Genomic DNA, 56,714 nt, shown 5'->3' on the forward strand with positions numbered 1-56,714 from the left:
CCCCCACCCACCCCCCCCCCCCCCCCCCCCCCCCCCCCCCCCTCGCCCCCCCCCCCCCCCCCCCCCCCCCCCCGGAACTCCAGCACGCCGGGTTCGATGACGTCTTCGACCTTCCACGGCCAGTGCGTGTCGCAGGCGTAGGTCAGGTGCGGGGTCGCCGCGGCGACCTGGACCATCGCGGCCAGGCTGATCCCGAGGTGGCTGTTGGAGTGCATCGACAGGCCGACCCCGAAGCTCTCGCACGTCGTCGACAGCGACTGCGTCGCGCGCAGGCCGCCCCAGAAGTGGTGGTCCGACAGCAGGACGCCGATCGCGCGCGCCCGGAAGCCCGGCTCGATGTCGCCGAAGTTCACCACGCACATGTTGGTGGCCAGCGGCATCGAAGCTTCGGCCGCGACCTGCGCCATGCCCTCGATGCCCGGGGTCGGGTCTTCGAGGTACTCCAAGACTCCGTCCAGCTCGGCCGCGACGCGGTTGCTGGTCTCGACCGTCCACGCGGCGTTCGGGTCGATCCGCAGCGGGTGCCCGGGGAACGCCTCGGCCAGCGCGCGGATCCCGTCGACCTCCTGGCCGGGCTCGAAGACGCCGCCCTTGAGCTTGATCGAGCGGAAGCCGTACTCGTCGATCATCCGCTTCGCCGATCCCACCAGGGTTTCCGGCGTGGTGATCTCGCCCCAGGCGTCCTCACGGCCGTCGACGTGCTTGCCGTACTTGTAGAACAGGTACGCGGAGAACTCGACGGCGTCGCGAGCCTTGCCCCCGAGCAGGTCGGTGACCGACCGGCCCAGGTAGTGGCCCTGCGCGTCCAGGCACGCGACCTCGAAGAGCGAGTACACGCTCGCGATGGTCTTGCGGATGGAGAACCCGCCGATCAGCCCGTGCGCGTCGGTCAGCACGGTGCCCGACAGCGCCTGGGCGACCAGCCGCTGCAGGCCGGGCAGGTCGAAGACGTCGTGCCCCCGCAGCTGCGGCAGCACCTTGCGGACCTCGCCGAGGAACGCTTCGTCCCCATAGGACTCCCCGAGCCCGACGACGCCGTCTTCGCACCGGACCTGCACGACGCTGCGCAGCGCGAACGGCTCGTGCACGCCCATGACGTTGAGCAGCGGCGGGTCGGCGAACGCCACCGGGGTCAGCACCACATCGAGGATCTTCATCAGCCGAGCGCCTTCAGCGCGACGAAGCCGTCCTCCACGATCTTCTCCAGCCGGTGGACCTGCTCCGGCGTCGGCTCGACCAGCGGCGGCCGGACCGGGCCGACCTTGTCACCGCGCAGCCGGGCGGCGGCCTTCACCAGCGACACGGCGAAGCCGGGCGTCTCGTCCCGCAACGCCACCAGCGGCAGGTAGAACCCGGTCAGCAGCGCGTCCATCACACGGGTGTCGCCCTCGCCGAGCGCGCGGTGGAAGCGGTGCGCGATCTCCGGCGCGAAGCAGTGCACGGCCGAAGAGTAGCGGGCCACGCTGATCGAGGCGTACGCCTTGGCGGAGACCTCCGCGGTCGGCAAGCCGTTGAAGAACAGGAAGTTCCGCGACCGCTCGGTGTCCAGCGCCCGGATCGTGGTGACGATCCGGGTCATCACCTCGACGTCGCCGTACCCGTCCTTGAGTCCCACGACCGAGGGAATGTCGAGCAGCGACGCCGCGGCCGGCGCGCCGAAGACGCCGGTGCCGCGGTGGTAGACGATCACCGGCACGCTCGTGTCGCCGACGGCGTAGCGGACGAAGTCGACCAACCCCGCCTGCGGCCCGGAAACGAGGTACGGCGGCAGCAGCAGGACACCGTCGGCGCCACCGGCTTCGGCCGCCGCGACCCCGGCCCGTGCCGAAGCGGCGCCACCGCCGGCGCCGACCCAGACCGGCACCCGGCCCGCGGCCACCTCACGGGACTTGGCGAGCACCGCGGCGTGCTCGTCGGGCGAGAGCGAGCTGAACTCGCCGGTGCCGCACGCGACGAACAGCGCACCGGCGCCCGCCGCGATGTGGCTCTCCACGTTCTCCGCGAGCGCGTCGAGGTTGACCTCGAGGTCCTCGGTGAACGGGGTGAGGGGGAACGCCAGCAGGCCGTCCAGCTCGATCTCGGTCTGTGCCATCAGTTTTCTGCTCTCTCGTCCTTGTTCGGTTCGGCCGGGTGTGGCCTCGGTCAGGCGGGCACGGTCGTGCCTTCCTTCATCCTGTCGACGTCGTCGTCGGTGTTCACGGTGTCGACGATCTCATCGGCGACCGCGCTGCGCTCGGGCGCGATCAGGCCGAGGCCGGTGAAGAGGGCCAGCGAGACCAGGATCGGCGTCGCGATGAGCACCGTCTGGTTCGCGGTGAAGACGTAGTAGCAGAGGCCGTACGCGATCAGCCCGCCCGCCCAGGACACCAGCGCCGCACGCGGGCCGCACTTGCGGAACCACGGCAGCATGCCCAGCAGCAGCGGGATCGAGATCGGGCCCATCAGCGCGGCGACCCAGTTGACGACGATCTGCAGCACGCCACCGAGGTTCTGCGCCTGCGTCGCCACGAGCATGGTCAGCGCGACGAACACGACCGTGGTGATCCGGGCCGCCTTCAGGCCCTGGACGTCGGTCCACTGCCGGGTGCGGCGGATCATCGCCGGGATCATGTCGCGGGTGATCACCGCGGAGATCGCGTTGGCGTCGGAAGAGACCATCGCCATGGTGTGCGAGAAGATCCCGGCCAGCACCAGACCGACCAGGCCCGGCGGCAGGAACGTCGTCGTCATGATCGCATAGGACTGCGTCGGGTCCTTGATGCCGGGGATCAGCAGCGGCGCGGCGAACATCGGGAACATCAGCACCAGCGGCCACAAAAGGTACAGCGCCGACGAAAGCCGCGCGCCGCGCCGCGCTTCGTGGGTGTTCGGCGCCGCCATGTAGCGCTGCGCCAGGTTCCACATGCCTCCGTTGTACTCCAGCGTCTTCACGAGCACGTAAACGAGCAAGAAGATGGTGGTGTACTTGGACGTCACCGGGTCGATGTGGTTCTCGGGCAGCTTGTCCCACATCGTCCAGAGCGCGGAGATCCCGCCCAGCTTGCCCAGCACGACGACGATCATCACGATCGCGGCGATGCCCTGGATGACGAACTGGCCGAAGTCGGTGAGCGCGTCGGCCCACAGGCCGCCGATGGTGCAGTAGACGAGGGTGACCGCGCCGGTGATCAGGATGCCGAGGTTGTAGTCCAGGCCGGCGAACACGTGCAGCAGCGTCGCGACGGCGAACCACTTGGCCGCGATGTCGAAGATCTTCAGCAGGCTGCCGCTCCAGGCGAGCGCCTGCTGCGTCGGGACGTTGTAGCGCTTGGCCAGGTATTCCAGCGGGGAGGCGACACCGAGCTTCGAGCGCAACCGGTTCCAGCGGGCGGCGAACAGCCAGCTGCCGATCCCCACGCCGATGCCGATGCTCGCGAAGCCCCAGAAGTACACGGTGACGCCGCTGGTGTACGCGACGCCCGCGTACGCGACGAACAGCACGGCGCTGTAGCCGGACATGTGGTGCGAGATGCCGGCCAGCCACCACGGCATCTTGCCGCCGGCCGTGAAGAAGTCCTTCACGTCGCTGACCCGTTTGTGCGACCACCAGCCGATCACGATCATCAGCGCGAAGTACGCGCAGACCATCGCCCAGTCGAGTGCGTGCACCGCAGGCTCCTTTCCGCGTCCACAGTGATGCGGTCTCGAACGAGATGTTCACATCCATGAACGGAGTCTGTTATAGTGATTATGTTCATCCATAAGAACGTTGTTCGGGACGCTAATATGGCCGGAGTCACAAGTCAACGGCCGGACGGAGGCCAGCAAATGCCGCAAAAGGTGGACAATCCGGCGGTGGCCGACGGCGCTCCCGCCGAGTCCTCGGGAGTGAAGTCGGCGCGCCGCGCGGTCGACCTCATCGAGACCTTCGCGGCGAACGACGTCTGGTTGTCCCTCTCCGACCTCCACGCGCGCACGGGGTTCCCCCGGTCGTCCCTGCACGGCCTGCTGCGGACGCTGCTGGAGGCCGGCTGGCTGGAGGCCGACGCCAACACCGCCCGCTACCGCCTCGGCGTCCGCGCGTTGATCTGCGGCACGGCCTACCTGGACCGCGACGCCGTCGTCCCGTTCGCCACCGAAGCCCTGGAGCGGATCCGGGAGAAGACCGGCTTCACCGCGCACTTCGCGCGCCGCAACGGCACCGAGGTCGTCTACCTGGAGACGCGCGAGTCGCAGCGGTCCACGCACCTCGTCTCCCGCGTCGGGCGCACGCTGCCCACGCACGCGACGGCGCTGGGCAAGGCGCTGCTGGCCGAGCTGACCCAGGACGAGATCGACACGCTGATGCCGGCGTCGCTGACCGCGCTGACCCCGAACACGATCACCACGCTCGAAGCCCTGCACGCCGAGTGCGCCGCGACGCGCGAACGCGGGTACGCCGCCGAGGTCGAGGAGGGCACGCTGGGCGTGCGCTGCGTCGCCGCGGTGATCCCCTACCGGATCCCGGGCACCGACGCGATCAGCTGCTCGATGCCGATCTCCCAGGTGAGCGACGCCGACGCCCAGCGCGTCGGCGAGCTGCTCGCCGAAACCACCACCGAGCTCGGGCAGCAGCTGCGCCGCGCCGGAATTCGCTGACCGCCGCCCTTACCGAGAGGAAATCCATGACGGACCAGCGTGTGCTCATCACCGGGTCGGCGGGTGTCGTCGGCACCCTGATGCGGCCCCGCTTGAAGCGCGACGGCCGCGTGCTGCGCCTGCTCGACCTCGCCCCGCAGACGGCGTCGGACGCGTCCGAAGAGGTCGTGACGGCGTCGGTCACCGACGCGGCGGCGATGGCCGAGGCGTGCGAAGGCGTCGATGCGCTGATCCACCTGGGCGGGCACAGCCGCGAGAACTCGTGGGAAGCCACCCTCGACGTCAACATCAACGGGACCCAGACGGTCCTGGAGGCGGCGCGGACGGCGGGGGTTTCCCGGGTGATCCTGGCGTCGAGCAACCACGCGGTCGGCTTCCGCCGCAACGACTCGGACCTCCCGGCGGACTCATCGCCGCGTCCGGACACTTACTACGGCGTCAGCAAGGCGGCGATCGAGGCGCTCGGCAGCCTCTACCACTCGCGGTTCGGCATGGACGTCATCGTGATCCGCATCGGCTCGTGCTTCGAGACGCCCCTGCTGCTGGGCCCCCGCGGCCTGACGACGTGGCTCTCCCCCGACGACGGCGCCCGGCTGTTCGAGGCGTGCCTCTCCGCGCCGTCGCCGGGCTACCGGCTGATCTGGGGCGTCTCGGACAACACGCGCCGGATCTACTCCCTGGAGGAGGCCGAAGCGCTGGGCTACAAGTCGCACGACGACGCGGAGGTGTACGCGGAGCAGCTGGCCTCGAAGCCGGCCCCGACGGGCATCGCGGCCGAGTACGTCGGCGGGCCGTTCTGCACCGCTCCCCTGGGTGTGTTCAACCCGCTCTGAGCCGTGGCCGCACTGACGGACGCTTCCGGTGGAGCGTCCGTCAGGGCCGCGAGAGCCACGGGCGCGACGTGCCGTCCAGCGGGCCCTTCGCCGGGAAGACGGCGGCGCCGGTCACCAGCGCCGCCGCGGCCGCGAGCCACCGCCGCGGGGTGCTGTAGAGCGCGAGCAGCACCGGCACGTACATCGTGTTGCGCGGCTGGTCGAGCAGCAGGTGCCCGGCCGTCGCGAGGGTGACGACGACCAGCACGGCCGCCGGCGCGCGGCGCGCCCACAGCAGCGGGACCAGCTGCACCGCGCTGAGCAGCGCCGCCACCCAGCCCTGGTGCGGCGTCCAGGCGCCGCTGGCGAAGAACACCGCCGTGACCGCGGCCGTCGTGACGAGGGACTGGCGCATGGGCTGACACTAGAGTGCGGGCATGATCCGGGTTCAGGTCGTCGACGACCACGCGCTCGTGCGCGAGGGCATCACGCTGATCCTCGGCGCACAGCCCGACCTCGACGTCGTCGCCCAGTACGCGAGCGGGCCGGAGCTGCTGGCGTCGTCCGTGGCCGCCGACGTCGTGCTGCTCGACCTCTACCTGCCCGGCATGGACGGCCTCGAAGTCCTGCGCCGCCTCCGCCCGCCGGCGCCGCGCGTGCTGATGCTGACCACGGTCGGCCGGCCCCGGGAGATCCGCGAAGCCCTCAAGGCGGGCGCGGCCGGGTTCGTGCTGAAGGACTCCGGCGGCGACGAGCTCGCGGCCGCCGTCCGCGCCGCGCACCAGGGGGTGACGGCGCTGAGCCCGGCGGTGGCGAGCGCGCTGAGCGCGGGCGGCACGCTGACCCCGCGCGAGCGGGACGTCCTCGAGCTGCTGGGCGAAGGACTGTCCAACCGGGACATCGCGGCCCGGCTGCGGCTGGCCGAGCGGACGGTGAAGGTCCACGTCGGCAACGTCCTGGCCAAGCTGGGCGTCACCAGCCGGACCCAGGCCGCGCTCGTGGCCAGGGACCGGTGAGCTGGCTTTCGCCGTGGTGCGCGGCGCATCTGGGCAGCGCTCCGGTCGAGGTGCTCTTCGAACGGCGGTCCCTCTCGTCGGTGTGGGGCCTGCGCCTGGCCGACGGCCGGGAGGTCGTGGTGAAGGCCCGGGAGGACGACGGCCGCGCGGAATCCTGCGTCGCCGCGCAGGCCCGGCTGGCCGAGCGCGGGTTCCCGTGCGCGCGGCCGGTGACACCGGTGACCGTCGTCGGCGCGCTGGCCGTGCACGCCGAGGAGTCCCGGCCCGGCGGGGAGATGCTGCTCGGCGACACCCCGGACGTCGCCGAGCGCTGCGCGGCGGTGTTCGCCCGGCTGATGGCGGAGCTGACCGCCGTCGACGTTCCGCCGCCGGTGCCGAACCCGCGCTGGGCCCGGTGGGACCACGCGGATCCGGGCCTGTGGCCGTCGATCGGGTTCCTCGACGAAAAAGACCAGAGCGCCGTGCCCGCCGTGGTGGTCGAGACGGCGGCGCGGGCCCGGAAACGGTTGCTGGCCACCAGTTTGCCGTGCGTGCTCGGCCACGCGGACTTCGAAGCGCAGAACCTCCGGTGGCGCGACGGCGAGATCTGGGCCGTGCACGACTGGGACAGCCTGGCGTGGCAACCGGAAGCGGCGCTCGTCGGCGCGGCCTCCGGCGCGTTCGTCAGCGCCTCCCCGCCGACGTTGCCCCCGATCGCCGGTTCCGAGGTGTTCCTGGTGACCTACCAGGAATGTCGCGGGCGCCGGTTCACCGGCGAGGAGCTGGAGATCGCGTGGGCGGCGAGCCTGTGGGCGGCGGCGCACAACGCGCGTTGGGAAGCTTTGCACGGCGATCCCCCGGTGTCCGGGGACGCGGTCCGCGCCCAGGCCACCGAACGGCTCCACCGCGCAGGGGCGTGATCGGCTGACCTCGGGACGGGGGGATCCACATGAGCTACTACTACGTCATCCGCGATGGCTCGGCCGTCCCGCGCGCGGTGGTCGAAGTGTTCCACGAGTCGGCGGAGGCGTTCACCCACGACCTGGAATGGGTGCCGGTCGGCCTGCCGGACCGGACCGCCGAAGCCTGCGGGTTCGAGGACTTCAAGCGGCACCTGGCCACGATCGCGCGGCACGTCCGGGCGGAACGTCAGCGCACGGAATGGCGAGGTGAGTACGAGTACTTCGTGCACCTCGAAAGCGCCTCTTTCGCCGACACGCTCAGGCGCCCCGAAGCTCTGGTGCGCCGCCGCGAGGGTGTCCGCGAGCAGCTCGGCCCCGACGGGATCTGGCGGGCGGCGGCGGAAGACGCGCCGGAGACCGTGTCCCTGCCGATCACCGAAGCGGAGCACGATCGGCTCCGCTGGCTGGTCGCGCGTCCGCAGTGGAGCGTGGCTCGCGACGACCTGTCCTATCCGGTCGCCGTGGTCCGCGGTATCCCGGCGTTCGCCGAGGCCTACACCCGAAACCTCCGGTGGGAGCCCGTCCCGGCGGAGCTGCGGCTCGAACCGATCCCCGAGCACCAGGCGGAAGACCTGCTGTTCGCGCTCGCGACCGGCGCCGTCGATTACTTCGGGATCCTGCCCGACTCCTTCCCCCGGATCGACCTCGACGAGGTCTTTTCCGTGGTCCGGCGCGACAACGGCGTCGAAGAGGTGTACGTGCGCGACGGCTTGTGGGTCCGGTCGGACCGGCTTCGCGACGACTGGAACCGCAACCTGCCGCTCGGCGCGGACGAGGTCGAAGAGATCACCGCGCGGCTCCCCAGGTCCCGCTGCTTCCTGGTCGACGACGGCCGGGAGGCCGCCGGGCACCCGCACTGGACGGTCCGGGAGGTCACCCCGGGCACCGAGGTCTCGAACGCCTTCCAGCTGGCCCGGCGCGTCCGCCAGTTCAAGCAGCGCCACGTGTGGACGGGCGCGGTGTACCACGGTGTCTTCCGGACGTTTGCGGACGGGCTCGACATCCGCCGCGCGCACACCCTCATCCGGGGCAGCGACAGCGCGCAGGCCGAGAGCTACGCCGGCCGAGGCCGCTGGAAGCCCACGACGTTGCTGCGCAGCCTCGAAACCGGCAGCTCATGGGACGAAGACCTCCCCGTCAGCCCGGCGGAAGCGGAAGCGATCATGAAGCGGCTCGGCTGACCGGTTCACGCCCTGACGTACCGCGTCAGCATCGCGACCAGCTCGTCCTCCAGCCTGCCCAATTCCACCGGCTCGTGGTCGGCGACGAGCTGGTGGATGACCAGCTCGACCGTCGTGACGATCAGCCGGGCCGCCGTCTCCGTGTCGGTGACCCGGACCTCGGGGTGCTCGTCCAGGAGCTCCCGCATGTAGGCGACCAGGTTCTTCTTGAGCCGCTCGACCTTCTCGAGGACGTCCGTCGACTTCGGGGCCTGTTCCAGCAGCACCCGCAGCAGCCGGGGCTCGTCGAGGTGGCTCTCGATCGCGCCGCGGACGAAGAGGCGGAAGATCTCCTCGATCGGGCCGGGCAGCTCCTCGCGCTGGACCCGCTCGGCGATCGCGGCGCCGTCGTCGAGGTGGCGGACGAGCAGCTCGGCGAGGATCGCGTCCTTGTTCGGGAAGTACTGGTACAGCGAGCCGATGGAGATCCCGGCGCGCTCGGCGATGCGGTTGGTGGTGCCCGCGGCGTACCCCTGCTCGCCGAAAACGTGAGCAGCCGCCGTCAGGATCCGCTGCCGGGTCAGCTCGGCGCGGACCTGGCGCGGCTGTTTACGTGGCTGGATGCGGCGCGGGTCGGAGGTCACGTCGCTCCCTTCCGCGCGGCCCGAAAAGCGAGTAGCGCAAGATCTGAGTATTTGCTCATAATTATGGCATGACCAGCACAAACACGCTGAGCACTCGGTACCGGCGGGTCTCCATGGCCGAGGTCAGGAGCCGGCTGGGCGCACCCGAGGAGATGCTCGAGGGCAAGAAGCTCGACCACGTCGACAAGCACGCCCGGCGCTTCATCGCGCACGCGCCGTTCCTCGCGCTGGCCACCTCCGACGCCGCGGGCCGCGGGGACTGCTCGCCCCGCGGCGACTACCCCGGCTTCGTGAAGGTGCTCGACGAGCACACGCTCGCGCTGCCCGACCGGCCCGGCAACAAGATCGCCGACTCCTTCCGCAACATCGCCGAGAACGACGGCGTCGGCCTGCTGTTCCTCGTCCCCGGTGTGCGGGAAGTGCTGCGCGTCAACGGAAGCGCGTACGTCACCGACGACCCGGACGTGCTCGCCCGGATGCGGACCGAGGCCAAGGCGCCGACGCTGGCCATCATCGTCGAGGTCGCGGAGGCGTACTTCCACTGCGGCCGGGCGCTGCTGCGGTCTCGGCTGTGGGATCCGGCGAGCCAGGCGCTCGCGGACGAGCTGCCGTCGGCCGGCGAGATCGTCACCGACCAGCTGGGCGTCGCGGTCGACCCGGCGGTGTTCGAGCAGCTCCTCGAAGACAGCTACCGGAAGTTGTACTGACCATGCAGAAAACGCTGCTGGACCGCGTCGAGCGGGTCGCCGACGACGTCGTGTCCCTGGTGCTTCGCGGTGACGAAGGGCCGCTGGACGCGTGGGAGCCGGGTGCGCACATCGATCTCGCGCTGCCGAACTGGCTGACGCGGCAGTACTCGCTGTGCGGCGACCCCGGCGACCTCTCGGCGTACCGGATCGCGGTCCGGCTCGACCCGCTGAGCCGGGGTGGGTCCGAGTACGTCCACTGGTACCTCAGCCCGGGCCGGGCGCTCGAAGTTTCCTCGCCGCGCAACCACTTCCCGCTCGTTCCCGCGCCGGAGTACCTGTTCCTGGCCGGCGGCATCGGGATCACGCCGATCGTGCCGATGCTGCGGGCGGCCGTCGCCGGCGGGGCCGCCGCTTCGCTCGTCTACGTGGGACGGTCGGCTTCGAGCATGCCGTTCGCGGCGGAACTGCTTGCCACGTATGGCGAACGCGTCCGGCTGTTCCCCACGGACGAGCGCGGCCGGCCGGACTTTTCGGAGCTGGACCCGCACGCGGAGGTCTACTGCTGCGGCCCGGCGCCGATGCTCGCTGCAGCCGAGGCGGTGTTCCCGCGTCTGCACACCGAACGCTTCGAGCCCACACGCCGCGTCTTCGGGCCCGACACGGCGTTCGAGGTCGAGTGCGCCCGGTCCGGGCAGACGATCCAGGTGCCGGCCGACGAGTCCCTGCTCGACGTGCTGAACCACGCCGGACGGCGGGTGCCCTCGGGCTGCCGCGAAGGCGTCTGCGGCAGCTGCGAGCTGGCCGTGCTGGCCGGCGAGCCCGAACACCGCGACGACATCGGGGCGCCGGCGGGCCGGATGTACCCGTGCGTGTCGCGGGCGACGTCGCCGCGGCTGGTGCTGGACGTCTGATGATCCCGAAGGTGCGCCGGGCGAAGACCCGGAAGATGATCACGCTCGAAGTCCGGGCGAACACCGCGCCGAGCCCGGCGTTCCGGACCGTCACGCTCGGCGGGCCCGAGCTGGCGGGGTTCGAGCCGGTGGGTGACGACCAGGCCGTCCGGCTGTTCTTCCCGCGGGCCGGGCAGGACCGGCTGCGGATGCCGACCCTGGACCACGAGGGCTGGATGGCCGAGGTGCTGATGATGCCGAAGAGCCGCCGTCCGTGGGTCCGCAACTACACGGTCCGGCGGGCGCGGCCCGGGGAGATCGACATCGAGTTCGCCCTGCACGACGGCGACGCCCCGGCCGCCGACTGGGCCCGCCTGGCCCGCCCCGGCGAGCCGGCCGGGATCTTCGACCTCGGCGTGAGCTACCTGCCGCCGGCCGAGGTGCCGTGGCAGCTGCTGGTCGGCGACGAGAGCGCGGTGCCGGCGGTCTTGGCGATCCTCGAGCACGCGCCGGGCGACCTGGTGGCGGAGGTGTTCCTGGAGGTCCCGTCGGCGGCGGACGTCCGGTCCGGCGTCTGCGCGCCGCCGGGGGTGCGGGTGCACTGGCTGCCGCGGTCCCGGCCGGGCCGCCCGGGCGTGCTGGCGCTTTCGGCGGTCCGCGACGCCGAACTGCCGGGTGGCCGGGCTTACGCGTGGGTCGCCGGAGAGGCCGCGCTCGCCACCGGCGTCCGACGTCACCTCGTGCGCGACCGCGGCTGGCCGAAGCCCGACATCGCGTTCCTGGGCTACTGGCGCCACGGCCGCTCCTCCCCCGGCTGACCCCGGCGGACGACACGCGTACCTGCGCGGACGACACGCGTACCTGGCCGGACGACACACCGGAAGCCGCCCGCACCGCCGTGTCGTCCGCCGGGGTACGCGTGTCGTCCGGTGGGGTACGCGTGTCGTCCGTTCGGGGGGCCGGGTCGCGTACCATCGCGGGAAGCCTCGACGTCGAGGAGGCAGGCGTGGGCGAACTCGGGCTGGCCGACACCAACGGCATCCTCGCGCTGCCCTGGGTCCGCCCGGACCGGACCAGCGCCGGCCTCGGCTGGGACCGGCTCTACCTCTCCAAGCAGCGCGAACGTCCCTACCGCGCCGAGTTCGGGGCCGCCCGCAGCCACCTGCTGATCCTGCACCTCGACGGGCCGGTGACCGTCCGGCGCGGGGTCGGCACCCCACGCGAGCAGAGCCGGCGGATGCCCGCGGGCGGGTTGTTCCTGCAGCCGTCGCACGCGGACCTGTCCGTCGAGCTCGGCGGGGAGCTCGACACCGTGCACGTCTACCTCGCCGACGACGCCGTGCAGGAAGCCGCCGGCGGGCGGACGCCGGTGCGGCTGGCCGAGGAGCTCGGCAGCACCGATCCCCTGCTCGAACAGCTGGTCCTCAGTCTCGACGGCGTCGTCCGCGACTGGGAGCCGAGCGCCCGCACCTACGCCGACCAGCTCGGCGCGCTGGTCGCCGCGCAGCTGGTCCGCCGGCACAGCGCCGGCCGCGCGGCCCGGCCCGCCCCAGCCCGCGGCCTCTCCGACAGGCAGTTCGCGCGGGTCCGCGACCTGATGGCCGAACGCCTCGCCGAGCCGGTGCCGCTGACCGAGCTGGCCGCGCTCGCCGGGTTGAGCGTCAGCCAGTTCTCGCGGCAGTTCAAGGCCCGCACCGGCCTGCCGCCGCACCGCTTCCTGCTCCGGCTGCGCGTCGAGCAGGCCGGGCTCCTGCTGCGCACCGGCGACGACCCGATCGCCGACATCGCCCTCCGCTGCGGCTTCTCCCACCAGGAGCACCTGACGCGGGTGCTGCGCGCCCAGCTCGGCACCACCCCGGCGGCGCTGCGCCGGGCCGGCTGACAGACGCGCGTTTTGTGCCGTCGCACGCCCCGTTCGTGCAGGACCCGGGCCCCGCGGGAGCCGGATACTCCCCCGCATGACCTCGTTCAGCTACGCCGCGAACCCCGTCCGGGTGGTCTTCGGCTCCCTCGAGGACGTCGGGGCCGAAGCCGATCGGCTCGGCCTCCGCCGGGTCCTGCTGGTCGGCCGCCCGCGGTACGCCGACCGCGCCGCCGAGGCGCTCGGCCCGCGGCTGGCCGCGCGTTTCGAGGACGCCGCCATGCACACGCCCGTCGACGTCACCGAGCACGCGCTCAAGGTGGTCGCCGACCACGACGTCGACGGTGTGGTCGCGGTCGGCGGCGGCTCGGCCACCGGGCTGGCCAAGGCGATCGCGCTGCGGACCGACCTGCCGCAGCTGATCGTCCCGACGACGTACGCGGGCTCGGAGCTGACGTCGGTCCTCGGCCAGACGGCCGACGGCCGCAAGACCACGCAGAAGTCCCCGAAGGTCCGGCCCGAGACCGTCCTCTACGACGTCGGCCTGACCCTGTCGCTGCCCGCGGAGGTCTCCGCGGCCAGCGGCCTCAACGCGCTCGCCCACGCCGTGGAAGCCCGGTACGCGCCGGACGCCAACCCGCTGACCGACCTGCTCGCCGCGGAGGCGACGAGACTGCTGATGAGCGCGTTGCCACGCATCGCCGCGGATCCGTCCGATGTGGACGCTCGCACCGACGCCCTGCGCGGCGCCTGGCTCGCCGGCACCTGCCTCGACAGCGTTTCGATGGGCCTGCACCACAAGCTGTGCCACCACCTCGGCGGCAAGTTCGGGCTGCCGCACGCCGAAACCCACGCCGTCCTGCTGCCGTACGTCATGGCGCACCAGGGCCTCGACGACGCGGACGACGTCTTCGAGCTCACCGCGAACCTCCCGGTCCCGCACTCGCTGGCCGAGCTGGGACTCACCGAAGGCGACATCGAAGGCGAGCCCGAGGAAGAGCTGCTCCGTCAGGCGCTGACTGGCGCCCGCCCGGCCGCACGCCCCAGCCTCAAGGCGCTCACCCAGCAGGTCGTCGACAGCTTCGCGGGCGCCCCGGACCGCGTCCGCGAGCTGCTCACCGACCTCGTCGAAACCCTGCACGGGTACGCGATCCGCACCGACCTCACCCAGGACGAGTGGGAGTACGCGATCGGCTTCCTGACCCGCGCCGGGCACATCACCACCGACACCCGGCAGGAGTTCATCCTGCTGTCGGACACGCTCGGCGTGTCGAGCGTCGTCGACGTCCTGACCAACTCGCGGACGCCGGACACCACGCCATCGGCCGTGCTCGGCCCGTTCTACGTCGAGGGACCGCCGGAGACCCCGCAGGGCGCCGACATCGCGGAAGGCCTACCGGGGACTCCCTTGTGGACGGACGTCCGGGTCACCGACACCGACGATGAGCCCGTGGCGGACGCGATCGTCGACGTCTGGCAGTCCAATGAGGACGGTTTCTACGACGTCCAGCTGCCCGACCTGGACGGCCCGGTGCTGCGTGCGAGGTTCCGCACCGACGCCGAGGGGCGGCTGCGGTTCCGGACCATCGTGCCCAGCGCGTACCCGATCCCGGCCGACGGCCCGGTCGGCGAGATGCTGAACGCCGTCGGCCGGCACCCGTACCGGGCCCCGCACGTGCACTTCATGATCGCCAAGCCCGGCTACCGCACGCTGATCACGCAGCTGTTCGTCGCCGGCGGCGACTACCTGGACTCCGACACGGTGTTCGGCGTCAAGGACGGCCTGATCGTCGACTTCGCCGACCAGCGGCTCGAGTTCACCTTCCGGATCTCAGGGAGCAGCGAATGAGCTACGACACCGACGTCCTCGTGATCGGCAGCGGCCCGGCCGGCGGCTCCGCGGCGCTGCTGCTCGCCACCTACGGCGTGCCGACCGTGCTGGCCACGAAGTACGGCTGGATGGCCAACACGCCCCGCGCGCACATCACCAACCAGCGCACCATGGAGGTGCTGCGTGACGTCGGCGTCGAGGACAAGGCCCTCGCCGTCGGCACCCCGCCGGAGCTGATGGGCGACACCGTGCTGTGCACGTCGCTGACCGGGCCGGAGATCGGCCGGATCGCGAGCTGGGGCACCGGCGACCGGTCGGCGTCGGAGTACACCACGGCGAGCCCGTGCCACATGATCGACCTGCCGCAGACCTACCTCGAGCCGATCCTCGCGAGCGAGGCAGCCGCGCGCGGCGCGAAACTGCGGCTGGACACGGAGTTCCTCGACTTCACGCAGGACGCCGACGGCGTCACGGCCCGGTTCCTCGACCGCGTCCGCGGTGACGAGTTCACGTTGCGCGCCAAGTACCTGATCGGCGCGGACGGCGCCCGCAGCCGCGTCGCCGAGCAGGCCGGGCTGCCGATCGCCGGGCAGACGGGCAAGGCCGGCAGCATGAACATCACGTTCACCGCCGACCTCGGGCCGTACGTGGCGCACCGGCCGAGCGTCCTCTACTGGGTGATGCGGCCGGGCGCGCACCTCGGCGGCATCGGGATGGGCCTGGTCCGGATGGTGCGGCCGTGGAACGAATGGCTGCTGACCTGGGGTTACGACATCTCGCAGGAGCCACCGGAGGTCGACGTCGAGGAGGCGACACGGCTGGTGCGCGACCTCGTCGGGGATCCCGGGCTGGACGTCGAGATCACCTCGACGTCACTGTGGACGGTCAACCACAACTACGCGACGGAGTACCGCAGCGGCCGGGTGTTCTGCGCCGGGGACGCCGTGCACCGGCACCCGCCGTCCAACGGGCTCGGCTCGAACACGTCGATCCAGGACTCGTACAACCTGGCGTGGAAGCTCGCGATGGTGCTTCGTGGCGAAGCGGGTGAAGGGCTGCTGGACAGCTACACCGCCGAACGCGCGCCGGTCGGCAAGCAGATCGTCGACCGGGCGAACCTCAGCCGGGACCAGTTCGGGCCGATCTTCGCCGCGCTCGGGATCTCCGGTGACACCGACGCCGACGGCATCACGGCCGGGCTCGAGACCTGCCTCGCGCCGACGGCCGAGGGCGCGCTGAAACGGCGTGAGCTGGAGAAGGCCATCGAGCTGAAGCACTACGAGTTCAACGCGCACGGCGTGGAGCTGGACCAGCGGTACGTCTCGGGAGCGGTGCTGCCGGACGGCGTCGTGGCGGCGTCGGACCGCGATCCCGAGCTGTTCCACCGGCCGAGCACCGAGCCGGGCGCGAAGCTGCCGCACGCGTGGCTGGTCGGCCCGCACGGCCGCCGGGTGTCCACTTTGGACCTCGTGGGCGGCGGCCGCTGGACGGTGCTGACCGGCCTCACCGGCACCGCCTGGCGCGACGCGGCGGCCAAGGTGGGCGCCGAACTGGGCCTCGACCTGCGCGCGGTGCGCGTCGGCGAGCCGGGCACCCGCGACGCGTACGGCGACTGGTCCCGGCTGAGCGGGATCGACGAGGACGGCTGCCTCCTGGTCCGCCCGGACGGTTACGTCGCCTGGCGCCACCGCGCGGCCGCTCCCGAAGCGGCGAAGTCCCTCCTGGAGGCCCTCACCACGCTCCTGGACCGCCCCTGATCAGGGCGTGGTGACGGCGGTGAAGGTGACCGGGATCTTCGGGGGGCCGCTGCCGTCGCCGACGGCGGGCTTGGACGCGTCCACGCCGCCTTGGGCCACCGTGTCGAGGACCTGCAGGCCCGCGTCGTCGATGCGGCCGAACACCGTGTACTCCGGCGGGATCTGGGTTTCGCCGAAGACCAGGAAGAACTGGGAGCCGCCGCTGTCGGGCTCGGCCGTCTTCGCCATCGCGAGGATGCCGCGGCCGTAGGTCAGCTCGGGAAACGTCTCGTCCTTGATCGTGTACCCCGGGCCGCCGGTGCCGTCGCCGACCGGGTCGCCGCACTGCAGCATCTGCAGGCCCGTCGTCACGGACAGCCGGTGGCACGACGTGCCGGTGTAGAAGCCCTGCTTCGCGAGGCTCAGGAAGTTCACGACGGTGCACGGCGCCAGCGCGCGGTCCAGCGTCAGCCCGATGGCGCCCGCGCTGGTCGCGAGCTGCACGTTCACCGTGCCCGACGACGGCGCCGGGCCGTCCGGCGGCGGGGTGGCCGGCTTCGGCGCGGGTGAGCCGGGAGCGGGGGTGAACGCGCACCCGATCGGGTCGGCGAGCGGCCGCGGCCGGGTCGGCATCGGGGCCCGGCCGCCCGGGATCGACACCGGGGCGCTCGGGGTGACCGACGGCGGCGCGGACGACGTCGGCGAGGACGACGTGGGGAAGAACCCGCCGCCGGCCTTGGCGTCCGGTTCGCGCAGGAAGCCCGGATAACCCCAGGCCAGGAAGGCCAGCGCCATCACGACGACCACGACGACCGAGGCCGTGATCAGCACGACGGCCGCCGGTGACGTCTTCTTCGGCGGCACCGGCGGCTGCCACTGCGGGTACCCGTACGGGTGCCCGCCGCCCTGGTCAGGCCGTTGCCCCGGCTCGCTCATCAGCGCTCCCCTCGTCGAGAGCACCATTCTGCCGCGAAGACCGCCGGCCCGGGTGGGAACGCCCGATCAGGGCATCCCCCACGGCGCGCTCGGCCCGCCCGGCGTGACCGGCCGGACGCCGAAGTCCGGCTTGTCCCCCTTCCGGTACACGAAGGCGTCCTGGTCCCGGCCGAGCTCGACCTGGACGTCGCCGTTGGGCAGCCGCCGCCAGCGCCGGGCGCGGCCCCGCGCGTCCGTCACCGCCAGGTCGCCTTCGATGCCGGGCCGCAGCACACACGGCGCCCCGGCCTCGCTGTGCACCTTCAGCCACCGCGTCTTCCCGCCCGCCCGCGACGCGCTGAGCAGGAACGCGCCCTCGGTGCGGAAGTCCCGCAGCGCGATGTCGCCCCACGCGGCGGGGACCGCCGGGAACAGCCGGACGACCCCGCCCCAGCTCTGCACCAGCATGTCCTGCATGGACTTGGCCGCCGACAACGGCGTCTCGATGACCGGCCCGGACTCCTTGTACATCGTGTTCGGCTGGATGAACCGCTGCTGCAGCTCGCCGAGGTAGAACGCGGCCTGCTCACCGCGCAGCATCTGCGCCGAGATCGACGCCGCCCCGGTGAACGTGTAGCCCTGCAGCGCGCCTTCGAAGCCGACCCAGTGGTTCAGCGACGTCTCGATGATCTGCCGGTGCTCCGGCTGCTCCCAGGTGACGTCGTAGAGCGGGTAGATCTGCAGCAGGTGCGAGTAGTGCCGGTGCGACTTCGCGAACGGGACACCGGCGCCGATCATGTAGCCGTTGGCGTCGGCCGGGTAGGCGACGAGGTTCGCGAGCACGTTCCGCCACTTCGGCGCGAGCGGGTCGTCCCGCTGGATCTCCAGGAGCGTCTTGCAGCCCCAGCGGATCAGCGACAGGTCGTAGTTGCAGTCCGGGGCGTTGACCCCGTACTCGGGCGAGAACGTCGGCGGCAGGTGCAGCTTGCCGTCCGGGCCCGGCGCGAGGAAGTGCAGGTAGTAGTTGATCGCCTTGCGCAGCAACGGGAACAGCGTGCCCCGGAGCAGCCCGGTGTCCATCGTGTGGCGGTAGGACAGCCACACGTTGTGCAGCGCCCAGGTCAGGTTGCCGACCTCCGGCGTGGGCGTGTCCTTCCCCGGGATGCCGACGGGGAACCCGCTGGTGGCGTTGGAGACGCCGTTGAGCAGCGTCATGTCCGTCGTGCGCGGGATGCCCGCGGAGTCGGCCTGGTACGGCTGCGCGACCTGATCGGTCAGGTTGGCGCGGTACTTGCCGAGGGCGTGGCTGACGGCGTCCAGCTCCAGGTGGTTCGAGCCGTGGATCAGCCAGTACTCGAGCTGCACGTTGAGGTTCCACCAGGTCGCCGGCCACGGCGTGTTCTCCAGCCACGGCCCGGACGTCGCCATCACCGGCGCCTCCCGCCGCGCCGCCGACGCCACCTTGTACAGCTGGATCCAGTAGAAGCTCTGCAGCCGCGTGTCCGGGACGGACAGGAAGCTCGCCCGGTAGTAGTCGTGCCACCAGCGCCGGTGGTCCCGGGTCAGCGCGTCGAACGCCGGCGCCCGGCGGACCGTGGCCAGCGCCCGCGCCGCCGACGTCTTCTCCGGGTGCGACCAGGCCACCGAGGTGTACAGCGTCCGCGCGCCCCCGCGGGTGACCTCGCGCCAGGCCGTCACGTGCTCACCGCCGGCCAGCAGCGGCTGCACGGCCAGCCGGGCGTCCCCGCTGCCGGACAGCTGGACCGGCGGGTTCGCGGTGTACCCGTCCGGCGGCGGCTTGTTCCACACTGGGTCGGCCCGCGGGCTCACCGCCACCGCCGGGTGGTACACCCACTTGAAGCCGCGCTCCCCTTCGGACGGCCGGATCTCGACGGCCAGCAGTGACTGTCCGGTGTGGACGACCGCCCGCAGGCTCAGGCTGCCGGACGCCGTCGTGATCGTGCCGGTCAGCTCGGCGTTCCACAGGTCCAGCCGCCAGTCGAGCGCGGTGATCGCGCCGACCGGCTCGAGTGTGGAGTAACCGATCGGCAGCCGGGCCAGGCCGAACAGCGAGCCGAACTCCGGGCGGTGGTCCTGGACCTGGCTGTGCTGGACGGTGAAGCGGAGAGCGTTGCGCCCCGGCTCGGCGTAAATGCCCGAGCCGAGAAAACCGTTGCCCAGGAACGGTCCCTCGTACCAGGTTGCCGGCAGGCGCCGCCAGCGCAGGTCGGCGGTGCCGAGGAACCCGGCCCAGTCGAAGTCGTCGGAGCCGGGCACGTCGGCGAACGCGGGTGTGCGGCCCGCCGCGCCGGCGGCGATCCCGGCGAGCGCGCCGCCGAGCACGGTCCTGCGGGTGATGTCCATTCCGGCCTCCTTGGCGAAAGTTCAGCTGGGCAGGCCCCACACCGGCGCCGGGCCGAGGGCGGGGACGTCCCGGGGTGCGAGGTCCGGGCGCCCGCCGCGCGGGGTGACGACGGCGGTGCCGCCGCGCCGCAGCCCGATGGTGATCCGGCCGGGCCCGGCGGGGCGCCACGGCAGCCGCCGGCCGTGCTCGTCGCGGACGTCGACGTCGCCGGCGACACCGTGCTGGAGCACCAGCGGCTCACCGGCTTCGCTGTGCACGCGGACGAACTCCGTCTTCCCGTCGCGACGGGAAGCGTCCACGAGGAACGCGCCTTCCGCACGCAGCCCGGCGACCGAGGCGTCCCGCCAGGTCGCCGACACCGACGGGAAGACCTTGAGCACGCCGCCGAATCCCTGCAGCACCATGTCCACAATGGACTGAGCGGCGGTGATCGGGCTCTCGATCGCGAAGTTTGAGCCCTCGCGGTACATCGTGTTCGCCGTCAGCTCGGTGTCGGCGACGACGTTGCGGTCGAGGAAGAACTTCAGGTAGCGCAACGCCTCCTCGGGTGCGTCCATCACCGAGCTCATCGACGACGCGGCCGCGTAGCTGTACCCGTGCCAGGCCTTCTGGTCGGCCACCCAGTGCGCGAACGTCCGGGTCATGACGTCCCGGTCGGCGGGCGCGTCCCAGACCTTCTCCCGCAACGGGTACAGCCACAGCAGGTGGGAGAAGTGCCGGTGCGATTCGGCCAGCGGCACGCCGTCACCGATCAGCACGCCGTTCGCGGGATCTTCGTGGTAGGGCACCAGGGTGGCGCCGATCTCCCGCCAGACCGGCACGCGCGGCTCGTCGAGGCACAGGACGCGGGCCGAGTCGACGAGCGTGCGGGCCGCCCACCGGATCAGCGAGAGGTCGTAGGTGCAGTCGGGCGCGTCGGCGTACTCCGGCGACCGGGTCAGCGGCAGGTGCAGCCGGCGGTCGGGGCCGGTGAAGAGGAAGTGGCGGTAGAAGTTCAGCGCCTTCGCCAGCGTCGGGTACAGGACGTCGCGCAGCACGCGCCGGTCCTTGTGGTGGCGGTAGGCCAGCCAGACGTTGTGCAGGCCCCAGAGCAGGTTCCCGGTCTGGTCGGTCTTGGACGTCGTCCCGGGGACGCCGACCGAGCGCGTGCCGCCGGGGCGCAGCCGCCAGTCACCCGGGTGCGAGAGCGCGTAGGTGTCGCCGTCGCGGTAGGCGGGCGGGACCGACGTCTCGAGGTTGGCGTGGTCGCGCCGGAACGTCTCGGTGACGGCGTCGAGCTCGGGGTGGTTGCTGCTGTTGACGATCGGGTAGGTGACCTGGACGTTGAGGTTCCACCACACCGCGGTCCAGCTGTTGCCGACCTCCGGGAACCACGGGCCCCACTCGGACACGACCGGCCCGCCCGCGCGGGTGGCGGCCGCGATCTTGTACAGCTGGATCCAGTAGAAGCGCTGGACCTGCTTGTCCGGCACCGAAACGAAGCTGCGCCGGTGGAAGTCGTTCCACCAGCGGCGGTGGCGGGCCAGCAGCGCGTCCGGGCTCGCCGCAAGCGCTTTCCGGACGGCGGCGAGCGCGTCCGCGGTGTGCGTGGTGCCCGGGAAGCTGTAGGCGATCGCGGCCGCGAACAGCCGTCGTGCGCCGATCGTGCGTTCGCGCCAGGCCGTGGTGTACCCACCGCCGGCGAGCATCGGCTGCGCGCAGTACCCGTCGCCGATCCCGGGCGCCGGGTTGGCGACGTACTCGGGCGGCTTGCGGACGGTCCGGGTGGTCGCCGACTCCAGCGGCTGGAACGCCCACGCCGCCCCGGCTTCGCCCGCACTCGGTGTCAGCGACACGAGCAGCACGCCGAGGTCGTTGTGCACGACGGCGGAGAACGCGACCGAGCCCTGGGTGGTGGTGATCGTGCCGCCGAGCTCGGCGTTGTACAGGTCGAGCGTCCAGTCGACGGCGGTGACCGCGCCGGCGAGCGTGAGGGTGAGGAACCCGATCGGCAGCCGCGACAGCCCGATCCCGGCTTCCCACTGGACCCGCTGGTCCTGCACCTGCGTGTGGCTCAGCATGACCTTGAGCTCCTGCGGCGTCCGCCCGGCGTAGACCTGCGCGCCGAGGTAGCCGTTGGCCAGGAACGGCCCTTCGCGCCAGTTCTTCGGCAGCCGCTTCCACACCATCCGCGCGTCCACGGCGACGTCCCGGTGCGGGTTCCCCGCGGCGAGCGCCGGCGGGGCCGCCCGGGCCCACAGCCCGCCGAACGCGGCGGCGCCCGCCACGACCGAGGCAGCGCGGAGCACGGTACGCCGCGACACTGCGTCCATGAAGCGTCCCTTCGAATTCATACTACGTTTCACGAGATCCACAGGCGGCGTGCGGCCATATTTGCAGACAGCGCCCCAGAAGGCCAGGGTTGTTCACCCAGACAGCGGCAGAGACATCCGATGTATCTGCGGCGGGGAACTCGCCGCCCGCGCCGGACGTCCTCCCGGTATGGCCTTTCTCCGGCGGCCCCGGCCGGTGGCGCCACCGGGGACGTTCGACCGGATCGACGACGTCCGGAGCTCGATCCGGGAGCTCTACACGAAGCTGTCCGGGCCGGTGGTCAAGGCGTTCGGCCCGCTGGAGCTGCCGCCGCTGCCGGGCCGGGACCCGCTGCTGGAGGCCCAGCAGGCGGCCGCGGCGCTGACCCGGCACCTCGGCATCGGCGACGCGCGGGTGATCGTCGGGTTCGGCACGCTCGGCACGCACGTCGGCGAGGTCGAGCTGGGCCCGGGGCCGGAGTACTTCGTCACGCTCGGCGCGCACTACCAGGACGACCCGCGTGACGTCCCGGCGATCCTGGCGCACGAGGTGATGCACGTCTTCCTGCACCGCCACGGCTTCCGCCAGGACGAGATCTTCACCGACACGGCCACGCTCTACCTCGGCGTCGGCCGCGCGATGCTGGCGGCCTACCGCGTCGAGGTGCTGCAGAGCAGCTACACGCGCCGCCGGACGACGTCGCGCGTCGGGTACCTGTCCCCGCCGGAGATGGGGTACGTGCTGGCCAAGCGGGCACTGGCGTTCGACGAGGAGGTCCCGCCGTTCACCGGCGCGGCCGACGGCGCCTACCGGCTGGGGCACCAGCTGGCTCTCGCGGACTACGCGCGCCCACCGCTGGCCGGAGCTTCACGCGGGCGGTACGTCCACCACAAGCGCGGGGGCCGGCCGACCGAGAACTACCGCTTCGAGGCGGGTCAGGTCACGTTCCCGTGCCCGGCCTGCGGCCACGGGACGCGGGTGCCTCTCGACCGGCGGGTGCGGGTCCGCTGCCGCACGTGTGGCTCGCTGTTCCGCTGCGCGACCTGAGGTCTACGGACCGGGCAGCGGCGGCAAGGCCGGCGTCATCAGCCAGCGGGTGAAGAACGGCGTCAGTGACCGCCCCGCGTACGTCTCCGCCATCAGCACGAACGCGTCCGTCGTGACCAGGCCGTGCTGGTGCTCGCCCGTCCACGCCTTCAGCAGCGCGAAGAACGCCGGATCGCCGATCTCCGCGCGCAGCGCGTGCAGCGTCAGGGCTCCCCGCTTGTAGACGCGCTCGTCGAACATCCGGGACACCCCCGGGTCGGCGATGCGGACGTCGGCGGGCTTGGCCTTGATCCGGGTGTGCCAGCCGCGGGCCAGCGTCTGCGTGGGCTGGCCGCCGGACTCCTCCGACCACAGCCACTCCGCGTACGTCGCGAAACCCTCGTTGAGCCAGATGTGGCGCCAGTCGGCCACCGTCAGGCTGTTGCCGAACCACTGGTGGGCCAGCTCGTGCACCACGAGCCGCTCGTGCGTGCGGCGGCCGTCGACATGGTTGGCGCCGAAGATCGACATGCCCTGGGCCTCGATCGGGTCGTCGAGGTCGTCGTCGGTGACCACCACGACGTACTCGCCGAACGGGTACGGCCCGAACAGCCGTTGCAGGACCTCCATCATCCGGCCCTGCCGCCCGAAGTCGCGGTCGAACAGCCGACGCAGCCGCGGCGGCACGGCGGCCCGCTGCGGCACCGTTTCGTGGACTGCCTCCACCTGCCCGCTCGTGCGCCCGATGTCGACGCTCAGCCGGCGCGCGGCCGCCCCCACGCGCGAGAACCAGCCCCCGCCGGCGAGGTCGACGTCGTCGTAACGGCCGATCTGGACGCTCATCAGGTACGTGGCCGTCGGCTCGGAGCGTTCGTAGATCCACTTCGTGGTGCTCGCCGAGGTGTACCGGTCGACCAGGTCGCCGGTCACCGCGACGAGGTACGGCGACGCCGTCGTGATGCTCACCCGGTAGGTCGCCTTGTCCGACGGGTGGTCGTTGCACGGGAACCACGACGGCGCGCCGACCGGCTGGCTCGCCACGAGCACCCCGTCGGTCAGCTCGTCCCAGCCGACGTCACCCCAGCGGCTGCCCACCGGGCGCGGGTTGCCGACGTAGTGGACCTCGACGGTGAACGCGGCGCCCATCGGGATCGACCGCGCCGGCTTGATGTGCAGCTTCGGGCCGCGCTTCAGGTACTTCGCGGGCTTCCCGTCGACCAGCACGCGGTTGATCCGGAAATCGGCGAAGTCGAAGCTGGCCCGGGAAAGCGCCTGCGTCGCCTCCGCGGTGATCACCGCCGAAGCCGACAGCCGGTTCGGCGCCACCTTGTAGTCGAGGGTCAGGTCGTAGTGCCGGACCCGGTAGCCGCCGTTGCCGTGGGTCGGGAGGTAGGGATCACCGGAGGTGTCCGCGCCGGGTGCCGGAGCAGGAGCCTTCGCAATCACCCGTGTCGAACCTTTCCTCGTGCCGACGTACCAAACCAGGCTCGCACGACACGGGTGAGTCCGGCGAGCCAGGCGGGTACTTCGTGACCTTCTACTTACCCGTCCACGCGGAGATGGGGTTGCCGAGCCAGCGGGTGTCGGCCGGCACCTCGTCGCCGCGGGTCACCAGCGACCCCGGGCCGACCGTGGTGCGCGCGCCGATGCCGGCGCCCGGCAGCACGATGCCGTGCGGGCCGAGGGTCGCGCCCTGGCCGAGCACCACCCGCGACATGCTCATGATCCGGTCGTGGAACAGGTGCGTCTGGACGACGCAGCCGCGGTTGATCGTCGCGCCGTCACCGAGCTCGACGAGGTCGGACTCCGGCAGCCAGTACGTCTCCAGCCACACCCCGCGGCCGATCTTGACGCCCATCGTGCGCAGCCAGGCGCTCAGCAGCGGGGTGCCGCCGACCGAGCCGATCAGCCACGGCACCGCGAGGGCCTCGACGAACGTGTCGGCCAGCTCGTTGCGCCAGACGAACGAGCTCCACAGCGGGTGGTCGACCTCGCGGAACTTGCCGACCAGCAGCCACTTCATCACGGTCGCGGTCAGCGCCGCGACGATCCCGGCGGCCAGCAGGGCGGGCCCCGCGAGCAGCAGGGCGATCCCGAAGCCGAACATCGTCGCCGCCCACAGCAGCCCGAAGGCGACCGTGACGGTCAGCGCGACCCCGCACATCACCGGGATGATCCGGCACAGCTCGACCAGCGCCCGCGCCGCCTTCAGGTGCAGCGCCGGGGTGTAGGTGCGACTCGTGTCGGCGTCGCCGATCGCGCGGCGCACCGGCAGCGGCGGCATGCCGAGGTACGACGAGCCCTTCTTCGCCTTCAGCGGCGTCGAGGACAGGACACCCACCAGGCCGCGCTTGGGCACCGAGCGGCCGGGCGCGGTCATCCCCGAGTTGCCGAGGAAGGCCTGCTTGCCGATCCGGGCCGGAGCGACGTGCAGCCAGCCGTGGCCGAGCTCGTAGGTGGCGACCATGGTGTCGTCGGCCAGGAACGCGCCGCTGTCGACCTTGGTCATCTTCGGCAGCGCGAGCACGGTCGACGCCTCGACGTTGCGGCCGACCTTCGCGCCGAGCAGCCGCAGCCACACCGGCGTGAACAGGCTGGCGTACAACGGGAACAGGCCTTCGCGGGCCATGCTCATCAGCCGTTCGGTGGCCCAGACCTGCCACGCGACGCGGCCGTGCACCGGGTGGTACCCCTCGACCATGCCGATGCTCAGCAACCGGACCCCGGCGAGCACGAGCAGCATGTAGGCCAGGAAGTACGCGGCGGTCGCGACTGGCACGAAGATCAGCGCGCGGGTGAAGGCGTCCAGCAGCGTCGGCGCGCCGGCGATGGCGTAGCCGAGCACGGCGACGCCGGCCAGCGCGGCGATGCCTGGCAGGAAGCCGAGCAGCAACGACGTCGCGCCGTAGACCGTGGCCCAGAAGTGCGACCGCGGCGGACGGCTCGACGGCCACTTCAGCGCGTCGCGCTCGTCCTTGGCCACGCGAGCGGCGGGCGAACCGGCCCAGCGCTGCCCGGCCGGGACGGCGCCGCGCACGGTCGACCCGGCCGCGATCTCCGCGCCCTTGCCGATCCGCACGCCGGGGAAGAGCGTACTGCGCGCGCCGATGCGGGCTTCCGCGCCGACACGGACCTTGCCGATGTGCACGACGTCGCCGTCGACCCAGTGGCCGGTCAGGTCGACCTCGGGCTCGATCGCCGCGCCGCGGCCCAGCTTGAGGAAGCCGGTGACCGGCGGCGGCGAGTGCAGGTCGACGTCCTTGCCGATCCGCGCGCCGAGCGCCTTGGCGTACGTCGTCATCCAGGACGCGCCGGCAACGCTGTCCGCGCCGCTGAACTCGGCGAGCTTCTCGGCCGTCCACAGTCGCAAGTGGACACTCCCGCCGCGCGGGTAGGTGCCGGGGCGGACCCCGGAGAGCAGCACCCGGGCACCGCCCGCGGCGATCGCGATCCGGCCGGCCGGGCTGAACAGCACCACCCAGGCCAGGCCGAGCCACGCCCAGTTCAGCGTCGGCGCCCAGGCGAACCCGAGCAGCGCCAGGATGTTCGACAGCGCGGCGGCGAGTGTCGCCCAGCGCAGGCCGACCAGCCCCATCAGCGGGACCATCAGGGCCGTCTGGATGACTCCGGCGCGACGCGGGGTCGGCGCGATGTCGCGGCGTTCGGTGGCCTGGCCGCTCAGCGCGTCCAGCATCGCGGCCAGCGCGCCCAGCCTCGGGTGGGCGTAGATGTCGGCGACCGACACCTGCGGGTGCCGGGTGCGGATGCGCGCCACGACCTGCGCGGCGGTCAGGCTGCCGCCGCCGTGGGTGAAGAAGTCGGCCTTCGGGTCGTCGACCGACACCCCGAGGATCTCGGCCCAGCCTTCGGCGAGCCACGTCTCGGTCGGCGACAGCCCGGTGGCGTCCACAGTGGACAGCGGCCACGGGAGGGCGTTGCGGTCGACCTTGCCGGAGGTGCGGGTGGGCAGGTCTTCGACGACGGCGAGCAGCGGCACCAGCGCGGCGGGCAGATGCTCGCGCAGCCGGGTCGCGGACTGCTCGTGGTCGAACGGCACACCCGCGGCGGGCACGACGTACCCGACGAGAACCTGGTTGCCGGCCTTGGTGCGGCGGATCGCGGCGGCCGCGCCCTGCACACCCGGCAGGGCCTGCAGCGCGGCGTCGACCTCGCCCAGCTCGATGCGGCGGCCGCCGAGCTTGACCTGCTCGTCGAGCCGGCCGAGGAACAGCAGGCCGTCGGCTTCGGCGCGGACCATGTCCCCCGAGCGGTAGGCACGCTGCCAGCCCAGCGACGGCAGCGGCGCGAACTTCTCGGCGTCCTTCGCGGCGTCGAGGTAGCGGGCCAGCCCGACCCCGCCGATGACCAGCTCACCGGTCTCGCCCATGGGGACCGGCTGTCCCTCGTCGTTGACGACAGCCAGCTGCCAGCCCGACAGCGGCAGGCCGATCCGGACCGGGCCCTCGCCGGTCAGCTGCGCGGCGCAGGCGACGACGGTGGCTTCGGTGGGGCCGTAGGTGTTCCAGACTTCGCGGCCTTCGACGGCGACGCGCTCGGCCAGCTCCGGCGGGCACGCTTCGCCGCCGAAGATGAGCAGGCGGACGTCTTCGAGGGCGTCGGCGGGCCACAGCGCGGCCAGCGTCGGCACGGTCGAGACGACGGTGATCCGCTGCGCGACCAGCCACGGGCCGAGGTCGACACCGGTGCGGACCAGCGCGCGCGGCGCCGGCACCAGGCAGGCGCCGTGGCGCCAGGCCAGCCACATCTCTTCGCAGGAGGCGTCGAAGGCGACGCTCAGCCCGGCCAGCACGCGGTCGCCCGGGCCGATCGGCTCCTCGGTGAGGAACAGCTCGGCTTCGGCGTCGACGAACGCGGCCGCGCTCGCGTGGCTCACGGCGACGCCCTTGGGCTTGCCGGTGGAGCCGGAGGTGAAGATGATCCACGCGTCGTCGGCCGGACCGGGAACGCCGTCGCGGCCGCCCGGCGTGCTGTGGACGTTGATCTTGCCATCGGTGGCGACGGCGGCGACCTGGGCTTCCTCGAAGACCAGGTCGGCGCGCTCGTCCGGGTCGTCCGCGTCGACCGGCACGTAGGCGGCGCCGACGGACAGGGTGGCGAGGATCGCGACGTACAGCTCGGCGGTGCCGGAGGAGATCCGGATGCCGACGCGGTCCCCGACCCCGACGCCGTACCCGCGCAGGCGGCGGCCGTAGGCGTCGATCTCTTCGAGGAGCCGGCGGTAGGTCAGGGTGGTGGCGCCGTCGTCGATCGCGGCGGCGTTGGGGTGGCGCTCGGCCGTGGCGGCGAGGATGTCGAGCAGCGTGCGCTCGCTCGCGCCGAGACCGGACCAGAAGAGGGCCCGGTCGGCGACCGGGGCCGTCGAAGGCGCGTGCGTCACCTCGGCGACACACGCGAGCGGTGCGGTGATTTCCGCGGCCGATTCAGCAGGTTCGACAGTGACGGTCATCGGGCCGTCACCTCGACCGCGACGAAGACGAACAGGGACGAACTATGGGCGCGCAAGCCCATCACTCACCTTCCGCGAGCCTCACCGGGCTTGCACTCCTGAATGAGGCGCCCGCAACGACCCTCCACCATACTCCCGGGTGAAGGAAACATATCTGCCAGATCACGATGGAGTGTCGGACCTCACCGAGACCGCCCTGACCAGCGTGATCCAGGTCGCACCGGAGAGCACGCAGGCCAGGGCGTCAGGCTGGACGTCAGAAAATCACCGGGATTTGGCGGGCCGCGCCGCTTTTCCGCCCACCTTCGGCTTTGCCTTCTTTTCGCGAACGCGCACATTCACCCGAACAGGGCTGCCTTCGAAGCCGAACCGCTCGCGGAACTTGCGCTCGATGAACCGGCGGTAGCCCGCCTCGAGGAACCCGGTGGTGAACAACACCAGCGTCGGCGGCCGGATGCCCGCCTGCGTCGCGAACAGCACCTTCGGCTGCTTGCCGGAACGCACCGGCGGCGGGGTGGCCGCGATCAGGTCGGACAGCCACGCGTTGAGCTGGCCGGTCGGCACCCGCTTGTCCCACGACGCCAGCGCCGTCCGCAGCGCCGGGGCGATCTTGCGCACCGAACGGCCGGTCAGCGCCGAGACGTTGACCTTCTCCGCCCACGGCACGCGGACCAGGCCGCGCTCCAGCTCGCGGACCATCGCGTGCCGCCGGTCCTCGTCGACCAAGTCCCACTTGTTGAACACGAGCACACAGGCGCGTCCGGCCTCGACGACCATGGTCAGCACCCGCAGGTCCTGCTCCGAGATGGGCTCGCCCGCGTCCAGCAGCACGACCGCGACCTCGGCCGCGTCGATCGCGGTCTTGGTGCGCAGCGAGGCGTAGTACTCGGCGCCGGCGGCGAAGTTGACGCGCTTGCGCAGGCCGGCCGTGTCGACGAACCGCCAGGTCTCGCCGTCCAGCTCGACCAGCGAGTCGACCGGGTCGACGGTGGTGCCCGCGACCGAGTCGACGACCGAGCGCTGCTCGCCGGAGAGCTTGTTCAGCAGGCTCGACTTGCCGACGTTCGGCTTCCCGACCAGCGCGACGCGCCGCGGGCCCGACGTCGCGGCGACGCCTTCGCGCGGCGCCTCGGGCAGCGTCTTGAGGATGGCGTCGAGCAGGTCGCCGGAGCTGCGACCGTGCAACGCGCTGACCGGGTGCGGCTCACCGAGGCCGAGCGACCAGAGCGACGCGGTGTCCGCGAGCAGCCGGTCGTCGTCCACCTTGTTCGCCACGAGCAGCACCGGCTTCTTCGAGCGGCGCAGCACCTTGGACGCGGCTTCGTCGGTGGCCGTGGCCCCGACCGAGGCGTCGATCACCAGCAGGATCGCGTCCGCGGTCTGCATGGCCAGCTCGGCCTGGGCGGCGACGGAGGCCTGCAGCCCGGTCGCGTCCGGCTCCCAGCCGCCCGTGTCGACCAGGGTGAACTTGCGCCCGCCCCAGAAGGCGTCGTAGGCGACGCGGTCGCGGGTCACGCCCGGCACGTCCTGCACCACGGCTTCGCGGCGGCCGATGATGCGGTTGACCAGCGTGGACTTGCCCACGTTCGGCCGGCCGACCACGGCGAGGACCGGTTGTGCGAGAGCCGCCTCCTCGGCTGCTTCCGCCGCCTCGATCTGCGCGTCGAGCCTGGCGAACTCGGTCTCGTCCGACCAGGTGCCGTCGATCTCGCCGACGCCGTCCAACTCATCCATCAGAACCCAATTTCCCTTATGGCGTGGCGAATCCGTTTTCGCCGCGCCAATCGTCCAAAGTCTTCACGAGCGCCGCGAGCTCCCCGCGGAGCTCTTCGGTGCCCTGGTCGAGCCCGGTCTTGCCGGGGCCGACCTTCCGCGAGAACGGCTCCCCCACGAGGATGTCCACGCGCGGGCGCCAGCGCCGCTTGCCGTCCGCGGGCTTGAGCGTCCCGCGCGTCGCGACCGGCAGCACGACCGCGCCGGACGCCCGGACCAGCCACGCCGCACCCCGCTCGGCCGCGCCGACGTCACCGGCGCCGCGGGTGCCCTCGGGAAAGATCCCGACCACACCGCCGTCCTTCAGCACGCCGACCGCCGTCATCAGCGGTTTGCGGTCGATCTCGCCGCGCTTGAGCGGGATCTGCCCGATCGCCAGGAAGAACTTCCCGACGATCCCGGTGAACAGCTCGGCCTTGACCAGGAACGCCGAACGCCGCGGCAGCATTCCGAAGATCAGCTGCGGCTCGATCATCGAGCTGTGGTTGGCGATCACGAGCACCGGCCCGGTGGCGGGCATGCGCTCACGGCCGTGCACGCGGATGCGGAAGACCGACCGCAGATGGTACCGGGCGAAGATCCGCCCGGCGTCGTGGAGCGCGCCGACGGAGCCCTCGGGCAGTCCGTCAGCTTTCATCGCGCGACCTCGGCGTTGCACCCCGCCAGCAGGCCGCGGTGGCTGGCCAGTTCGCTGAGCGCGACGATCACCTGGTCGATGGACAGTTCCGAGGTGTCGACGTGCACGGCGTCGTCGGCCGCGCGCAGCGGCGACGTCACGCGGGTGGAGTCGAGGTGGTCACGGCGCTCGACGCTCGCCAGGGCGTCGGCCACCGACGACTTCCGCCCGGCCGCGCTGTCCTGGGTGCTGCGCCGCGACGCGCGGACGTCGGCCGACGCGGTCAGGTAGACCTTGAGCGGCGAGTCCGGCGCGACGACGGTGCCGATGTCCCGGCCTTCGACGACGATGCCGCCGAGCCCCTCGAGAACCTCGCCGATGATCCGCCGCTGCCGGGCGACCAGCAGCTCACGCACGTGCGGCACGGCCGAGACGGGCGAAACGGCCTTGGTGACCTCGGGCCCGCGGATGTCGGCGGCGACGTCCTCGCCGGCGAGCCGGATCTCGAGCCGGTCGGGGCTGGTGCCGATGGCGAAGTCGGCGGTGTCGGCGAGCTGCGCGACGGCTTGGGGATCGGCCGGGTCGACGCCCGCGCGCAGCACGGCGAGGGTCACCATCCGGTACATGGCGCCGGTGTCGAGGTACCCGGCGCCGAGGCGCTGGGCGAGCTTGCGGGCGACGGTGGTCTTCCCGGTCCCCGACGGGCCGTCCAGCGCGACCACACCTCGTAGGGCTCCCGTCACCGGCACTCTCCTCGCGTACTCGTCCTGGTCTCCGCCGGGGTCCATTCTGCCGGTCGGGCCGCGGAGGAGATCAGTCGCCCCGCGCGCCGAAGCGCGCCACCACCACCGCCAGCCGCTCCGCGTGGTTCTCCGGGGAGAGCCGGCGGCCGCGGTCCAGCGTGATCAGGCCGTGGAGCGCGCCCCAGAACACCTCGGTCAGCGTGCCCGGCGCCTGCCTGCCGGCCACCGGCTCGACCACCGCGTACAGGCCCGCGAACGCCTCCTGGAGCACCGGCGGCGTGTCGTCCTGGGCGAACGGCAGCTCCGAAGCCAGCGTGAACATCGCGTCGTAGAGCGCGGGCTTGGCCTCGGCGAAGGCGACGTACGCGCCCGCGACCCCTGCGACACCGCCTTCGCGGGCGGAAGCCAGCACCTCGGCCAGCTCGCCGAAACCCTCCAGCGCGGCCGCCGTCATGATCGCGTCCTTGCCACCGGGGAAGTGGCTGTAGAGCACCGGCTGGCTGTACTCGATCAGCGCCGCCAGCTTCCGGGTGGTGACCGCGTCCCAGCCCTCCGCTTCGGCGAGCTCGCGGGCCGCGGAGACGATCCGCTGTCCACGCTCGGTCCGGTCGCGCACTCGGCGCTGTCGCTGGGTCATGCCGGTGATACTAGCACCGCTAGACAAACTAGCGTCGCTAGATTAGCGTTGCTAGTATCGCTAGCAGCGCTAGAAAACTGGAGGGAACACCATGCTCGTCACCGGCTACGTCCTCGTCGGGATCGTCTCGCTCGGCATCATCTACGTCGGCCTCAACTACCTCTTCGCACCGGCCAAGATCGCCGCGGGCTTCGGGTTCACCGAGGTCCCCGAAAACGCCGAAAGCTTCCTCAACGTCAAGGGCGGCCGCGACGTCGGCGCGGGCCTGGTCCCGCTGGCCCTGATGCTCTACGGCGACCCGCACGCGCTGGGCTGGGTCATCCTCACCGCGGCCGTCTGGCCCCTCTTCGACATGCTGATCATCCTTCGCCACCGCGGGAAGAAGGCCATCGCGTTCGGCGTCCACGGCTCGACCGCCCTCGTGATGGTCGTCGCGGCCGCCCTGCTCCTGCTCGGCTGAACGTCGCGAATCGGACACGTGGGTTACGGTGGTTGGGTGAACGTCGAAGTAACTCCCCTGCCCGGCATCGGGGTCCGCAAGGACTTCAGCACCCGGACCGGCCGCCGCATCGGCGTCGTGACCCAGCGGGACGGCCACACCGAGCTCATCGTGTCCAAAGCCGATGACGCCGACGCCTGCGCCGCCTCGATCCCGCTGACCGCGGACGAGGCGGGCACGCTGGCCAACCTGCTCGGCGCGCCGCAGCTGGTCGCCCAGCTCACCGAAGAGCACCAGGACCTGCCGGGGATCAGCACGAAGCAGCTGCCGATCAAGCCGTCCGGCCCGTTCGACGGCCGGACGCTCGGCGACACCGCGATGCGCACGCGCACCGGCGTCTCGGTGGTCGCGGTGGCGCGGGCGGGTCAGGTCCACCCCTCGCCCACGCCGGACTTCGCCCTCACCGGCGGCGACCTGCTGGTGGCGGTGGGGACGAGCGAAGGTCTCGAGGCCGCCGTCAAGATCTTGAAGTACGGCTGAGCGCACGATGGACCACACCGCGCTGTCCCTGATCGAACTGGGGGCGGTCTTCTTCGTGCTGGGCGCACTCGGGCGCCTGGCCGGGAAGATCGGCCTCTCCCCCATCCCGCTCTACCTGCTCGGCGGCCTCTGCTTCGGCTCCGGCGGGCTGATCCCGCTGACCGACATCGGCGGCTTCACCCACCTGGCCAGCGAAATCGGCGTTGTCCTGCTGCTGTTGCTGCTGGGCCTGGAGTACTCCGCGGCCGAGCTGTTCACCGGGCTGCGCCGCTCCTGGACGGCGGGGGTGCTGGACATCGTCCTCAACGCCGCCCCCGGCGCGGCCGTCGCGCTGCTGCTGGGCTGGGGCCCGGTCGGCGCGATGGTGATGGCGGGTGTCACGTACATCTCGTCGTCCGGGATCGTCGCGAAGGTCCTCGGCGACCTCGGCCGGCTCGGCAACCGCGAGACGCCGGTGGTGCTGTCGATCCTCGTCTTCGAAGACCTCGTGATGGCGCTCTACCTGCCGATCCTCACGGCGGTGCTGGGCGGCGTCAGCTTCCTCGGCGGCCTGGAAGCCGTCGGGATCTCGCTCATGGTGATCACGGTGGTGCTGGTGATCGCGCTGAAGTTCGGCCGGTACGTCTCGGCGGCCGTCGACAGCCCGGACCGCGAGGTGTTCCTGCTCAAGGTCCTCGGCGCGGCGCTGCTGGTGGCCGGGCTGGCGTCGGCGATGCAGGTGTCGGCCGCGGTCGGCGCGTTCCTGCTCGGCATCGCGATCTCCGGCTCGACGGCGGAGAACGCGACGCACATGCTCGAGCCGCTGCGGGACCTGTTCGCCGCGGTGTTCTTCGTGGTGTTCGGCCTCAACACGAACCCGGCGTCGATCCCGCCGGTGCTCGGCTGGGCGGTCGTGCTGGCCGTGGTGACGACGTTGACGAAGGTCGGCACCGGCTGGTGGGCCGCGCGCCGCCAGGGCATCGGGAAGATGGGCCGCGCCCGCGCCGGAGCGGCGCTGGTGGCCCGCGGCGAGTTCTCGATCGTGATCGCGGGCCTGGCGGTGACAGCGGGCGCGGTGGACGGCGAACTGGCGGCGCTGGCCACGGCGTACGTCCTGCTGATGGCGATCCTCGGGCCGACGGCGGCGCGCGTCGTCGAGCCGGTCTCCCGCGCCCTGCAACGGAAATCGGCTGCGAAGACCGCGCCCGCTGAGGCAAGCTGACCCAGGTCCCGAGCGCCCCAATGTGGCCTTCGGTGCGTTCAACGCACCCAAGGCCGCCTTGGAGCGCTGGGGTCAGCGCAGGTCCGCCTGGCACGCCCGCGATCCCGGGCTTCGTCACGAGGCGTACTGCGCGGACCAGCTTCCCGATGCGGCCGGGGCCGTCCGCTGCGACGCCGTGCGGCTGCTGGACATCGTCGTGCACACCCCGGTCGAGACCCTGGCGCTCCACTCTCCCGGGCGAGCGGCTGAAGCTCACCTGGTCGCGCGACCCGGCGGCGGTGGCCCTGCCCGACCCCGCGATGCGCCGGATCCGCGAGTTCCCGGCGGTCCGCACGGTGTGGGTCTCCCACGCGCACCGGCCCGACACGGCGAGGGAACACCTGCTGGTGCACATCGCCGTCGACGAGGACCTGCCCTCGGCGTCGGCGGACCGGCTGATGGAGACCATGGCCCGGTGGGCATGCTGCCGTTGAACACCACGGCGCACGCCTCGGCCATCGCCGAGCTGGACGGCATGGGCCTGGACACCGTCCGGGCCGACCACTCGACCGGCCGCGTCGACGTCCTTTCCCGCGAGTACGACTAGCGCAGGTCCGCCCGGCCCGCCGACGGCACGAACACGCCACCGCCGAGGGACGGGTGGGTCGAGGCCGCCGGGACTACTCCGGCCAGCGGGACCGACACCGACGTCTTCGCCAGGTCCAGCGTCACCCGGCCCGGCTGGGCCGGCCCGCGGATGAAGCTGCCGTCCGTGCCGCCGATGACCAGCGCCAGCGCGTGGCCCTTCGGCACGACGTGGTCCGTGGAAGCCAGGTCGAACGTCATCGTGTACGGCGTGCCCGGAGTCAGGACCTGTTCCTGGGACAGGGAAGCGTAGTTCGCGAGGTCCGCCCAGCCGCGGCTGAGGATCGTGTAGTTCACCTTCTTCACGTCCGCGGACGCCACGCGGTAACAGGCGTCGTCGCCCGCCGTCGACGAGCCCCAGCAGTTCTCCGTCGTCCCCGTCTTGATGCCCTCGCCGCTGCCCGCGAAGTTGCGGATCGTCGCCGGGCCGAGGTCCACCAGCAGCGCCGAAAGCCGCGCCGACGCCGTGCTCGGCGTCGCCGTCACCGTGATCTTCGACGTCCCGGACACCTGCAGGGCCGAAGCCAGCGTTCCGGTCGAGTAGGTCAGCGCGGCGCTGCCCGGGTTGGTCACCCAGGTGTCTTCGCCGAGGTTCGGGTTGTCGGTGAACGACGCCGTCCCGCTCGCCGCCGCGGTCCCGAGCGTGCCGCCGGTGTGCGGCCGCAGTGCCGTGGTCACGGCGTTGGCGGCCGGGTAGGCGCTCTGGTCCACCCACTGGTCCGGCTGCCGCTCGACGCTGGCCTGCGGCCCGTTCTGGACGCCGTTGTCGAGGCCGAGCAGGTAGTGGTCGAACCACCGGTGCAGCAGGTCCACCCAGCCGTCGCGGCGGTAGTCGAACGGGTCGACGTGCCCGGTCTGCGACAGCCAGATCTTCTTCTCGACCTTCAGCGCGTCCCACCACTGCCCGAAGTGGATCGTCTTGACGTTGAGGTCGTTGACCCCGTGGGACAGCAGCACGCTCGCCCGCACGTTGCCCGCGTGGGTGACGTAGTCGCGGTCGGCCCAGAGCGGCCCGTAGTCGCCGTTGGCCGTCGCGCCCTGCCGGAGCACCTGGTTCTGCGCCGAGCAGTTCTGGCCGCTGTTGCGCGCTTCGACCGTCTGCGCCAGCCCGTCCGGGTTGAAGCCGAAGGTGGCGCCGTCGGAGCGGTAGTAGTCGTACCAGGAGCTGATCGCGGAGATCGGCACGATGGTCTTCAGCCCGGCGACCCCGGTCGCCGCGACGCCGTTGGCGATCGTGCCGTCGTAGGACTTCCCGATCATGCCGACGTTCCCGGTGCTCCAGCCCGCGCTCACGGCGCTGCCGCCGGTCTTCGCGCTGTAGCCGGTCGCACGGCCGTTGAGCCAGTCGACGACCTTGCGCGCCGAGTCGACGTCGGAGCTGCCGCCGACGTCCGCGCAGCCGGCCGACCGGTTCGTCCCGGCCAGGTCGACGAGCACCACGGCGTACCCGCGCGGCACGAAGTAGTTGTCGTAGAACAGCGGGAACTTCACCGGTTTCCCGGCGCTGTCGTACGTCTTCAGCTCGCTCTCGTTGCCGCGCCCGCAGCAGGAGTAGTACGGGCTCGCGTCCATGATCACCGGGACGCGGCCGGTCGCTTCACCGGGCCGCACGATGTCGGCGGCGACGCGGTCGGGCTTGCCGTCACCGTCCCCGTCGTGGCCGATGTCCACCCAGACGGTCTCGCGGATCGCCTTCGTGTAGTCGTAGACCGGTTCGCTCGCCCGGGGCGCCGCGTGCGCCACCCCGGGGAGGAACGTCGTGAAGAGGATGAGCGCGAGCAGTGCCAGACCGGGTCGCATGGCTCCACGCTGGCAGCGACGACGGGCTCGCGCCACGGCGGAAAGTCGGGACTGTGCCAACCGGGGCTTCGCCCCGGGCCGGGGGCTTCGCCACCCGGACCCCCGAAAAGCGGTCAGAGCTCGACGTTCCGGTAGAGCGCCCCGATCTCGCCCTTGGTGAGCCGCCGGATCGAGCCGACGCGCTGGTTGCCGAGCTGGACGTCGCCGACCGCGGTGCGGACCAGCTTCAGCACCGGGTGGCCGGTGTCCTTGAGCAGGCGGCGCACGATGTGCTTCTTGCCCTCGTGGATGACCAGCTCGACCAGCGACTTGCCGGAGTGCATGTCCTTGACCCGGAACTGGTCGACCTTGACGATGCCGTCCGGCAGCTCCCAGCCGCCCCGAAGCTCTTTGCCGAGCCCCCGCGGCACCAGGCCGTCGACCTCGGCGAGGTAGGTCTTGAGCACCCGGTAGGAGGGGTGCATCAGCCGGTGGCCGAGGTCACCGTCGTTGGTCAGCAGCAGCAGGCCCTCGGTGTTCTCGTCGAGCCGGCCGACGTGGACGACACCGGGGGTCTCCTCGTAGCGGCCGGCGAGGTAGTCGCCGACACACGGGCGGCCGCGGTCGTCCGACATCGTCGAGTGCACGCCCTTGGGCTTGTTCAGGGCGAGGTAGATGAGGTCGTCGCGCAGGTTCACGCGGGTGCCGTCGACGTGGATGACCGCCTCGTCCGGGTTGACGCGGCGACCCAGCTCGGTGACGACCTGGCCGTCCACCTCGACCCGGCCGGCCACGATCAGGTCTTCCGCCGCCCGCCGGGAGGCGACCCCGGCCTGCGACAGCACCTTCTGCAGGCGGATGCCGTCGGGGTGTTCACTGGATGTCATCGATGGTGTCCACTTCGGGTAGCAACGGAGCGATCGCGGGCAGGTCGTTCAGTGACGACAGCCCCAGTCGCTCCAGGAACAGCTCGGTCGTCACGTACAGCGTCCCGGTCGTCTCGGGGTCGGTCCCCATCTCTTCGATGAGGCCGCGCGCGAGCAGCGTCCGGATGACACCGTCCACGTTCACACCCCGCACCGCGGCGACCCTGGCCCGGGTCACCGGCTGCCGGTAGGCGATCACGGCGAGGCTCTCCAGCGCGGCCCGGGTCAGCTTCGACCGCTGGCCGTCCAGCAGGAGCTTCTCCACGAACGGGGCATGGACGTCCCTAGTGTAGAACCGCCACCCTTCACCGACGCGCCGCAGGTCGATCCCGCTGGTCCGGTCGGTGAACTTCTGCGCCATGGTCCGCAGCGCGACGACGATGCGGGACTTGGGTTGGCCGAGGGTTTCGGCGAGGAGCTCTTCACTCGCGGGAGAGTCGACGACCAGGAGAAGGGCCTCGAGAGCGGCTTCGAGGGCCTCGTCGGCGGTGAGGTCGGGGAAGGCGTCGGCGTCCCCGGCGGCGACCAGGTCGGACGCGGGGTCATCGGCGGGCTCGGGCTCAGCAGGCGCGGAGCTTTCACGTGAAAGCTCCGGCTCCTCGGCCTGGGCGGGCGCGGCAGGCTCCGACTCGGGCTCGCTCTCCGCGGCTTGCGCGGGCTCGGCAGCCTCAGGCTCAGGCTGGGTCTCCTCCGCGGGCTCGACAGGCTCGGGCTGCGTGAGCAGGGGCTCGACCGGATCCCCGTCCTCGGTCACCGGCTCGCCGGAGAGCGCTTCTTCCAGCGCCACCTCGGCCGCCGTCGCCGACGGCTCGTTCTCTTCGGAGGTCACCCGTACTCCTCTTCGTCTCCGGCGGCGCGGTCCAGCTCGGCCGCCGCGGAGGCTTCTTCCTTCGAGCCGCCCGTCCAGCGGACGTGCAGCTCGGCCAGTGCCTCGGTCTGCTCGAACTGGACCGTCGCCTCGCGGTAGAGCTCCAGCAGCGCCAGGAACCGCGCCACGATCTCGACCGTGTGCTCGCAGTCGTCGACCAGCTCGCCGAACGTCGCCTGGCCGCGCTCGGCCAGCATCACCCGCAGGATCGCCGCGTGCTCGCGGACCGAGATGCGGCCCATGTGGATGTGGGCGATCGACACCGTCGGCGGCGGCTTCGGCCGGAAGACCGCCACCGCGATCTCCGCGAACTTCGCCGGTGTCACGCCCAGCATGACCTCGGGCAGCAGCCCGACGAACCGCTCCTCCAGCGCCACCGACCGCGGGTAGCGCCGCAGCGCACCCTGCTCCAGCTCGCCGAACAGGGCCGCCACCTGCTTGTACGCGCGGTACTGCAGGATCCGCGCGAACAGCAGGTCGCGGGCTTCGAGCAGCGCGAGGTCGTCTTCGCTCTCGACCTCGGCCGACGGCAGCAGCCGCGCGGCCTTGAGGTCCAGCAGCGTCGCCGCGATGACCAGGAACTCGGTCGTCTCGTCGAGGTTCCAGTCGGTGCCCAGCGCCCGCGTGTACGCGATGAAGTCGTCGGTGACCCGGTGCAGGGCCACCTCGGTGACGTCGAGCTGGTGCTGCGAGATCAGCTGCAGCAGCAGGTCGAACGGCCCCTCGAAGTTGGCCAGCCGCACCTTGAACTTCGACGTGCTCAGTTCCTCGGTGTTCACGCCTTCGGGAATCATCCCGCCGTGCACCGTCTGGTGCTCTTCGGGAACCTCGTCCGCCGGAGCCGGTGCCGGGGAAGGCTCGTCCATCAGCCCTCGGTTTCGCCGCCGTCTGAGCCGACCACCCGCAGCCGCTGCACCAGCACCGACTCTTCGCCGTTCTGGTCGAAGTCCGCCAGCAGCACCGCGACGGCCTCGCGGACCAGCCGGCCGCGGTCCACGACCAGCTCGTGCTTGGCCCGCAGCGTCAGCCGGGCCTGTTCCATGGCCACGAGCTCGTCCCCGGACACGTACACGGTGATCTTCGCGTCGTGCTTGGTCCGGCCGGACCCGTGCGGGGCCGCGCTGCGGGCGAGCTGCTCCGTCCGGCCGTTGCCCGCCGGTTCGACGGGCTCGGCGGGCGCCGGCGGCGTCTGGGGCGGGAGGTCGAGAGCGGGACTGGAGGTGAGGCGGAAGAGCTCCGACGCTCCGGGCAGGGAGGCGCGCCTGCTCACCGAGCGATCACCTCGCGAGCAAGCTGGCGGTACGCCGCGGCGCCGGCCGACTTGGGCGCCCAGGTCGTGATCGGCTCACCCGCGACCGTCGTCTCGGGGAACCGCACCGTGCGGTTGATGACCGTGTCGAACACGGTCTCGCCGAATGCCTCCACCACGCGAGCCATGACCTCCTTCGAGTGCAGGGTTCTCGGGTCGTACATGGTGGCGAGAATCCCGACTATGTCCAGTTTGGGGTTGAGGCGTTCCTGCACCTTCTCGATCGTGTCGATCAGGAGCGCGACGCCTCGGAGACTGAAGAACTCGCACTCGAGCGGGATGATCACGCCGTCCGCGGCGGTCAGCGCGTTCACCGTGAGCAAGCCGAGTGAGGGCTGGCAGTCGACAAGAACATAGTCGTAGTCGTTCATGACCGGACGAAGGACCCGTAACAACGTGTGCTCGCGCCCTACCTCAGCGACGAGCTGGACCTCCGCCGCGGACAGGTCGATGTTGCTCGGCAGCAGGTCAACGCCGTCGACGCGGGTTTTCATCAGCACGTCGGTCGCGCTGACCGAGCGCTCCATGATGGCGTTGTAGACCGTCTGGTCCAGTTCGTGCGGCTGGATGCCGAGACCGACCGCGAGCGCGCCCTGCGGGTCGAAGTCGACGAGCAGCACCTTGCGGCCGTACTCGGCGAGGGCGGCGCCCAGGTTGATGGTCGACGTCGTCTTGCCGACGCCGCCCTTCTGGTTGCACATCGCCATGATCTTGGCCGGGCCGTGGCGCTCCAGCGGCGCCGGATCGGCGTGCTCGCGGATCGGGCGGCCGGTCGGCCCGATCCCTTCGAGCTTCACCTTCTTGCCGTTGCGCTCGCCCGGGTCGTCCCCGTCGTGCACGGCCGGGGTCGCGATCTTGACGTCGTTGAGGTTCGCCGCCGCCGACCCGGCGGACTCGGCCGGGTGGGCCGGCTGGTTCGGTGTCGACATGGCGGGAAAGCTCCTTGTTCGTCGAGTCCGCCGCAGCCTATGCGCGGAGCCGGAGCCCCGGCAAAGCAACGCGCCGGACCCGAGGGGGCAATGTCACTCGACCGTCGGTCCAGCGTAGGAAGGCTGTTGGCCCTCTATAGGGCCGTCTAGCCCAACGCCCGCGGATGCGCTGTCGCGTACACCTCGCGCAGCGTGTTGACCGTGACCAGCGTGTACACCTGCGTCGTGGTCACCGAGGCGTGGCCGAGCAGTTCCTGCACGACACGGACGTCCGCGCCGCCTTCGAGCAGGTGCGTGGCGAAGGAGTGGCGGAGCGTGTGCGGCGAGACCGCGGCGACGATCCCCGCCCGTTCGGCGGTGTCCTTGAGGACCTGCCACGCGCTCTGCCGCGAAAGCCGGCTGCCGCGGGCGTTGAGGAACAGCGCCGCGGTGCCGCGGCCGTGGGCGGCCAGCGCGGGCCGCGCGCGGACGGTGTAGGCGTGCAACGCGGCGAGCGCGGGACGGCCGATCGGGACCAGCCGCTGCTTGCCGCCCTTGCCGTCGAGCAGCACGGTGCGTTCGGTGTCGTCGACGTCGTCGACGTCCAGGCCGACCGCCTCGGAGATCCGGGCGCCGGTGGAGTAGAGCACTTCCAGCAGCGCCCGGTCGCGCAACGACCGGTCGCCGTCCGGCGGCGGGGTCTCCAGCAACCGCAGGACGTCGTCGACCGGCAGTGCCTTGGGCAGCCGCTTCGCGGGGGTCGGCGGCCGGACCTCGCGGGCGGGGTTGTGCTCGGTGAGGCCCTCGGCGTGCGCGAACTTGTGCAGGCCCCGCGCGGCGACGAGCGCCCGCGCGGCCGACGACGCGGCCAGCGGCTTGTGCTCGCCGTCGCCTTCCCGGAGAGCGGCCCCGAAGGATGTGACGTGCGCGGCGGTGACGTCGGCGATCTTCGCGATGCCCGCGCTGTCGAGGTGCGCGGCGTACCGGCGCAGGTCACGGGCGTAGCTGTCCAGCGTGTTGCGCGCGGTCCCGCGTTCGACGACCAGGTGGTCGAGATACGCGGCGATCGCCTCGGCCGTGCTGCCCGCGACTGCCACGTCGGACACCTTAGGCCGCGCGAGACCTGTGACCCGGCAGAAACCCCGTTCTCAGCTTGCCGCGGTTACCTTGGATTCATGGAGTCGGACCAGCTCCGCATCGGCACGGCCGAGCGCGAAGAAGCGGCGAGGCTGCTCGCCGACCACTTCGGCATGGGCCGCATCACGCCGGACGAGTACGAGACGCGGGTGACGGACGCCTACGCGGCGACGACCCTGGGCGACCTGCGGCCGCTGTTCGGCGACCTGCCGCAGCCGCATCCGGGGTTCTTCGGGCCGCCGCCGTCGCCGATGCCACCGCCGATGTCGATGCCGATGTACGCGCCGTCGCAGCCGATGCCGGTGCCGTACCCGCAGCCGGTCCCCTACTCCTACCGGTCGAAGACCGTCGCCGGCGTGCTGCAGATCGTGCTGCCCTTCGGCGTGGGCCGGTTCTACACCGGCCAGATCGGCCTGGGTCTGCTGCAGCTGTTCGTCTGCATGATCACTTTCGGCTTCGGCGTGATCTGGCCGATCATCGACGGCATCGCATTGCTGGCCAACGGCGGTCTCGACGCCGAAGGCCGCCCGCTGCGCCCCTGAGGCGGGACGCAGCGGAGCGGCTCAGATCTCCTTGCGCTTGGCGAACGCCGTCGGGCGGTCCTCCCACGGGGCGTCCGCCGGACGGGCCGGGGCCCCGCCGGTGACCACCGCGTGCGCGGCCAGCACCCCGGACACCGTGGCGCCGTTCACCAGCTCGCCCGCCAGGGCCATCCGCACGGCCTCGGCGAGCGGGAACTTCCGGATGACGAGGTCCGCCTCCTCCTCGCCGAGCACGTCACGGTCCACATCGGACAGTCCGCGGGCCAGGAAGACCCGCACCACCTCGTCGGTGAAGCCGGGTGACGCCGCGACGTCGACCAGCGTCACCCAGTCCGAGGCGGCCAGACCGGCCTCCTCGACGAGCTCGCGCTTGGCCGTCCCGACCGGGTCCTCGCCGAGGTGGTCGATCAGGCCCGCGGGCAGCTCCCACAGCCGGTGCCCGATCGGGTGCCGGTACTGGTGGATGAGCGTGACCCGCTGCGACTCGTCCAAGGCGACGATCGCCACCGCGCCCAGGTGCTCGATCACCTCGCGGACCGCGGTGCCGCCGCCCGGCATCACGACGTCGTCGATCCGCAGGCCGACGACCCGTCCGATGTGGACGTCACGGCTGGACGCGACGGTGAACTCGTGCTCGCCCGGCGCGGTCACCGGGCGGCCACGGGGGCTTCGGGCAGCTCGACCGGCAGCCGCTCGGCGACCTTGCGGTCCACCACGGCCTTGACGAACGCGCTGAACAGCGGGTGCGGCCGGGTCGGGCGGCTCTTGAGCTCCGGGTGCGCCTGCGTGCCGACGAAGAACGGGTGCTTGTCGGCGGGCAGCTCGACGAACTCGACCAGGCGGTCGTCCGGCGAGGTGCCGGAGAAGACCAGGCCGGCGTCGGTGAGCTGCTTGCGGTAGGCGTTGTTCACCTCGTAGCGGTGCCGGTGGCGCTCGGACACCTCGGTGGTGCCGTACGCCTTCGCGACCTGCGAGCCCGGCTTGAGCTTCGCCGGGTACGCGCCCAGGCGCATCGTGCCGCCCATGTCCCGCTCCCCCGCGACGACGTCGCGCTGGTCGGCCATGGTCGAGATCACCGGGTGCTTGGTGTTCTCGTCGAACTCCGACGACCCGGCGTCGGCGATGCCGGCCAGGTGCCGGGCGCCCTCGATGACCATGCACTGCAGGCCGAGGCACAGGCCGAGCAGCGGCACGCCGCGGGTGCGGGCGTACTCGATCGCGCCGACCTTGCCCTCGATGCCGCGGATGCCGAACCCGCCCGGGATCAGCACACCGTCCACATCGGACAGCACGGACGCCGCGCCGGACGCGGTCTGCGCGTCGTCGGAGGCGACCCAGACGATCTCGACCTTGGCGCGGTGGGCGAACCCGCCCGCACGCAGGGCCTCGGTGACCGACAGGTAGGCGTCCGGCAGGTCGATGTACTTGCCGACCACGGCGACCCGGACGACCTCGTTCGGGTTGTGCACCCGGTCGAGCAGGTCACCCCACACCGTCCAGTCGACGTCGCGGAACGGCAGCCCGAGGCGGCGGACGACGTAGGCGTCGAGCGCCTCGCCGTGCAGCACCTTCGGGATGTCGTAGATCGACCGCGCGTCCGGGCAGGCGATGACGGCCTCGGTGTCGACGTCGCACATCAGGCCGATCTTGCGCTTGAGGTCCTCGGGGATCTCGCGGTCGGCCCGGCAGACCAGCGCGTCGGGCTGGATGCCGATGTTGCGCAGCGCGGCGACCGAGTGCTGCGTCGGCTTCGTCTTCAGCTCGCCCGAGGGCGCCAGGTACGGCACCAGCGAGACGTGCAGGAAGAAGCAGTGGTCGCGGCCGACGTCGTGGCGGACCTGGCGGCACGCCTCGAGGAACGGCAGCGACTCGATGTCGCCGACCGTGCCGCCGACCTCGGTGATGACGACGTCCGGCGTCTGGCCGGCCTCGTCGGGCTCGGCCGCGGCGGTGATCCGGGACTTGATCTCGTCGGTGATGTGCGGAATGACCTGCACCGTGTCGCCGAGGTACTCGCCGCGGCGCTCCTTGGCGATCACCTCGGAGTAGACCTGGCCGGTCGTGACGTTGGCCTTGCCGTCGAGGTCGCGGTCGAGGAAGCGCTCGTAGTGCCCGATGTCGAGGTCGGTCTCGGCGCCGTCGTCGGTGACGAACACCTCACCGTGCTGGAACGGGTTCATCGTCCCGGGGTCGACGTTGAGGTACGGATCGAGCTTCTGCATCGTGACGCGAAGCCCGCGCGCGGTAAGGAGTTGTCCCAGGCTGGAAGCCGTGAGTCCTTTACCCAGAGAGGAGGCGACGCCTCCGGTGACAAAAACGTACTTGGTAGCCCGTGACTGAAGTCCCACGGGCCGCCAGCATATCCGAAGACTCCGGATCCGCGCGCCGGGACATGCCCGAACGTCGTTTTATGCCGTTGACCACCCGGCAGGGTGACTACGCGGCGGCCTTCGCGAGCTTCAGGCGCGGCCGCCCGGTCAGCGCCCGGCTGCCCGGCAGGCGCCGGAGCACCTCGACGATCAGGATCGTCAGCGCGATCGTGCCGACGTAGATGATCACGCTCAGCCAGGGCGCGCCGAAGCGCTCGGCCACGTGCGGGATCACCGGGCCGAGGAAGGCCAGCGCGAGCGGGTGGACCAGGAAGATGCTGAACGACCGGTTCGCCGCCCACGAGACCACCCGGGCCCCGCGGCCGCCTTCCCGGCGCCGCGCCGACCACCACGTGCTGAACGCGTAGATCGCCGCGATGACCGTGAGGAACCACGGGATCAGGTACGGCTGGAACGGGTCGCTGGCCACCTGCGGGAACGTTCCACTGTGGACGGTCCGGAGGTAGTACCACTCGGTGCCGGCCAAGACCGCGACGAGCGCGCCGCCGAGCAGCAGCCGGTGCCGGCCCGCCCAGGCGTGCACGGCCTCGAAGTGCATGGCCACCACGGCCCCGAACAGCGTGTAGAACTGGTAGGGCAGGATCGTGGCGTACAGGTGGGTGATCGTCTCGTAGCTGACACCCAGCGGCTGGTACGTCATGAACAACGTCACGCCGACCTGCAGCAGCCCGCTGCCGAGCAGCAGCCACTTGTGCTTGCCCGCGGTCGCCCGCAGCAGCTTCATCAGCAGCGGGAACAGCAGGTACACCTGCATCGTCACGAGCAGGAAGTACAGGTGGTACCAGGCGCCGCCGGTCACCAGGTCCTTCAGCAGCAGGCGCATCGACGCCTCGAGCGAGCCCGGCTGCTGCGTGCCGGTCACCAGCGAGAACGCCCAGAAGAACATCGTCCACGCCAGGTACGGCGTCGCGACCAGCGGCAGCCGCCGGCGCCAGAAGTCGCTCGCGGTCAGCTCGCGGCCGCGGTTCTGGAACACCAGCACGAACCCGGTCAGCGCGAAGAACGCCTCACGCGTGAAGTGCAGCGGGGTCTCGACGGCGTTCGCCCCGACGTCCTGGGCGAAGTTGGTCGCGCCCACCACGTGGATGAGGATCACGCACGCGAACGTGATCAGCCGGAAGAGGTCGATCTGGTGCAGGTACGGCGCTTTCCCACCCGGTCTCGTGGTCCGGGCGGGAGCTTCGAGAGTGGCCTGGGCAGTCGTCATCGTGCCGCCGTTCCGGCACCGTCGTCGGCGTGGTTCACGTTGTCAGACTTGCCACCCATTCTGTGAATTTCCCATGAAGGCACTGGGAAGCGCCTGTTGGCGGGGCCCCGGCGGGCTGTCGGATATGCCACGTCCGCTCAGGGAGCGGGGAGCCGTGGATCATGTTAACGCGTGAGCCCTCCGGTACCGAGCGTGACCTTCGTCATCACCCGGCCGGCCGCTCCGATCAGCGGAGAGCATCCCGATCGGCCTCCTCCCGGACCGCTTCGAGCGCACTCCGTAGTTCCGTCGTCCCGACCGAACCGAGGGCCAGCCGGAGCGCCTGCGGCACCGCCGTCGTCGTCGCGAACGGCTCCGCCGTCGAGACCGCGACCCGCCGCCGGGCCAGTGCCGCCGCGATCCGGTCCGGCCGGGAGTCCCGGGCCAGTGGCAGCCACCGGAAGTACGACGAGGGGTGCCCGAGCCAGGGCAGCCCGGCGAGCACTTCGGAGGCGAGCGCCTGGCGCCGCCGGGCGTCTTCGCGCTTGTCCGCCTCCAAGCGCTCGACGGTACCGTCGTCGAGCCAGCGGCGCGCGACGGCCACCGTCAGGGCCGGGGTGTTCCAGGTCGTCGCGCGGATCGCCGTCTCGACGGCTGGGACGAGCTCGACCGGCGCGGCGGCGAACCCGATCCGCAGCCCGGTCGCGACGCTCTTCGAGAGCCCGGACACGTAGACCGTGCACTCCGGGGCGAGCGCCGCCAGCGGCGGCGGGGCGTCGGCGGCCAGGTACGCGTACGAAGCGTCTTCGATGATCGTCACGCCGTGCCGCCGGGCGATCTCGACCAGCCGCGCGCGCTGCTCGGCGGAGAGCACCCAGCCGAGCGGGTTGTGCAGGGTCGGCATCGTGTAGACCGCGCGGACGCGGCGCCGCCGGCAGAGCCGGTCGAAGGCGTCGAGGTCGGGACCGCCGTCGGTCACCGGCACCGGCGCGACCTCCAGCCCGAGCGTGCGCGCGAGCACCCGGAACCCGGGGTAGGTGACGGCGTCGGCCGCGACGACGTCCCCCGGGGAGAACAGCGCCATCGCCGTCACGGCGAGGCCGTGCTGGGCGCCGCCGGTGATCAGCACCCGCTCTCGGCCGACGTCCAGCCCGCGCAGCCGCAGGTGCCGGGCGACGGCGGCCCGGTCTTCGGCGCGGCCGCGGTGCGGCTGGTAGCGCAGCAGCGCGTCGAGATCGCCCGCTGTGGCGAGGTCCCGCAGCGCCTGGCGCAGCAGGTCGGCCTGCCCGGGCACGGCCGGGTAGTTGAAGCTCAGGTCGACGGCGTCGGCCGCCACCGACCGCTCGTCGGCACCGTCCCCGGCGGCCAGGTCGCGGACGAACGTGCCCCGCCCCTGTTCACAGCTGACCAGCCCCATCGCTTCGAGCTCGGCGTAGACGCGGGACGCCGTCACGACGGCGATGCCCTCGTCCGCGGCCAGCCGGCGGTGGGTGGGCAGCCGCGCCCCGGCCGGCCACCGCCCGGCCCGGATCCCCGCCGCGAACGTGTCGACGACGCCCTTGTACTTCGGCACCCGCACGCACCCGATTGTAGGCAGGACAATTTGTGGACTGTCCTGGATCGGCGGCCTTAGCGTGGCCGCCATGCACACCGCGATCCTGACCTTCGACGGCTACAACGAACTCGACTCGCTGATCGCCCTCGGCGTCCTGAACCGGGTGCCCGGCTCACGCGTGTCGATCGCAAGCCCGGCCCCGCGTGTGACGTCGATGAACGGTGTCACGATCGACGCCGCGATCGACCTCGAGGAGGCGTGCGCCGCCGACGCCGTCATCGTCGGCAGTGGCGCGCGGACCCGCGAAGTCGTCGAGGACCCGGCGATCATGGCCACGCTGAGCCGGCTCGACCCCGCCCGGCAGCTGCTGGCCGCGCAGTGCTCCGGCACGCTCGTCCTGGCGAAGCTGGGACTGCTCGCCGACGTGCCCGCGTGCACCGACCTGACGACCAGGCCGTGGGTCGTCGCTGCCGGGGTCGAGGTGCTGAACCAGCCGTTCTTCGCCCGCGGCACACTCGCTACCGCGGGCGGCTGCCTGGCCTCGACCTACCTCGCGACATGGGTCATCGCACGGCTCCACGGCCTCGAAGCCGCCGAGCACGCGATGCACTACGTCGCCCCGGTCGGCGAGAAGGAGGACTACGTCGCGCGAGCGCTGCGCAACGTCACGCCCTACCTGGAGCCGGCGGTGGCCTGATCCGTGCCGAAGAGCGACGTGAGCGTCACTTCCCGGTTGACGCGCACGTGCTCGACGGCTTCGGCGTGCGCGCGCTCCGCGTCGCCCGAGGCGATCGCGTCGTAGAGCCGGCGGTGCTCGTCGAGCAGCTCGGTCCAGTGCTCGTTCTGGCTGGTCAGCCAGCGGAGCCGGCCCTGCAGGGGCTGCAGCATCGTGGTGAGCAGCGTGTTGCCCGCGATGGCGACGATCTCGTCGTGGAAGCGCGAGTTGAGCACGGTGATCTTGGCGGCGTCGCCACGGGCGGTCGCGCGGGCGGCGTCGGCCAGCATCCGCTCGAGCCGCTTCAGCTCCGGCGCGCCCGCCCGTTCGGCGGCGCGCCCGGCGGCGAGCCCTTCGAGGGCCTCACGGACGTCGAACAGCTCCTCGACGTCGACCCGCGCCAGCTGCCGGACGACGATCCGCCGCGCCGACTGCTCGACGAGGAACCCTTCGGCTTCGAGGCTGCGGATCGCCTCGCGCACGGGCACCCTGGACACACCGAGGTCCTCGGCCAGCTCCCGCTCGACCAGCCGGTCGCCCGGGCGGAGCCGGCCGGTCAGGATGCGCTCGCGCAGCTCGTCGCGCACCCGCTGCCGGGTGGCCGCGAGGGGTTGCCGCTCGCTCGCCGTTGTCACCGGTTCCCTCCCTCAACATGCCTGTAACACAAGTTTACGGGCCGGAGGGTTGACGACGGCGGACGTGAGGGTGATATTTGGGATGCCAAATTTTGGTATCCCAAATCGCCGTCGCTGCACGTCGATCGGAGGCAAGCATGACCGCCGCCCCGCTCACCGAATCCCAGCAAGAGACGAGCTCACCGCCGGATCCCCGGCTCTGGAACGAAGACCTCGCCCCCGCGAAAGACCGCCGGTGGAAGGTCTACGACATCTTCGCGCTGTGGATGTCCGACGTGCACAACCTCGGCAACTACACCTTCGCGGCCGGGCTGTTCGTGCTCGGCCTGTCGGCCTGGCAGGTCTTCACCGCCCTGCTGTTCGGCTTCGTGATCATCTACGTCGGCATGAACCTGATGGGCCGGATCGGGCAGCGCACCGGTGTGCCGTTCCCGGTCGTGGCGCGGATCAGCTTCGGCACGTTCGGCGCCAACCTGCCCGCGCTGATCCGGGCGGTCATCGCGATCTTCTGGTACGGCATCCAGACCTACCTCGCGAGCGTCGCCATCACGCTGCTCGTGCTCGCCATCGACCCCGGCCTGAAACCGTTGACCGAGCACGGTTTCCTCGGCCTGCACGCGCTCGGCTGGATCTGTTTCGTGGCCCTGTGGGCAGTCCAGGCGCTCATCCTGACAAGGGGCATGGAGTCCGTGCGCAAGTTCCAGGACTGGTGCGGCCCGGCGATCTGGGTCGTGATGATCGCCCTCGCCGTCTGGATCCTCGCTGCCGGGCACTGGAACATTTCCCTGACCAGCAGCCCGAAACAGCTTTCGACGGGTGAGCAGATCCGGCAGTGGTTCGGCGCGGCCGGGCTCATCCTGGCCACCTACGGCACGCTGATGCTCAACTTCTGCGACTTCTCCCGCTTCGCGCCGGACCAGAAGACGGTGAAGCGCGGCAACTTCTGGGGCCTGCCGATCAACTCGACGGCGTTCGCGCTGCTGTCGGTGATCGTCACCGCGGGCAGCATGCAGGTGTTCGGCGAGGCCATCACCGACCCGGCGGAGCTGTTGTCGAAGGTGCACAACACTCCCGTGCTGATCGTCGGCGCGCTGACGTTCGCCATCGCCACCATGGGCGTCAACATCGTCGCGAACTTCGTCTCCCCCGCCTACGACCTGGCCAACATCTGGCCGAAGCGGATCTCCTTCACCATCGGCGGGATGATCAGCGCGGTCGCCGCGCTGTGCGTGCTGCCGTGGAAGCTGTACTCCTCGCCGACGGTCGTCAACTACTTCCTCGGCGGGCTCGGCGCGTTCCTCGGGCCGCTGTTCGGCATCATGATCGTCGACTACTACCTGATCCGCCGCGGCAAGGTCGACGTCGCGCAGCTGTTCGTCGACGGCGGGATCTACCCCCGCGTGAACCCGCGCGCGCTCGTCACGTTCTTCCCGACCGCCGCGCTCGCCGCGGTGATCGCGCTGGTGCCGTTCTTCGCCCCGGCCGCGCCGTACTCGTGGTTCATCGGCACGGCGTCGTCGGCGTTACTGTACTTCGCGGTCTCGAGGAAGCACCGATGAAGATCGTCGTCACCAACTGCAACACCACCGAGGCGATGACGAAGGAGATCGAAGCCGGGGCCCGCGCGGCCGCGAGTCCCGACACGGAGATCCTGGCGCGGACCCCGAAGTGGGGCCCGGAGTCGGCCGAGGGGTGGCTGGACAGCTTCCTGTCCGCCGCAGCGGTGCTGGACCTGTTGCGGGGCCTGGAAGAACCGTTCGACGCGGTGGTGCTCGCGGGGTTCGGCGAGCACGGCCGGGAAGGCGCGCGCGAGCTGCTGGACGTCCCGGTCGTCGACATCACCGAAGCCGCCGCGCACCTGGCGTGCCTGCTCGGCCGCCGCTACGGCGTCGTGACCACTTTGGACCGGACGGTCGGGCTGATCGAGGACAGCCTGCACACCGCCGGGGTCGCGCGGAACTGCGTCACGGTCACCGGCGCCGGGCTGGGTGTGCTGGAGCTGACCGACGAACGCCGGACGGAGTCGGCGCTGCTGACCGCCGGCCGTCGGGCGCGGGACGCCGGGGCGGAGGTGCTCGTGCTCGGCTGCGCCGGGATGACCGGGCTGGACCGGAAGATCGCCACGATGCTGGACATCCCGGTGATCGACGGCGTCGCGGCGGCCGTCCGGCTCGCCGAGTCGCTCGTCGGCCTCGGGCTGAAGACCAGCCGCGCGGGCTCTTACGCCAAGCCGCTCGACAAGCGCCGGACCTGGCCCGATTGACACCCACCGCACGGGGACGCCAGAATCCCCCTCAGCCGTACCGCCGCCCGGTGACGACGTGGGGATCTTGACGTCCCCGGAAGGCGGTCGACGTGCGAAGGCTCCGCGTTCTCGGCGCGATGGCGGTATCCGCGAGTATGCTCCTGGTCCCGATCAGCGGAACGGCGGCCGCCGCGTCGCCACCGCACACGATCGTCACCGACGGCGCCAAGCTCGCGAACATCAAGCAGGCGCTGCGCGGCGGGCACGCGTCCCAGGCCCAGCGGGACGCGCTGAAAGTCGTGCTGGCCAAGGCGAACACCGCGCTGACGGCCGGGCCGTGGTCGGTGCTGGACAAGCCGACCGCGCCGCCGAGCGGCGACAAGCACGACTACCTGAGCCAGGCGCCGTACTGGTGGGCGAGTGAGAAGACCCCGGAAAACCCGCAGGGCTGCCCGTACGTCAACAAGGACGGCCAGCGCAACCCCGAGGCCGACGCGATCACCGACCACACCTACCGGATGGTGGCCTGGGACGCGATGTACTACCTCTCGCTCGCCTGGTACTACACCGGCGACGCGAAATACGCGAAGCGGGCGGCACTGGACATCCGGACCTGGTTCCTCGACCCGGCCACCAAGATGAACCCGAACATGACCTACTCGCAGATCATCCCGTGCAAGACCACGATCAGCGGCACCGGGATCATCGACTCGACGCAGTCGTTCAGCCAGGTGCTCGACGTCTTCGCCCTCCTCGACGGCGGCGCGCCGGGCTGGACCGGCAAGGACCGCGACGGCGTCAAGGCGTGGCTCACGCAGTACCTGAACTGGATGCAGACCAGCCCGCAGGCGAAGCTGGAACTGGCCGCCACCAACAACCACGGCACCTTCCTCGACATGCAGAACGCGACGATCGCCGCGTACCTCGGCAAGCGGGACACGGCGAAGAAGATCGTCCTGGACGCCGAGAAGAAGCGGTTCCCGGTGCAGTTCGCCGCCGACGGCAGCCAGCCGCTGGAGCTGTCGCGGACGATGTCGTGGCACTACGTCAACTTCAACCTCACCGCGTGGGGCCGGATGGCGGAACTCGGGAAGAACCTCGGTGTCGACGTCTGGAAGTACACCGCGCCGAACGGGGTGACCCTGCGCAAGGTCGTCGACCAGCTGATCCCGGGCGCGCTGCAGGGCGCCGCGGGCTGGCCGCACCAGCAGATCGGCGTGTTCGACCAGTCGATCGCGGCGGACATCTTCCACGCCGCGGCCGCGGCGCTGAAGAAGATGCCGCTGCCCGCCGGCGGGGACACCTGGCCGGTGCGCGTGTCGTGCTTCCCGCTCGACCCGCCGCTCAAGTAACCCCTACCAACGCTGGGAAATCCGGACACCACACCCCATAGCGCACGCTTCGCGAGATTGGTCTAGTCCAAAGTATTGACACTCGGTGTCCTCGCGCGCACATTCATGACCGGGGCCGGACCCGCTTCGTGAAGAACCGTCGCGTACGCCCTCTCCCGCGCCGTCGCGGCCGGGAGAGGGCCGTCCGCCTGCGCGAGGAGACAGCATGGCCAGAGGAGTTTCCCGAAGACTGGCGTGGTTCGCCGCCGCCGCGGCCGCCGTGGTCGTGGGCGCGCTCACGATCGCCGGACCGGCCGCCCAAGGCGCCGCCGCGGCGACCTCCGGCGGGGTCCGGATCGCCTACTTCGACCAGTGGTCCATCTACCAGAACGCCTACTACCTGAAGAACGTCGACTCCATCGCCAACAACCTCGACTACCTGCTCTACGACTTCGAGAACATCGACCCCACCAACCACACCTGCTTCGAAGCGACCAAGGCGACCACGCCGGACCCGGGCGGCGAGACCGACCCGAACGCCGGCGACGGCGGCGGCGACCAGTTCGCCGACTACCAGAAGTCGTTCGGCTCCGACATCAGCGTCGACGGCACCGCCGACGTCTGGAACCAGCCGGTCGCCGGCAACTTCCACCAGCTGCAGGAGCTCAAGGCGCGGCACCCGAACCTCAAGGTGCTGCTGTCGATCGGCGGCTGGACGTACTCGAAGTACTTCTCCGACGCCGCCGCGACCGACGCCTCGCGCAAGAAGTTCGTCAGCTCGTGCCTCGACATGTTCATCGAGGGCAACATCCCGGCGGCCGGCGGGTACGGCGGCCCGGGCACCGCGGCGGGCATCTTCGACGGCATCGACATCGACTGGGAGTACCCGGCTTCCCCGACCGGGCACGTCGGCAACCACTACAGCGCCGCCGACACCGCGAACTACACCGCGCTGATGGCGGAGTTCCGCAGTGAGCTGGACGCGTTGGGCGGCAAGCACTACGCGCTGTCGGCCGCGTTGCCGGGCGGCCAGGACAAGATCGCGAAGATCCAGACCGACAAGATCGGCCAGTACCTGGACTTCGGCAACGCGATGACCTACGACATGCACGGCGCGTGGGACGCGACCGGGCCGACGAACTTCCAGGACCCGCTGTACTCGTCTCCGAGCGACCCGTCGGGCACGATCCCGCCGGGCACCGAGAAGTACACGATCGACTCGGTGGTCAAGGACTACCTGCACGGCAACAGCGCGTACGGCATCGCGGGCGGCTTCCCGGCGAACAAGCTGACACTGGGCATCCCGTTCTACTACCGCGGCTGGACCGGCGTCCCGGCCGGCTCGAACCACGGGCTCTACCAGTCCGCTTCGGGCCCGTCACCCGGCCACGCGTTGAGCGGCAACGTCCCCGGTGTCGCGATGTACAAGGAACTGTCCGGCCTCGTCGACAACCCGGCGGACACGTACTGGGACCCGGTCACGCAGTCGGCCTGGTTCTACGACGGCACGAACTTCTACGGCGGCTCGTCGGCGCAGTCGATCAAGGCCCGCACGGACTACATCCACTGCACGGGTCTCGGCGGCGCGATGATGTTCTCGCTCTACGACCTGGACCCGGGTTCGACGCTGTTCCACGCGGTGGTCAACGGCTTGGCGGCCTCGACGCCGAACTGCTCGACCCCACCGCCGACCACCACCCCGACGACCCCCACCACACCCACGACCCCGACTACTCCGACAACCCCCACCACCCCGACCACGCCCACCACGCCGACCACCCCGACAACGCCGCCGTCGATGCCCGCGTGGGCCCCGAACACGGCGTACGCGACGGGTGCGAAGGTGACCTACAACGGCGTCACGTACACGTGCCGGCAGGCCCACACCTCACTGGTGGGCTGGGAACCGCCGAACGTCCCGGCGTTGTGGCTCGCGAGCTGACCGTCAGTTCCCCGCGGGGTTGCTGACTCCCGGTGCGGGGGCCTGGGCGTTGCCGGCGATGCCGTAGCGTCCAGCGCCCCCGTCGAGCTGTTCCTTCAGCGCCAGCACGGTGCTCACCCGTCCGGCGGAGGTGTCCACGTTGTCCACAGTGGACAGGATCGACGTCGCCGAGGTGTCGGCGCGGACCACGCCCAGCGCGCCGGTGCCTTCCGCGGAACCGGCGTCACCGGCCAGGACCGTGCCCGCGCCGGTGCGGTCGAGCTGGGTGGCGAAGCGGGCGATCGTCGCCGCGCGGTCACCCGCGCCGTCGCCGGTCGCCTGGGCGCCGGTGAGCACGACCGCCAGCTGCGCCGGCTTGACGTCCGGGCCCGCCTTGACGAACCCGCCGTCGGTGAGCCCACCGAGGGCGGCCGCCAGCTCCTCCCCCGAGGACTGCGGTTTGGCCGTGGTCTTGTCCAGCAGCAGCACGGATCCGAGCAGCGCGCCGGCCAGCGTGCCGGAGTCGCCCGCGGTCGGGAACTTCGACCCGGCGGGCTGCAGCCGCGTGACGACGTCGCGGAGCTGGTCGGCCTTGTCGGGGTCGGCGAACGCGGCGGTCAGCTGCACCTCACCGGTCACCGAAGCGCCGGACTGGCCGATCAGCTGCTTGAGCGCGTCCCGGTCGGCCGGGCGTGCGTCCTCGGTGGTCACCAGCACCACCGACCGCTTGTCCAGCACCCCGGCGACGACCTTCGGCCCCATCGCGCCGGCGAACGCGTCCGCGTCGGCCAGGCGGGCGTTGAGCGCGTTGCGCTGCGCCTCGAGGTCGGAGACCTGGCTGCCCAGGTCCTTCTTCTCCCCCGCCAGCCCGGACAGCAGCGAGCCGTTCAGCGCGGTCGAGCCGAGCACGACCCCGACGGCGAGCGCGAGGAAGCAGGCGGCGATGGAAACGACGTGGTAGCGCAGCGAAATCACGTGAACAGTCCCTTGACCCAGGCGGCGAGCGAGTTCCAGGTGTGCCGGAGCCAGTCCAGGTAGACCGAGCCGACGTCGGACACCAGCAGAGCCGCGGCGACGACCACGACCGCGGCGAGCACGAGCAGGACGACCGCGCCGATCGACACCCGGCTGCGGTGCAGCGTCGCCACCGCTTTCCCGTCGACGAGCTTCGTGCCGAGCTTGAGCCGGGTCAGGAACGTCGACGGGTTCGAACCGGACCGGCCGTGGTCGAGGAACTCGCGCAGGGTGGCCTGGAAGCCGACCGTGACGACGAGGTTCGCGCCGTGCGCGTCGGCCAGCAGCAGCGCGAGGTCTTCGGCGTTGCCGGTCGCGGGGAACGTCACCGCACCGATGCCGAGGTCCTGGATCCGTTCGACCCCGGGCGCGTGCCCGTCGGGCTGCGCGGGAACCACGACCTCCCCGCCGCCGCGCAGGGTGACGGTGCCGATGCCGGTCGGGTCGCCGACGATGACGTCCGGCTTGTACCCCTGCACCCGCAGGGTGTCCGCGCCGGCGTCGACGCCGATCAGCACCGGCCGGTGCTCGGCGACGTACTTCTTGAGCTTCTTGAGGTCCTCGGCATGCCCGTTGCCGCCCGCGACGACCAGCACGTGCCGGTCGCGGATGGCCACCTTCAGCTCCGGCACGCCGACGCCGTCGAGGATCAGGGTGCGCTCGCGGCGGAGGAACTCGATGGTGTTGGCCGAGAACGCCTCCAGCTGCGTCGACATCCCGGCCTTGGCCTCGATCATCTGGTCCGCGACGCTGTCGGCGGTCTGCTCGATGCCGGAGGCGACCTGGCGCTCGCCGACGAACACGAGGCCGTCGTGCAGCCGCAGCTTCGTGCCGTCCTTGATCGTGCGCAGCAGCTCACCGCCGACCGAGTCGACGAGCGGGACGCCGGCGGCGATCAGGATCTCGGGGCCCAGGTTCGGGAACCGGCCGGAGATCGACGGCGACGCGTTGACCACGCCGGCGACCTCGGCCTCGACCAGGGCGTCGGCCGTCTGGCGGTCGAGGTCCAGCTGGTCGAGCACGACGATGTCGCCGGGACTGATCCGGCGCAGCAGCTCCCGGGTCCGGCGGTCCACGCGGGCGACGCCGGTGATCCCCGGGAGGGGTTCTTGGTTCCGCGTGAGCAAGCCGGTGAGCTTCATGTGGCCGATGGTGACAAATTTGCTCGTGGGACGATGTGCGCCACGCCGTAGCCGAGGTGACTCGTTGTGGTGACCTCCCCCGCACGGGTCAGGCCTCGGACTCCTCCGAAAGCGACCCGAAACCGAGGTTCACCCAGGGGCTCGCCGGGTCCTGAAGGAGCTGGTGGTGGACCCGCACGGCCGCCGGGTACCACTCGCCGAACTCGTCGTCCTCGGCGTGCAGCACCCGGCCCATGACGTACCCCGCCGACAGGTCGGCCCATGACTGGTGGTAGC

At 71.4% G+C, this 56,714-nt stretch carries 52 protein-coding genes (2 of these 52 only partly in view); 23 read left to right on the forward strand and 29 right to left on the reverse strand.

Features of this window, described 5'->3' with window-relative positions; all coding sequences use genetic code 11:
* The 3 genes in view from ACZ63E_RS27800 to ACZ63E_RS27810 are tightly spaced (at most 50 nt apart) and all read right to left on the reverse strand, a layout consistent with a single transcriptional unit that may run on beyond the window.
* Positions 1-1,157, reverse strand: partial view of an enolase C-terminal domain-like protein gene (locus ACZ63E_RS27800; protein ID WP_465339040.1) — the 5' portion only. 247 nt of this gene lie to the left of the window's left edge; only the first 1,157 of its 1,404 coding nucleotides appear in the window; it begins with the start codon at positions 1,155-1,157; the stop codon falls past the left edge of the window.
* A complete protein-coding gene (locus ACZ63E_RS27805; protein WP_465339041.1) occupies positions 1,157-2,092 on the reverse strand; it encodes a 5-dehydro-4-deoxyglucarate dehydratase in 936 nt (311 codons plus the stop codon). The genes ACZ63E_RS27800 and ACZ63E_RS27805 overlap by 1 nt, the downstream gene beginning before the upstream one ends.
* Before the next feature lie 50 nt (positions 2,093-2,142).
* Positions 2,143-3,648 (reverse strand): sodium:solute symporter family protein, encoded by a 1,506-nt coding sequence (locus ACZ63E_RS27810; RefSeq protein WP_465339042.1) that lies wholly within the window; start codon positions 3,646-3,648, stop codon positions 2,143-2,145.
* 159 nt (positions 3,649-3,807) lie between these two features.
* Between ACZ63E_RS27810 and ACZ63E_RS27815 the strand changes: the two genes are divergently transcribed.
* Entirely contained in the window at positions 3,808-4,617 is an 810-nt protein-coding gene (locus ACZ63E_RS27815; RefSeq protein WP_465339043.1) for an IclR family transcriptional regulator, read from the forward strand.
* Positions 4,618-4,643: 26 nt separating this feature from the next.
* A complete protein-coding gene (locus ACZ63E_RS27820) occupies positions 4,644-5,450 on the forward strand; it encodes an NAD-dependent epimerase/dehydratase family protein (protein WP_465339044.1) in 807 nt (268 codons plus the stop codon).
* Between the two features lie 40 nt (positions 5,451-5,490).
* Here ACZ63E_RS27820 and ACZ63E_RS27825 read toward each other — a convergent pair whose 3' ends face one another.
* Entirely contained in the window at positions 5,491-5,844 is a 354-nt protein-coding gene (locus ACZ63E_RS27825; protein WP_465339045.1) for a DUF7134 domain-containing protein, read from the reverse strand.
* A 22-nt stretch (positions 5,845-5,866) separates the two neighbouring features.
* On the opposite strand from ACZ63E_RS27825, the gene ACZ63E_RS27830 reads away from it, so the two are divergent.
* The 3 genes from ACZ63E_RS27830 to ACZ63E_RS27840 are packed head-to-tail and all read left to right on the forward strand — an operon-like array spanning position 5,867 to position 8,567.
* On the forward strand, positions 5,867-6,445 hold the full coding sequence (locus ACZ63E_RS27830; protein WP_465339046.1) for a LuxR C-terminal-related transcriptional regulator: 579 nt from the start codon (positions 5,867-5,869) through the stop codon (positions 6,443-6,445).
* On the forward strand, positions 6,442-7,344 hold the full coding sequence (locus tag ACZ63E_RS27835; protein WP_465339047.1) for a phosphotransferase: 903 nt from the start codon (positions 6,442-6,444) through the stop codon (positions 7,342-7,344). The genes ACZ63E_RS27830 and ACZ63E_RS27835 overlap by 4 nt, the downstream gene beginning before the upstream one ends.
* Positions 7,345-7,373: 29 nt before the next feature.
* A complete protein-coding gene (locus ACZ63E_RS27840) occupies positions 7,374-8,567 on the forward strand; it encodes a hypothetical protein (RefSeq protein WP_465339048.1) in 1,194 nt (397 codons plus the stop codon).
* Positions 8,568-8,572: 5 nt separating this feature from the next.
* Here the strand turns inward: ACZ63E_RS27840 and ACZ63E_RS27845 are convergent, their stop codons facing one another.
* Positions 8,573-9,190: a TetR/AcrR family transcriptional regulator gene (locus tag ACZ63E_RS27845; RefSeq protein ID WP_465313499.1), complete on the reverse strand. Its 618-nt coding sequence runs from the start codon at positions 9,188-9,190 to the stop codon at positions 8,573-8,575.
* Positions 9,191-9,258: 68 nt separating this feature from the next.
* On the opposite strand from ACZ63E_RS27845, the gene ACZ63E_RS27850 reads away from it, so the two are divergent.
* From ACZ63E_RS27850 to ACZ63E_RS27875, 6 genes are all read left to right on the forward strand, one after another.
* Complete coding sequence (locus ACZ63E_RS27850; protein WP_465339049.1) at positions 9,259-9,897, forward strand: MSMEG_1061 family FMN-dependent PPOX-type flavoprotein; 639 nt, start codon at positions 9,259-9,261, stop codon at positions 9,895-9,897.
* 2 nt (positions 9,898-9,899) lie between these two features.
* The gene (locus ACZ63E_RS27855; protein WP_465339050.1) at positions 9,900-10,790 is read left to right on the forward strand and encodes a PDR/VanB family oxidoreductase; all 891 of its coding nucleotides are present in this window, start codon (positions 9,900-9,902) and stop codon (positions 10,788-10,790) included.
* Positions 10,790-11,587, forward strand: coding sequence for a siderophore-interacting protein (locus tag ACZ63E_RS27860; RefSeq protein ID WP_465339051.1), 798 nt, complete (start codon positions 10,790-10,792; stop codon positions 11,585-11,587). The genes ACZ63E_RS27855 and ACZ63E_RS27860 overlap by 1 nt, the downstream gene beginning before the upstream one ends.
* Before the next feature lie 188 nt (positions 11,588-11,775).
* Positions 11,776-12,651 (forward strand): helix-turn-helix domain-containing protein, encoded by an 876-nt coding sequence (locus ACZ63E_RS27865; RefSeq protein ID WP_465339052.1) that lies wholly within the window; start codon positions 11,776-11,778, stop codon positions 12,649-12,651.
* A gap of 76 nt (positions 12,652-12,727) precedes the next feature.
* Entirely contained in the window at positions 12,728-14,479 is a 1,752-nt protein-coding gene (locus tag ACZ63E_RS27870) for a maleylacetate reductase and hydroxyquinol 1,2-dioxygenase domain-containing protein (protein WP_465339053.1), read from the forward strand.
* The gene (locus ACZ63E_RS27875) at positions 14,476-16,218 is read left to right on the forward strand and encodes an FAD-dependent oxidoreductase (RefSeq protein WP_465339054.1); all 1,743 of its coding nucleotides are present in this window, start codon (positions 14,476-14,478) and stop codon (positions 16,216-16,218) included. Before ACZ63E_RS27870 ends, ACZ63E_RS27875 begins: the two co-directional genes overlap by 4 nt.
* On the opposite strand, the gene ACZ63E_RS27880 is transcribed toward ACZ63E_RS27875, so the two are convergent.
* The 3 genes from ACZ63E_RS27880 to ACZ63E_RS27890 all read right to left on the reverse strand — a co-directional run bounded on the left by ACZ63E_RS27880 (position 16,219) and on the right by ACZ63E_RS27890 (position 21,789).
* Entirely contained in the window at positions 16,219-17,133 is a 915-nt protein-coding gene (locus ACZ63E_RS27880; RefSeq protein ID WP_465339055.1) for a peptidylprolyl isomerase, read from the reverse strand.
* A 66-nt stretch (positions 17,134-17,199) separates the two neighbouring features.
* Positions 17,200-19,476, reverse strand: coding sequence for a glycosyl hydrolase family 95 catalytic domain-containing protein (locus ACZ63E_RS27885; protein WP_465339056.1), 2,277 nt, complete (start codon positions 19,474-19,476; stop codon positions 17,200-17,202).
* Positions 19,477-19,497: 21 nt separating this feature from the next.
* Positions 19,498-21,789: a glycosyl hydrolase family 95 catalytic domain-containing protein gene (locus ACZ63E_RS27890; protein ID WP_465339057.1), complete on the reverse strand. Its 2,292-nt coding sequence runs from the start codon at positions 21,787-21,789 to the stop codon at positions 19,498-19,500.
* Positions 21,790-21,958: 169 nt separating this feature from the next.
* Here ACZ63E_RS27890 and ACZ63E_RS27895 point away from each other — a divergent pair, with 169 nt between their 5' ends.
* A complete protein-coding gene (locus ACZ63E_RS27895; protein ID WP_465339058.1) occupies positions 21,959-22,816 on the forward strand; it encodes a hypothetical protein in 858 nt (285 codons plus the stop codon).
* Positions 22,817-22,819: 3 nt separating this feature from the next.
* On the opposite strand, the gene ACZ63E_RS27900 is transcribed toward ACZ63E_RS27895, so the two are convergent.
* The 6 genes from ACZ63E_RS27900 to ACZ63E_RS27925 all read right to left on the reverse strand — a co-directional run bounded on the left by ACZ63E_RS27900 (position 22,820) and on the right by ACZ63E_RS27925 (position 32,031).
* On the reverse strand, positions 22,820-24,241 hold the full coding sequence (locus ACZ63E_RS27900; RefSeq protein ID WP_465339059.1) for a M1 family metallopeptidase: 1,422 nt from the start codon (positions 24,239-24,241) through the stop codon (positions 22,820-22,822).
* Between the two features lie 91 nt (positions 24,242-24,332).
* Positions 24,333-28,262, reverse strand: coding sequence for a Pls/PosA family non-ribosomal peptide synthetase (locus ACZ63E_RS27905; protein WP_465339060.1), 3,930 nt, complete (start codon positions 28,260-28,262; stop codon positions 24,333-24,335).
* Between the two features lie 264 nt (positions 28,263-28,526).
* Complete coding sequence (der, locus tag ACZ63E_RS27910) at positions 28,527-29,996, reverse strand: ribosome biogenesis GTPase Der (protein ID WP_465339061.1); 1,470 nt, start codon at positions 29,994-29,996, stop codon at positions 28,527-28,529.
* 16 nt (positions 29,997-30,012) lie between these two features.
* Positions 30,013-30,672, reverse strand: a complete 660-nt coding sequence (locus ACZ63E_RS27915; RefSeq protein WP_465339062.1) for a lysophospholipid acyltransferase family protein — start codon at positions 30,670-30,672, stop codon at positions 30,013-30,015.
* On the reverse strand, positions 30,669-31,373 hold the full coding sequence (gene cmk, locus ACZ63E_RS27920; RefSeq protein ID WP_465313656.1) for a (d)CMP kinase: 705 nt from the start codon (positions 31,371-31,373) through the stop codon (positions 30,669-30,671). Before cmk ends, ACZ63E_RS27915 begins: the two co-directional genes overlap by 4 nt.
* A 91-nt stretch (positions 31,374-31,464) precedes the next feature.
* Positions 31,465-32,031 carry a TetR/AcrR family transcriptional regulator gene (locus ACZ63E_RS27925; RefSeq protein ID WP_465339063.1) on the reverse strand — a complete coding sequence of 189 codons (567 nt, stop codon included), beginning with the start codon at positions 32,029-32,031 and terminating at the stop codon, positions 31,465-31,467.
* Between the two features lie 91 nt (positions 32,032-32,122).
* Between ACZ63E_RS27925 and ACZ63E_RS27930 the strand changes: the two genes are divergently transcribed.
* The 5 genes from ACZ63E_RS27930 (at position 32,123) to ACZ63E_RS27950 (ending at position 34,797) form a co-directional block, all read left to right on the forward strand.
* A complete protein-coding gene (locus tag ACZ63E_RS27930; protein WP_465339064.1) occupies positions 32,123-32,491 on the forward strand; it encodes a DUF4267 domain-containing protein in 369 nt (122 codons plus the stop codon).
* A 36-nt stretch (positions 32,492-32,527) separates the two neighbouring features.
* A complete protein-coding gene (locus ACZ63E_RS27935; RefSeq protein WP_465313483.1) occupies positions 32,528-33,010 on the forward strand; it encodes a cation:proton antiporter regulatory subunit in 483 nt (160 codons plus the stop codon).
* 7 nt (positions 33,011-33,017) lie between these two features.
* Entirely contained in the window at positions 33,018-34,211 is a 1,194-nt protein-coding gene (locus ACZ63E_RS27940; protein ID WP_465313482.1) for a cation:proton antiporter, read from the forward strand.
* A gap of 278 nt (positions 34,212-34,489) precedes the next feature.
* A complete protein-coding gene (locus ACZ63E_RS27945) occupies positions 34,490-34,684 on the forward strand; it encodes a hypothetical protein (RefSeq protein ID WP_465339065.1) in 195 nt (64 codons plus the stop codon).
* Complete coding sequence (locus tag ACZ63E_RS27950; protein ID WP_465339066.1) at positions 34,666-34,797, forward strand: hypothetical protein; 132 nt, start codon at positions 34,666-34,668, stop codon at positions 34,795-34,797. The genes ACZ63E_RS27945 and ACZ63E_RS27950 overlap by 19 nt, the downstream gene beginning before the upstream one ends.
* Here ACZ63E_RS27950 and ACZ63E_RS27955 read toward each other — a convergent pair.
* From ACZ63E_RS27955 to xerD, 7 genes are all read right to left on the reverse strand, one after another.
* On the reverse strand, positions 34,794-36,635 hold the full coding sequence (locus tag ACZ63E_RS27955) for a Xaa-Pro dipeptidyl-peptidase (protein WP_465339067.1): 1,842 nt from the start codon (positions 36,633-36,635) through the stop codon (positions 34,794-34,796). The genes ACZ63E_RS27950 and ACZ63E_RS27955 overlap by 4 nt on opposite strands.
* 113 nt (positions 36,636-36,748) lie before the next feature.
* On the reverse strand, positions 36,749-37,501 hold the full coding sequence (locus tag ACZ63E_RS27960) for a pseudouridine synthase (protein ID WP_465339068.1): 753 nt from the start codon (positions 37,499-37,501) through the stop codon (positions 36,749-36,751).
* Positions 37,488-38,369 (reverse strand): SMC-Scp complex subunit ScpB, encoded by an 882-nt coding sequence (gene scpB, locus ACZ63E_RS27965; RefSeq protein ID WP_465339069.1) that lies wholly within the window; start codon positions 38,367-38,369, stop codon positions 37,488-37,490. The genes ACZ63E_RS27960 and scpB overlap by 14 nt, the downstream gene beginning before the upstream one ends.
* Entirely contained in the window at positions 38,366-39,274 is a 909-nt protein-coding gene (locus ACZ63E_RS27970; RefSeq protein WP_465339070.1) for a segregation and condensation protein A, read from the reverse strand. Before ACZ63E_RS27970 ends, scpB begins: the two co-directional genes overlap by 4 nt.
* Positions 39,274-39,678 carry a cobyrinic acid a,c-diamide synthase gene (locus ACZ63E_RS27975; RefSeq protein WP_465313476.1) on the reverse strand — a complete coding sequence of 135 codons (405 nt, stop codon included), beginning with the start codon at positions 39,676-39,678 and terminating at the stop codon, positions 39,274-39,276. The genes ACZ63E_RS27970 and ACZ63E_RS27975 overlap by 1 nt, the downstream gene beginning before the upstream one ends.
* On the reverse strand, positions 39,675-40,646 hold the full coding sequence (locus ACZ63E_RS27980) for a ParA family protein (protein WP_465339071.1): 972 nt from the start codon (positions 40,644-40,646) through the stop codon (positions 39,675-39,677). The genes ACZ63E_RS27975 and ACZ63E_RS27980 overlap by 4 nt, the downstream gene beginning before the upstream one ends.
* 146 nt (positions 40,647-40,792) lie before the next feature.
* Positions 40,793-41,722 carry a site-specific tyrosine recombinase XerD gene (gene xerD, locus ACZ63E_RS27985; protein WP_465339072.1) on the reverse strand — a complete coding sequence of 310 codons (930 nt, stop codon included), beginning with the start codon at positions 41,720-41,722 and terminating at the stop codon, positions 40,793-40,795.
* A gap of 78 nt (positions 41,723-41,800) precedes the next feature.
* On the opposite strand from xerD, the gene ACZ63E_RS27990 reads away from it, so the two are divergent.
* The gene (locus tag ACZ63E_RS27990; RefSeq protein ID WP_465339073.1) at positions 41,801-42,304 is read left to right on the forward strand and encodes a DUF1707 domain-containing protein; all 504 of its coding nucleotides are present in this window, start codon (positions 41,801-41,803) and stop codon (positions 42,302-42,304) included.
* A 21-nt stretch (positions 42,305-42,325) separates the two neighbouring features.
* On the opposite strand, the gene ACZ63E_RS27995 is transcribed toward ACZ63E_RS27990, so the two are convergent.
* From ACZ63E_RS27995 to ACZ63E_RS28010, 4 genes are all read right to left on the reverse strand, one after another.
* A complete protein-coding gene (locus tag ACZ63E_RS27995) occupies positions 42,326-42,955 on the reverse strand; it encodes an NUDIX domain-containing protein (protein WP_465339074.1) in 630 nt (209 codons plus the stop codon).
* A complete protein-coding gene (locus ACZ63E_RS28000) occupies positions 42,952-44,652 on the reverse strand; it encodes a CTP synthase (RefSeq protein WP_465314399.1) in 1,701 nt (566 codons plus the stop codon). Before ACZ63E_RS28000 ends, ACZ63E_RS27995 begins: the two co-directional genes overlap by 4 nt.
* Positions 44,653-44,740: 88 nt before the next feature.
* Entirely contained in the window at positions 44,741-45,901 is a 1,161-nt protein-coding gene (locus ACZ63E_RS28005) for an acyltransferase (protein WP_465339075.1), read from the reverse strand.
* Positions 45,902-46,127: 226 nt separating this feature from the next.
* The gene (locus tag ACZ63E_RS28010; RefSeq protein WP_465339076.1) at positions 46,128-47,459 is read right to left on the reverse strand and encodes an aminotransferase-like domain-containing protein; all 1,332 of its coding nucleotides are present in this window, start codon (positions 47,457-47,459) and stop codon (positions 46,128-46,130) included.
* Positions 47,460-47,523: 64 nt separating this feature from the next.
* Here ACZ63E_RS28010 and ACZ63E_RS28015 point away from each other — a divergent pair, with 64 nt between their 5' ends.
* A complete protein-coding gene (locus ACZ63E_RS28015; RefSeq protein ID WP_465339077.1) occupies positions 47,524-48,132 on the forward strand; it encodes a DJ-1/PfpI family protein in 609 nt (202 codons plus the stop codon).
* Here the strand turns inward: ACZ63E_RS28015 and ACZ63E_RS28020 are convergent.
* Positions 48,108-48,785, reverse strand: coding sequence for a GntR family transcriptional regulator (locus ACZ63E_RS28020; protein ID WP_465339078.1), 678 nt, complete (start codon positions 48,783-48,785; stop codon positions 48,108-48,110). The genes ACZ63E_RS28015 and ACZ63E_RS28020 overlap by 25 nt on opposite strands.
* 137 nt (positions 48,786-48,922) lie before the next feature.
* On the opposite strand from ACZ63E_RS28020, the gene ACZ63E_RS28025 reads away from it, so the two are divergent.
* From ACZ63E_RS28025 to ACZ63E_RS28040, 4 genes are all read left to right on the forward strand, one after another.
* On the forward strand, positions 48,923-50,344 hold the full coding sequence (locus ACZ63E_RS28025) for an NCS1 family nucleobase:cation symporter-1 (RefSeq protein WP_465339079.1): 1,422 nt from the start codon (positions 48,923-48,925) through the stop codon (positions 50,342-50,344).
* Positions 50,341-51,048, forward strand: coding sequence for an aspartate/glutamate racemase family protein (locus tag ACZ63E_RS28030; protein WP_465339080.1), 708 nt, complete (start codon positions 50,341-50,343; stop codon positions 51,046-51,048). The genes ACZ63E_RS28025 and ACZ63E_RS28030 overlap by 4 nt, the downstream gene beginning before the upstream one ends.
* A 137-nt stretch (positions 51,049-51,185) precedes the next feature.
* Positions 51,186-52,382 (forward strand): alginate lyase family protein, encoded by a 1,197-nt coding sequence (locus ACZ63E_RS28035; protein ID WP_465339081.1) that lies wholly within the window; start codon positions 51,186-51,188, stop codon positions 52,380-52,382.
* Positions 52,383-52,587: 205 nt separating this feature from the next.
* Entirely contained in the window at positions 52,588-54,303 is a 1,716-nt protein-coding gene (locus ACZ63E_RS28040) for a glycosyl hydrolase family 18 protein (protein WP_465339082.1), read from the forward strand.
* A gap of 3 nt (positions 54,304-54,306) precedes the next feature.
* Here the strand turns inward: ACZ63E_RS28040 and ACZ63E_RS28045 are convergent, their stop codons facing one another.
* From ACZ63E_RS28045 to ACZ63E_RS28055, 3 genes are all read right to left on the reverse strand, one after another.
* Positions 54,307-55,257: a copper transporter gene (locus ACZ63E_RS28045; RefSeq protein WP_465339083.1), complete on the reverse strand. Its 951-nt coding sequence runs from the start codon at positions 55,255-55,257 to the stop codon at positions 54,307-54,309.
* On the reverse strand, positions 55,254-56,438 hold the full coding sequence (gene steA, locus ACZ63E_RS28050) for a putative cytokinetic ring protein SteA (RefSeq protein ID WP_465339084.1): 1,185 nt from the start codon (positions 56,436-56,438) through the stop codon (positions 55,254-55,256). The genes ACZ63E_RS28045 and steA overlap by 4 nt, the downstream gene beginning before the upstream one ends.
* Positions 56,439-56,526: 88 nt before the next feature.
* On the reverse strand, positions 56,527-56,714 hold the 3' end of the coding sequence (locus tag ACZ63E_RS28055; RefSeq protein WP_465339085.1) for a DUF1266 domain-containing protein. Its footprint extends 988 nt past the window's final position; only the last 188 of its 1,176 coding nucleotides appear in the window; its start codon lies beyond the right edge, outside the window — the gene reads right to left on this strand; the stop codon is at positions 56,527-56,529.

This window comes from Amycolatopsis sp. NPDC104819, assembly GCF_055583145.1.

Bases quoted from the DNA above. Each gene is read 5' to 3' on its own strand.
- ACZ63E_RS27805 (WP_465339041.1), bottom strand. From the start codon at position 2,092: ATGGCACAGACCGAGATCGAGCTGGACGGCCTGCTGGCGTTCCCCCTC.
- ACZ63E_RS27815 (WP_465339043.1), top strand. From the start codon at position 3,808: ATGCCGCAAAAGGTGGACAATCCGGCGGTGGCCGACGGCGCTCCCGCC.
- ACZ63E_RS27820 (WP_465339044.1), top strand. From the start codon at position 4,644: ATGACGGACCAGCGTGTGCTCATCACCGGGTCGGCGGGTGTCGTCGGC.
- ACZ63E_RS27825 (WP_465339045.1), bottom strand. From the start codon at position 5,844: ATGCGCCAGTCCCTCGTCACGACGGCCGCGGTCACGGCGGTGTTCTTC.
- ACZ63E_RS27830 (WP_465339046.1), top strand. From the start codon at position 5,867: ATGATCCGGGTTCAGGTCGTCGACGACCACGCGCTCGTGCGCGAGGGC.
- ACZ63E_RS27840 (WP_465339048.1), top strand. From the start codon at position 7,374: ATGAGCTACTACTACGTCATCCGCGATGGCTCGGCCGTCCCGCGCGCG.
- ACZ63E_RS27850 (WP_465339049.1), top strand. From the start codon at position 9,259: ATGACCAGCACAAACACGCTGAGCACTCGGTACCGGCGGGTCTCCATG.
- ACZ63E_RS27855 (WP_465339050.1), top strand. From the start codon at position 9,900: ATGCAGAAAACGCTGCTGGACCGCGTCGAGCGGGTCGCCGACGACGTC.
- ACZ63E_RS27860 (WP_465339051.1), top strand. From the start codon at position 10,790: ATGATCCCGAAGGTGCGCCGGGCGAAGACCCGGAAGATGATCACGCTC.
- ACZ63E_RS27870 (WP_465339053.1), top strand. From the start codon at position 12,728: ATGACCTCGTTCAGCTACGCCGCGAACCCCGTCCGGGTGGTCTTCGGC.
- ACZ63E_RS27875 (WP_465339054.1), top strand. From the start codon at position 14,476: ATGAGCTACGACACCGACGTCCTCGTGATCGGCAGCGGCCCGGCCGGC.
- ACZ63E_RS27880 (WP_465339055.1), bottom strand. From the start codon at position 17,133: ATGAGCGAGCCGGGGCAACGGCCTGACCAGGGCGGCGGGCACCCGTAC.
- ACZ63E_RS27885 (WP_465339056.1), bottom strand. From the start codon at position 19,476: ATGGACATCACCCGCAGGACCGTGCTCGGCGGCGCGCTCGCCGGGATC.
- ACZ63E_RS27890 (WP_465339057.1), bottom strand. From the start codon at position 21,789: ATGGACGCAGTGTCGCGGCGTACCGTGCTCCGCGCTGCCTCGGTCGTG.
- ACZ63E_RS27895 (WP_465339058.1), top strand. From the start codon at position 21,959: ATGGCCTTTCTCCGGCGGCCCCGGCCGGTGGCGCCACCGGGGACGTTC.
- ACZ63E_RS27905 (WP_465339060.1), bottom strand. From the start codon at position 28,262: ATGACCGTCACTGTCGAACCTGCTGAATCGGCCGCGGAAATCACCGCA.
- der (WP_465339061.1), bottom strand. From the start codon at position 29,996: ATGGATGAGTTGGACGGCGTCGGCGAGATCGACGGCACCTGGTCGGAC.
- ACZ63E_RS27915 (WP_465339062.1), bottom strand. From the start codon at position 30,672: ATGAAAGCTGACGGACTGCCCGAGGGCTCCGTCGGCGCGCTCCACGAC.
- ACZ63E_RS27925 (WP_465339063.1), bottom strand. From the start codon at position 32,031: ATGACCCAGCGACAGCGCCGAGTGCGCGACCGGACCGAGCGTGGACAG.
- ACZ63E_RS27930 (WP_465339064.1), top strand. From the start codon at position 32,123: ATGCTCGTCACCGGCTACGTCCTCGTCGGGATCGTCTCGCTCGGCATC.
- ACZ63E_RS27940 (WP_465313482.1), top strand. From the start codon at position 33,018: ATGGACCACACCGCGCTGTCCCTGATCGAACTGGGGGCGGTCTTCTTC.
- ACZ63E_RS27955 (WP_465339067.1), bottom strand. From the start codon at position 36,635: ATGCGACCCGGTCTGGCACTGCTCGCGCTCATCCTCTTCACGACGTTC.
- ACZ63E_RS27960 (WP_465339068.1), bottom strand. From the start codon at position 37,501: ATGACATCCAGTGAACACCCCGACGGCATCCGCCTGCAGAAGGTGCTG.
- ACZ63E_RS27970 (WP_465339070.1), bottom strand. From the start codon at position 39,274: ATGGACGAGCCTTCCCCGGCACCGGCTCCGGCGGACGAGGTTCCCGAA.
- ACZ63E_RS27980 (WP_465339071.1), bottom strand. From the start codon at position 40,646: ATGTCGACACCGAACCAGCCGGCCCACCCGGCCGAGTCCGCCGGGTCG.
- ACZ63E_RS27990 (WP_465339073.1), top strand. From the start codon at position 41,801: ATGGAGTCGGACCAGCTCCGCATCGGCACGGCCGAGCGCGAAGAAGCG.
- ACZ63E_RS28005 (WP_465339075.1), bottom strand. From the start codon at position 45,901: ATGACGACTGCCCAGGCCACTCTCGAAGCTCCCGCCCGGACCACGAGA.
- ACZ63E_RS28015 (WP_465339077.1), top strand. From the start codon at position 47,524: ATGCACACCGCGATCCTGACCTTCGACGGCTACAACGAACTCGACTCG.
- ACZ63E_RS28025 (WP_465339079.1), top strand. From the start codon at position 48,923: ATGACCGCCGCCCCGCTCACCGAATCCCAGCAAGAGACGAGCTCACCG.
- ACZ63E_RS28030 (WP_465339080.1), top strand. From the start codon at position 50,341: ATGAAGATCGTCGTCACCAACTGCAACACCACCGAGGCGATGACGAAG.
- ACZ63E_RS28035 (WP_465339081.1), top strand. From the start codon at position 51,186: ATGCTCCTGGTCCCGATCAGCGGAACGGCGGCCGCCGCGTCGCCACCG.
- ACZ63E_RS28040 (WP_465339082.1), top strand. From the start codon at position 52,588: ATGGCCAGAGGAGTTTCCCGAAGACTGGCGTGGTTCGCCGCCGCCGCG.
- steA (WP_465339084.1), bottom strand. From the start codon at position 56,438: ATGAAGCTCACCGGCTTGCTCACGCGGAACCAAGAACCCCTCCCGGGG.